The 57671-nt window shown below is 32.0% G+C and carries 44 protein-coding genes and 2 pseudogenes (1 of these 46 cut by a window edge); 28 read left to right on the top strand and 18 right to left on the bottom strand.

The features are described from left to right. From ACKTTR_RS10255 to ACKTTR_RS10185, 15 genes are all read left to right on the top strand, one after another. Positions 1-564: the final stretch of a T9SS type B sorting domain-containing protein gene (locus tag ACKTTR_RS10255; RefSeq protein ID WP_408027749.1), read on the top strand. It extends 1686 nt beyond the left edge of the window; only the last 564 of its 2250 coding nucleotides appear in the window; its start codon lies off the left edge, out of view; it ends in the stop codon at positions 562-564. Positions 565-571: 7 nt separating this feature from the next. Continuing rightward, positions 572-2401: a PorP/SprF family type IX secretion system membrane protein gene (locus tag ACKTTR_RS10250; protein ID WP_408027748.1), complete on the top strand. Its 1830-nt coding sequence runs from the start codon at positions 572-574 to the stop codon at positions 2399-2401. A 47-nt stretch (positions 2402-2448) separates the two neighbouring features. Beyond that, a complete protein-coding gene (locus ACKTTR_RS10245) occupies positions 2449-16296 on the top strand; it encodes a T9SS type B sorting domain-containing protein (RefSeq protein WP_408027747.1) in 13848 nt (4615 codons plus the stop codon). 8 nt (positions 16297-16304) lie between these two features. Then, positions 16305-17252 (top strand): PorP/SprF family type IX secretion system membrane protein, encoded by a 948-nt coding sequence (locus ACKTTR_RS10240; protein WP_408027746.1) that lies wholly within the window; start codon positions 16305-16307, stop codon positions 17250-17252. A gap of 67 nt (positions 17253-17319) precedes the next feature. Then, positions 17320-18150: a 23S rRNA pseudouridine(2604) synthase RluF gene (gene rluF, locus ACKTTR_RS10235; protein ID WP_408027745.1), complete on the top strand. Its 831-nt coding sequence runs from the start codon at positions 17320-17322 to the stop codon at positions 18148-18150. Between the two features lie 70 nt (positions 18151-18220). Then, complete coding sequence (gene tgt, locus ACKTTR_RS10230) at positions 18221-19351, top strand: tRNA guanosine(34) transglycosylase Tgt (protein ID WP_408027744.1); 1131 nt, start codon at positions 18221-18223, stop codon at positions 19349-19351. Between the two features lies 1 nt (position 19352). Further along, positions 19353-20438 (top strand): LptF/LptG family permease, encoded by a 1086-nt coding sequence (locus tag ACKTTR_RS10225; protein WP_408027743.1) that lies wholly within the window; start codon positions 19353-19355, stop codon positions 20436-20438. Next, entirely contained in the window at positions 20425-21324 is a 900-nt protein-coding gene (locus ACKTTR_RS10220) for a DMT family transporter (RefSeq protein WP_408027742.1), read from the top strand. The genes ACKTTR_RS10225 and ACKTTR_RS10220 overlap by 14 nt, the downstream gene beginning before the upstream one ends. A 106-nt stretch (positions 21325-21430) precedes the next feature. Continuing rightward, positions 21431-22384 carry an acetyl-CoA carboxylase carboxyltransferase subunit alpha gene (locus ACKTTR_RS10215; protein WP_408027741.1) on the top strand — a complete coding sequence of 318 codons (954 nt, stop codon included), beginning with the start codon at positions 21431-21433 and terminating at the stop codon, positions 22382-22384. Positions 22385-22504: 120 nt separating this feature from the next. Next, positions 22505-22930, top strand: a complete 426-nt coding sequence (locus ACKTTR_RS10210) for a hypothetical protein (RefSeq protein WP_408027740.1) — start codon at positions 22505-22507, stop codon at positions 22928-22930. A gap of 143 nt (positions 22931-23073) precedes the next feature. Then, positions 23074-24156 (top strand): efflux RND transporter periplasmic adaptor subunit, encoded by a 1083-nt coding sequence (locus tag ACKTTR_RS10205; protein WP_408027739.1) that lies wholly within the window; start codon positions 23074-23076, stop codon positions 24154-24156. A 24-nt stretch (positions 24157-24180) separates the two neighbouring features. Then, positions 24181-27429 carry an efflux RND transporter permease subunit gene (locus ACKTTR_RS10200; protein ID WP_408027738.1) on the top strand — a complete coding sequence of 1083 codons (3249 nt, stop codon included), beginning with the start codon at positions 24181-24183 and terminating at the stop codon, positions 27427-27429. After that, positions 27419-28870, top strand: coding sequence for a TolC family protein (locus ACKTTR_RS10195; RefSeq protein ID WP_408027737.1), 1452 nt, complete (start codon positions 27419-27421; stop codon positions 28868-28870). Before ACKTTR_RS10200 ends, ACKTTR_RS10195 begins: the two co-directional genes overlap by 11 nt. A gap of 184 nt (positions 28871-29054) precedes the next feature. Beyond that, on the top strand, positions 29055-29927 hold the full coding sequence (locus tag ACKTTR_RS10190; protein ID WP_408027736.1) for a cation diffusion facilitator family transporter: 873 nt from the start codon (positions 29055-29057) through the stop codon (positions 29925-29927). Next, a complete protein-coding gene (locus tag ACKTTR_RS10185; RefSeq protein WP_408027735.1) occupies positions 29917-30756 on the top strand; it encodes a hypothetical protein in 840 nt (279 codons plus the stop codon). The genes ACKTTR_RS10190 and ACKTTR_RS10185 overlap by 11 nt, the downstream gene beginning before the upstream one ends. A gap of 47 nt (positions 30757-30803) precedes the next feature. On the opposite strand, the gene ACKTTR_RS10180 is transcribed toward ACKTTR_RS10185, so the two are convergent. Next, positions 30804-31436 (bottom strand): 7-carboxy-7-deazaguanine synthase QueE, encoded by a 633-nt coding sequence (locus tag ACKTTR_RS10180; RefSeq protein WP_164723437.1) that lies wholly within the window; start codon positions 31434-31436, stop codon positions 30804-30806. An 86-nt stretch (positions 31437-31522) separates the two neighbouring features. Between ACKTTR_RS10180 and ACKTTR_RS10175 the strand changes: the two genes are divergently transcribed. The 4 genes from ACKTTR_RS10175 to ACKTTR_RS10160 all read left to right on the top strand — a co-directional run bounded on the left by ACKTTR_RS10175 (position 31523) and on the right by ACKTTR_RS10160 (position 35146). Then, positions 31523-33043 (top strand): helicase HerA-like domain-containing protein, encoded by a 1521-nt coding sequence (locus ACKTTR_RS10175; RefSeq protein WP_408027734.1) that lies wholly within the window; start codon positions 31523-31525, stop codon positions 33041-33043. A 41-nt stretch (positions 33044-33084) separates the two neighbouring features. Then, positions 33085-33645, top strand: coding sequence for a hypothetical protein (locus ACKTTR_RS10170; protein ID WP_408027733.1), 561 nt, complete (start codon positions 33085-33087; stop codon positions 33643-33645). Between the two features lie 65 nt (positions 33646-33710). Continuing rightward, entirely contained in the window at positions 33711-34253 is a 543-nt protein-coding gene (locus ACKTTR_RS10165; protein ID WP_408027732.1) for a hypothetical protein, read from the top strand. 524 nt (positions 34254-34777) lie between these two features. Then, the gene (locus ACKTTR_RS10160) at positions 34778-35146 is read left to right on the top strand and encodes a cupin domain-containing protein (RefSeq protein WP_408027731.1); all 369 of its coding nucleotides are present in this window, start codon (positions 34778-34780) and stop codon (positions 35144-35146) included. Here the strand turns inward: ACKTTR_RS10160 and ACKTTR_RS10155 are convergent. Together ACKTTR_RS10155 and ACKTTR_RS10150 are read right to left on the bottom strand one after the other, a co-directional pair. After that, positions 35114-35803: a ZIP family metal transporter gene (locus ACKTTR_RS10155; protein ID WP_408027730.1), complete on the bottom strand. Its 690-nt coding sequence runs from the start codon at positions 35801-35803 to the stop codon at positions 35114-35116. The genes ACKTTR_RS10160 and ACKTTR_RS10155 overlap by 33 nt on opposite strands. Continuing rightward, positions 35800-36528, bottom strand: coding sequence for a class I SAM-dependent methyltransferase (locus ACKTTR_RS10150; protein WP_408027729.1), 729 nt, complete (start codon positions 36526-36528; stop codon positions 35800-35802). The genes ACKTTR_RS10155 and ACKTTR_RS10150 overlap by 4 nt, the downstream gene beginning before the upstream one ends. A gap of 113 nt (positions 36529-36641) precedes the next feature. On the opposite strand from ACKTTR_RS10150, the gene ACKTTR_RS10145 reads away from it, so the two are divergent. Further along, entirely contained in the window at positions 36642-37823 is a 1182-nt protein-coding gene (locus tag ACKTTR_RS10145) for a THUMP domain-containing class I SAM-dependent RNA methyltransferase (protein WP_408027728.1), read from the top strand. Positions 37824-37904: 81 nt separating this feature from the next. On the opposite strand, the gene ACKTTR_RS10140 is transcribed toward ACKTTR_RS10145, so the two are convergent. The 13 genes and pseudogenes from ACKTTR_RS10140 to ACKTTR_RS10080 form a co-directional block, all read right to left on the bottom strand. Beyond that, positions 37905-39203: a serine hydrolase gene (locus ACKTTR_RS10140; protein ID WP_408027727.1), complete on the bottom strand. Its 1299-nt coding sequence runs from the start codon at positions 39201-39203 to the stop codon at positions 37905-37907. Between the two features lie 10 nt (positions 39204-39213). Next, on the bottom strand, positions 39214-39429 hold the full coding sequence (locus ACKTTR_RS10135) for a tetratricopeptide repeat protein (RefSeq protein ID WP_408028004.1): 216 nt from the start codon (positions 39427-39429) through the stop codon (positions 39214-39216). Between the two features lie 204 nt (positions 39430-39633). Further along, a pseudogene (locus ACKTTR_RS10130) lies at positions 39634-40641 on the bottom strand (serine hydrolase domain-containing protein); the annotation flags it as partial. Between the two features lie 247 nt (positions 40642-40888). Further along, complete coding sequence (locus ACKTTR_RS10125; RefSeq protein WP_408027726.1) at positions 40889-42325, bottom strand: serine hydrolase; 1437 nt, start codon at positions 42323-42325, stop codon at positions 40889-40891. A gap of 1 nt (position 42326) precedes the next feature. Further along, the gene (locus ACKTTR_RS10120; protein WP_408027725.1) at positions 42327-42761 is read right to left on the bottom strand and encodes a MarR family winged helix-turn-helix transcriptional regulator; all 435 of its coding nucleotides are present in this window, start codon (positions 42759-42761) and stop codon (positions 42327-42329) included. 66 nt (positions 42762-42827) lie between these two features. Continuing rightward, positions 42828-43727: a sterol desaturase family protein gene (locus tag ACKTTR_RS10115; protein ID WP_408027724.1), complete on the bottom strand. Its 900-nt coding sequence runs from the start codon at positions 43725-43727 to the stop codon at positions 42828-42830. Positions 43728-43778: 51 nt separating this feature from the next. Continuing rightward, on the bottom strand, positions 43779-44354 hold the full coding sequence (locus ACKTTR_RS10110) for a sigma-70 family RNA polymerase sigma factor (protein ID WP_408027723.1): 576 nt from the start codon (positions 44352-44354) through the stop codon (positions 43779-43781). Between the two features lie 372 nt (positions 44355-44726). After that, positions 44727-44999, bottom strand: coding sequence for a DUF4242 domain-containing protein (locus ACKTTR_RS10105; protein WP_408027722.1), 273 nt, complete (start codon positions 44997-44999; stop codon positions 44727-44729). Between the two features lie 248 nt (positions 45000-45247). After that, positions 45248-46018 (bottom strand): pentapeptide repeat-containing protein, encoded by a 771-nt coding sequence (locus ACKTTR_RS10100; RefSeq protein ID WP_408027721.1) that lies wholly within the window; start codon positions 46016-46018, stop codon positions 45248-45250. Positions 46019-46138: 120 nt separating this feature from the next. After that, positions 46139-46411, bottom strand: coding sequence for an HU family DNA-binding protein (locus ACKTTR_RS10095; protein WP_099216100.1), 273 nt, complete (start codon positions 46409-46411; stop codon positions 46139-46141). 186 nt (positions 46412-46597) lie between these two features. Next, the gene (gene fmt, locus ACKTTR_RS10090; RefSeq protein ID WP_408027720.1) at positions 46598-47542 is read right to left on the bottom strand and encodes a methionyl-tRNA formyltransferase; all 945 of its coding nucleotides are present in this window, start codon (positions 47540-47542) and stop codon (positions 46598-46600) included. Continuing rightward, positions 47543-49429, bottom strand: coding sequence for a RecQ family ATP-dependent DNA helicase (locus tag ACKTTR_RS10085; RefSeq protein ID WP_408027719.1), 1887 nt, complete (start codon positions 49427-49429; stop codon positions 47543-47545). Next, complete coding sequence (locus tag ACKTTR_RS10080; protein ID WP_408027718.1) at positions 49422-49964, bottom strand: AAA family ATPase; 543 nt, start codon at positions 49962-49964, stop codon at positions 49422-49424. The genes ACKTTR_RS10085 and ACKTTR_RS10080 overlap by 8 nt, the downstream gene beginning before the upstream one ends. Positions 49965-50081: 117 nt before the next feature. On the opposite strand from ACKTTR_RS10080, the gene ACKTTR_RS10075 reads away from it, so the two are divergent. From ACKTTR_RS10075 to ACKTTR_RS10040, 8 genes are all read left to right on the top strand, one after another. Next, positions 50082-50363, top strand: a complete 282-nt coding sequence (locus tag ACKTTR_RS10075; protein WP_125067221.1) for a DUF493 family protein — start codon at positions 50082-50084, stop codon at positions 50361-50363. A gap of 9 nt (positions 50364-50372) precedes the next feature. Beyond that, positions 50373-51971: a peptidylprolyl isomerase gene (locus tag ACKTTR_RS10070; protein WP_408027717.1), complete on the top strand. Its 1599-nt coding sequence runs from the start codon at positions 50373-50375 to the stop codon at positions 51969-51971. A 4-nt stretch (positions 51972-51975) separates the two neighbouring features. Next, on the top strand, positions 51976-52833 hold the full coding sequence (locus ACKTTR_RS10065) for a hypothetical protein (protein ID WP_408027716.1): 858 nt from the start codon (positions 51976-51978) through the stop codon (positions 52831-52833). Then, positions 52796-54172, top strand: coding sequence for a peptidylprolyl isomerase (locus tag ACKTTR_RS10060; RefSeq protein ID WP_408027715.1), 1377 nt, complete (start codon positions 52796-52798; stop codon positions 54170-54172). The genes ACKTTR_RS10065 and ACKTTR_RS10060 overlap by 38 nt, the downstream gene beginning before the upstream one ends. A 100-nt stretch (positions 54173-54272) precedes the next feature. Beyond that, positions 54273-55226, top strand: coding sequence for an AAA family ATPase (locus tag ACKTTR_RS10055; protein WP_408027714.1), 954 nt, complete (start codon positions 54273-54275; stop codon positions 55224-55226). A 1-nt stretch (position 55227) separates the two neighbouring features. After that, positions 55228-55674 (top strand): YybH family protein, encoded by a 447-nt coding sequence (locus ACKTTR_RS10050; protein ID WP_408027713.1) that lies wholly within the window; start codon positions 55228-55230, stop codon positions 55672-55674. Between the two features lie 11 nt (positions 55675-55685). After that, complete coding sequence (locus tag ACKTTR_RS10045) at positions 55686-56243, top strand: Crp/Fnr family transcriptional regulator (RefSeq protein WP_408027712.1); 558 nt, start codon at positions 55686-55688, stop codon at positions 56241-56243. 62 nt (positions 56244-56305) lie between these two features. Continuing rightward, positions 56306-57052, top strand: coding sequence for an SDR family oxidoreductase (locus ACKTTR_RS10040; RefSeq protein WP_408027711.1), 747 nt, complete (start codon positions 56306-56308; stop codon positions 57050-57052). Between the two features lie 74 nt (positions 57053-57126). Here the strand turns inward: ACKTTR_RS10040 and ACKTTR_RS10035 are convergent. Next, positions 57127-57222 (bottom strand): annotated as a pseudogene (locus ACKTTR_RS10035) (3-hydroxybutyryl-CoA dehydrogenase); the annotation flags it as partial. A 91-nt stretch (positions 57223-57313) separates the two neighbouring features. Beyond that, positions 57314-57658, bottom strand: a complete 345-nt coding sequence (locus ACKTTR_RS10030) for a winged helix-turn-helix transcriptional regulator (RefSeq protein ID WP_408027710.1) — start codon at positions 57656-57658, stop codon at positions 57314-57316. Positions 57659-57671: the final 13 nt, after the last annotated feature.

The following is a 57671-nucleotide window of genomic DNA, read 5'->3' as shown; positions in this document are numbered from 1 at the left end:
GAGTATGTGTTAAAATATTCTGATTCAAGCTGTAATAATGAGTTAGCACCTATAAATGTAATTCCTTTTGATGATTCAGCAGTAACTGTTACTCCATCAGAAATCGTAGTAATGGAAGAAGGAGGTTCTGCTATAGTTGTAGCAGCAGGAGGAGAAAATTATGAATGGTATCAAGGAGAAGGTACTTCAGGAACTTTGTTATCAACAACAGAGCAGTTAGAGGTGACTGAATTAGGTTTTTATACAGTGCAGGTAAAAGTTGGTAATTGTACATTATATAAAACAATAGAAGTGGTAGAGCCTGATGGGCAAATTATAGTACCTAACATTGTATCGCCTAATCAAGATGGAATTAATGATACTTGGAAGTTGTCAAATTCATATGCATACCAACCAAGTGTAGAGATAATATTGTATAATTCAGGTGGAAAAGAAATTTTAAAAACAACTGATTACAAAAACGATTGGCCTTTAGAAAGTTTAGGCAATCAAAAAATATTTTATTATAAGATTATTAGAGAAGGTAAGCTGATTAAAGCAGGAACAATATCAGTAATAGATTAAATTTTAGATGATTAGAAAAATTACTTTATTTATTATTTTAGTATTAAATGTGTTTGTGGTACAAGCGCAGTTTTCTGGTGGTGAACAGCAATATAGCAGCTTTAGTTCACGCAACTTCATGAAATTTAATCGTTTTTTAACGGTACCTACTTTTTCTGCTCTAAGAGAGAATAAAACTTCACTTTCTGCTATAGTTAGGAATAGTAATGTTGAGTTTGAAGATAACCCCAGATTATATTTGGCTACATATTCAGGGAAAATGCGGGAAAATGTAGGGGCTGGTTTAGCAATTTATCAACAAGAAGTAGGAGTTTTTAAAGATTTCGGTGCCTTAGCTAACTATGCGCACCGTTTGCAGTTAAATGAAACAATGGACTTGACCTTTGGATTTAACTTTTTATATAGTCGAAGAAGTGCAGATGGATTAAAAGTAAATTCAACAGAACCAGATCCTCAAATTTCAAATTACCAAGATCTTCCTATTGTTAATTTTCAACCGGCAATAACATTATCTATAGGAAAGTTTGATGTAGGAGTGTTTTTTGAGAATTTAGTAGATTTTAATCTGAAAAAGAGTGAAATGGCTACTTCTTTTGGAGAAAAAACGTTCTCAGGGCATTTAATGTATTCACATGAATTTACCTATGCAAAAGGACTTTTTGAAGGGGCGGATATACGAATGTTAGCTATTGCTAGAAAGCCAGGAGATGGCGAGTTTGGTTATGGAGCAAATGCTATTGTAGATTTGCCTAAAGCAGGTTGGGTAAAAGCTGGTTATGATAAAACGTATGGTATCTCAGCGGGAGTAGGAGTAAATTTGTCTGATAAATTGGCAATTGGTTTTACTTATGAAAAGAGTAGTTTTGCCGCAACTAATGAAATAGGATTGATTTACAATTTTGGAAAAAGATCGTTTACAAGAGAGCGTCCTAAAAGAAGAACAGGTAACGTAAAAGTTAGTCTTCCAGAACGAGCTCCAAAGAAAGAAATTGAATATAAAAATCCAGAACACAACGATTTATCTGATGAAATTCAACAAGCGCAAGACTCTATTGATATCTTAAATAAAAAGGTTGATGAAGTGTTACGATTATTAAAAAATCAACCAGCGCCGAAAACAACTACAAATACAGTAATAATAAGAGATACGGTTCAGTCAAAAGATACTTCATTAAAAAGAAGGTCAAATAAACCATGGCGTAAGAGTACAATAACACGTTCAGGCGGTGGCGGTACTATGTATTATGTAGTTTCTGATCAGTTTAGAAGTAAAGAAAATGCAGAAGCATTAATAGATAAATGGTCTCGATTAGATATTGAAGCAAAATATGTATTTGAACCTAAGAAAAAGTTATATTATGTTTACCTAGATAGGTTTGCAAAAGAGGAAGATGCAGAAGAAGAGGTTGATAACTTTAACGATAAAACTCGTTTATTTGAAAAGAATGATGAGAAGAAAGACAACTCAACCATAAAAGTTCAAAAAACAACAAAAGACCCAGTGTATGTGGTTAAAATTACTTTAGGAGGAGCACTAAGTAGTTATGAAGAACCTAAAACACAACCACCTGCTAGAGTTTATCCTATGGAAGCGGAAGGAGTAGAACCAGGATACTATTTAAGAGTATATGTTAACTCTCAAAAAGCATTAGCAGATAGAAATGTAGATGAGTTACGAAATGATGATATAGACGCAGATTATTTTGTAGACCCAAAAACAGGGTTTATGCATGTTTACATTTTTAAAACAACAGATAGAGCAGAAGCAATAAAAATGTATAATACAAATTTAAATGGAGCCTTTTACGATCGTAAAGCAATCGTACAAATAAAATAAAATACATAACAGAAGAACTTGATTAATTAATTCCCCCAATTGAAATTATGAAAAGAATAATTACTTTACTATTACTTGTATTACAAACCTTTTTTAGTTTTTCGCAGGAAAAACCAGAGCCATCATCAAAACCATCACAAGTAGTTTTAGATGAAACTGTAGGGTATGAAAAATTAATAGAAAAACTTTCTCAAGAGAAGGCGCTAAAACCCCCTTCAACACCTTACTTTGATCAGAGAACCGTTAAACCCGATGGAACTTCTGGAGGTATTAATATTAAAGGAGATATAACGTTTATTGCTAATAACGTTTTAAGTATTGACCAATCGGGGTATGATCCTGAAGATCCTTATGATGGTTCTAGTTCGAATGGTAGTGTTAACATGCAATATATTGATATTGATAATGATGCTTCAACATTCTCATCAAGTTCTGATGTATTAAATTTACCAACATGTTCTCGTGTTGTATATGCTGGATTATATTGGGCTGGAGTATACCCGTATGATACTTGGGGAGGTAGTGCACGATCTAATGACTTTAATAAAATAAAGTTTAAGTTACCCGGAGGTGCTTATCAAGATATTGAAGCCGATGCAAGTGACGTTACAAAAAGAGAGTTGATTTATGATAATGGAGTAGCTTATATTTGTTATAAAGACATAACAGCAGATATTCAAGGATTAGCAAGTGTGGATCCAGAAGGACATAATGGTACCTATGTAGCAGCAAATATTCGAGCAACAAGAGGTAATGACCCAGGAGGACTAGGAGGTGCTGGAGGTTGGACGATGGTAGTAATTTATGAAAACCAAACAGAGTCAAGTAAGAATATAGCTGTTTTTGATGGTTTTGCAGATGTACGTAGAGGTAATAATGTAGATTTATCTTATTCAGGTTTTATAACGGTTCCAGTTGGTCCTAATCCAACAAATCCTGCCCCAGTAAGAGCAAAGTTGTTGGCAGCAGCTTTGGAAGGAGATAGAAGTATAAACTGGGATAGTTTTCAAATTAATGATAGAGAGGATGGAACAGGAAATTATATAGATCAATATACTCCAAATGTAAATCCTAGAGCTTGGGATAATGGTGCTTGGGATTGGAGATACAATTTTTTTAATGGTTCTATAAGTAGATATGATGCATATGTAACAACACGTACTCCAAATAGTGAAAATACGTTAGGTTTTGATGTTGATTTATATCAATTAAGTAACCCTAATAATAGTGTTATAACAAATAATCAAACATCAGCACATGTAAGATTCACTTCAAATCAAGATACTTATTGGCCGTTTTTAAATGCTTTATCAGTAGAAATTATTGAGCCAGAGTTGCAAATGGTGAAATCTGTTTTAGATGCTGCAGGAAATGATATTCAGGGAACACCCGTAGGCTTAGGTAGCGAATTATGGTATAATATAAGTTTTCAAAATGTAGGTACGGATGATGCAACGAATGTGATTATAACAGATAGGTTACCTAAAAATGTAGATTTATTAGAAACTTCTACTGGAGGAACAGTATATAATGGTATGCGTTTTGACATCGATTTACCTGCTGGAGTAACAATAGTAGGTTATGAAGGACCTTCTGCAGCGAATGGTTTTAGAGCTCAAGTAGAGTTTGGTGTGCCAGATAATATGGTAAGAGAGAATGGAGCAGAATACAATATTCGCTTGCATGTACAAGTGGTTTCTGATTGTAATGAGCTAAGAGATGTATGTTCTAATGTGGTTCAAAATCAGGCTTTTGCTAGGTATGAAGGAGTTAGAGGGGGAGTTGTAGTAGACAATGAACCTAGTTACTCTGGTTTTGATAGTTGTGATTTTGGTATTGTAGGATCTTCAAACTTCTTAGTTAATTTAGATGATTGTGATTTTAGAAGAACAGAGGTTCTTTGTGGTGGAAGCATAGAGTTAACAGCGGGTAATGGTTTTGACACCTACAGTTGGGAAGATGAAAATGGTCAGTTTTTAGGAAATACTCAAAGCATTACAGTGAGTAGTGCTGGAGTATATACAGTAACTAAAACTACAACCTTAGGCTGTATTACAAAACCTGAAATTGTAGAAGTAATAAGTTTTGCAAATGTGTCTAATCCGTTAGCACCACCTTTTGCAGATAGATTCAATACTTCTTGTACTAGTAATACTACAGAGTTAGCTGAAATTTATTTATGTGGTAGTACAACGGAATCAAGAGATATTACTTTACCTTTTGCAGGATCAAATACAACTGTAGAATGGTTTAAATTAAATGGAGATGGTGGTTGTGGCTACAACTTTGAAACTGAAGATTGTGCTCCTACATCTACTGGATGTTCTTGGAGTTCGTTAGGAACAGATTTAACTCAATCTTTTGATGAAACAGGAGCTTATAAATTAGAAGTTTTATATGACGGAACATGTCCGAGAACATATTATTTCAATGTATTTAGAAATTCACTAACACCTACTCTTGTACCAACAGATATTTTATGTGGTACAAACGGAAGTATTGTGGTTAATGGTGTACCTGATGGATATGAGTATAGTTTATCTGGTAATGGTACAACTACTCCTTTTCAAACAAGTAACACTTTTTCTATAACAAATCCTGGAGATTATACTGTAACAATTCGTCAAGTTGGTTCTAATGGATCTTGTAATTATGTTACAGATAGTGTAAATATACAAAGTCTAGATATTGGTTTAAATGTACTTACAAACATTGATGTTTGTGGAGGAGCATCAGAGCTTACAGTACAGGTTGAAAATGTACCTGGTAGATATTCTTATGAAATAAGAAAGGATAATGTATACATGGCGGGCTCTAATGGTTTTATTGATAGTAATGACCAAAGGTATACTATAACTGAGAGTGGTACATATGAAATTCTTGTAACTACAGAAGGTGGTTGTTCGGCTAATGAAACAAGAGTAATAACGCTACCTGAGCCAATTACACTGTCAGCAATTACTACCAAAAACATTACTTGTGAAAATGGAAGTTCTCCAGGAATTATAACATTAACACCAAGTGAGGGAACTTCACCATACGAATATGCTGTAATTTCTGTAAATGGAACTCCGGTAGCAGATGTTGACAAAGTATATTTTACTGACACAACTTACGAAGTTCCAATGGGAAGCGAAGGAACATATGTATTTGAAGTAAGAGATAATAATAACTGTAGCGCAACTGCAGAAACTACTGTTCTGGTCGAACCAGCATTACAGTTTATGGCAACACCAACACATATTGCATGTAATGGAGATAATGACGGTACAATAGAAGTAAACTTAACAGGAGGAGACGCTACAGGATATACCTTAGAGTATAGTATAGATGGTTTTTCTACAACAAATAATACAGGTGTATTTTCTGGATTATCTGCAGGAGCCTATACTATTGACATAAGAGCCTCAAAAAATACGTATCAATGTACTTACCAAGTAAGTGCTACAATTACAGAGCCACCAGCGCTTACTGCTGAAGTAGTAAAAGAAAGAGACTACAACTGTGGTGCAGGAGGTAAAGTAAGATTTGAAAATGAAACAGGAGGTACTGGAGCATATGAATACGGTATAGGTGTCGTAGATACTAGTACAGGAAATGTAACTTCTATTGATTATTATTCTTTTGATGATAACGGGTCGGCAGAAGCAGTATTCAATAGTTTAACTCCAGGATTCTATCGTTTTTATATAAGAGATGAAAATGGTTGTGTATATGAAATACCAGGAGATATTGAAATTTTTGATTCTCCTCAAGCACCACAGTTAGTACCAGATATAACTTATAACTGTGACGGTACAGGAAATGTAGTATTAGGACCACCTTCAGAAATAAAAAATAATTTTGATTATTCTCTAGATGGAGGACCAACGACTAATATTAATAACTTTCCAAATTTAACGCCAGGTCCTCATGAGATCTTGGTATATTATAAAGGTCAAGATTGTAGTACACTAGTTAGTTTTGTTATAGAACAAAACCAGGCATTTACAGCTAATATAGATTCTTGGGAAAATATAACATGTAACGGTGGAAGTGATGGTACAATTAGCATTAGTGCAGAAAACTATGGAACTTCTTACCAATATTCGTTAAATGGAGGAACATGGAGTACGGCATTAACAACAAGTCCTCATACAATAACAGGTTTAACAAATGGAACATACTCTATCAGTGTACGTTCAAATGTAAACTCTATAGGAGATTGCCAGGTAGATATACCAGATAATGTAGTTTTAACTCAACCAAATGTAGTTACAGTAGCTGCTCAGGTAACAAAAGAAATAACTTGTGTACCAAATACAGGAGCTACTATTTCAGTTACTAATACAGATGGAGGAAATGGAGCACCGTATACACATGAATTATTAGACAGCTCAGGAAATCCTGTTGCATTCACAAATGTACCAGCAGGAAATTATACAGTTATAGCTACAGACTCAAAGGGATGTACATCAGCACCTTTCCCTATTACTGTAAACCCGATTACTACTTTAGCATTTACTGTAACACCAGTAGCATGTTATGATGGTAGTAATGGAACACTTACGGTTAATGTAACTTCTGGAAATGGAGACTATTCATATATGATTGATGGAGTAACTGGTTGGCAAAACTCTAATGTGTTTAACAATTTAACAGATGGAGCATACGATGTTATTGTAAGAGATGGAAAAGGTTGTCAGGTAACAGAATCTGCAACAATTCTTCCACAAGTTACAGCAACGATAGTACCAGTTAGTGCAACTTGTAATCCAGGTCAAATTCAAATAACCCCTAGTGGTGGAGATGGGAATTATCAATTTATTGTTGAAGATGCAGGAGGAAATCAGAGTACATATACATCTAGTCCAATAAGTGTACCAGCAGGAACTTATACTGTATATGTAAGAGATAAAAATGGAGGAACAGACTATTGTGAATTTACAGATACAGTAACAGTAAATCAAATAGTGAATCCTACTCATACAACAACCCTTGTACAGCCTAAATGTAGTGGGGAAACAGGAACAATTAATGTTACTGTAGCTAACGGTACAGCAAATTATACAGTTACCGTTACAGGTTCTGGAGCTCCAATAACACAAGGACCTTCAAATGGATTGAATTATACATTCTCAGGGTTAGCCGTTGATACTTATCAAGTAGTGGTGACTGATGCTAACGGATGTTCATCATCGCCTACAACAGAAACAATCGTAGCTCCATCTGCTTTAACAGGAGGTAGTGCTGCAGCAACAGATTTAATGTGTAGTTCTTCAGGAACAATTCTAGGAACAATCACTTTTACAGCTCCAACAGGAGGAACGCCAAACTATTTATATTTTTATAAGTTAACGGCAGATACTAATTATACACAAGCAGCAAGTACAACAGTAACAAACCTAGATCCAGGAACCTATGATACTAGAGTGGTGGATGCTAATGGATGTATTTTAGACTTAAACCCAGTAACTATTGCAGATTTACCTACTGAACCAACATTGAATAGTACAGTAGATTATAACTGTGATGGAACAGGAAATATAACTGTAACAGGAACCCCTGCAGGTAGTTATACATATACATTAGGAGGGACTTCAAACTCAACAGGAGTATTTCCAAACTTATCTGCAGGAGCTTATACCATTACTGTTGATTATGGTAGTGGTTGTACGACAGATATTACGGTAAATGTTGAACCAAATCAAGAGTTTACAGCTGCTGTTACAGGTAGTTCAAAAACATGTATTGGAAGCAACGATGGAACGATTACTGTAGAGGCTTCTTTCCCTTCGAGTACACCAACTTCATTTGAATACAATGCAAATGGAAATGGATGGCAAGCAGCAGGAACAAATCCATTTACTATAACAGGTTTACCAGTAGGAGTAAATACGATTGAAGTTCGCCCTAATAGTGCTTCACCAGCAGCTTGTACAATAACATTACAAGAAACATTAGTAGATCCAGCACCAATAGTGGTAACGGCACCTATAACAAAAGAGATTACTTGTAATCCTGCTACAGGCGCAATAATTACACCAGATGCCACAGGAGGTAATGGACCGACATATACGTACGAGTTATTTGATGCTACAAATACTTCAGTTTCTACAACGAGTCCATTTACAGATGTGCCAGCAGGAACCTATACAATAGTAGCAACAGATAGATTAGGATGTACAGGCTCTGTAGCTGTGACAGTTGATCCAATAGAGACAGTAACTTTTAATGCTGAACCTCAGTGTTATGATGGAACTAATGGACAAATTGTTATAACAGTTAATTCGGGTAATGGTGATTATACTTTTAGTTTAAATGGAACTACATGGCAAACACCAACACCTTTAACCTCTAATACTTATACATTCTCTGGATTATCAGATGGAAATTACACAGTATATGTACAAGATGGCAGAGGATGTACAGAGAATGCTCCAGTAACTATTAATCCACAATTATCGGCAACAGCAACACCTACTAATGCAAGTTGTAATCCTACAGGAGAAATTTTAGTGAATCCTACAGGAGGATCAGGAAGTGGGTATGAGTTTTCAGTAGTGACTGATGGTTCATTAGCAGGAGCATATGAATCAACAAATCCTGTTACAGGCTTAGCGGCAGGAACTTATGATGTGTATGTGAGAGATGATGAAGGGTGTGAATATGTCGTTCAAGATATAGTTGTAGCTTCGGTTACACCTGTTGAAATTGACGTTACGACTAACGAACCAACTTGTAATGGAGATACAGGAAGTATAGATGTAGCAATTTTAGCCAATACAGGAGAGTCTCCTTATACAATTACAATTTCTGATAGTGGAGGAGGATATACAAACACAATTAATAATTTTGTAGGATCAAGTATTAGTTTCGATAATTTAGCGGTAGAAACCTATACCATTACAATTACAGATGCTTTAGGCTGTATCGATACTGAAATAGTAACGTTAACAGACCCTCCTGCTCTTGTGATGGATATAGAAGAAGTTTTAGCTCCTAATTGTGGGGATGATCCTTTATTAACAGGTTTCAATTTTATCAATATAGACCCTGCTGATTATTTACCAAACACATTACAATATAGTATAGATAATGGGGTAACATGGGTAGATTTTACTACTACTAATGGTCAAATAAGAAATCTAAATTCTGGAGATGTAGTACATCCTGTATTACGAACAATTGATGGATCTGGTACTGCATTGTGTTTGATAGCATATGGTCCATACACAATTCCTTATAACGTTACAGGTTTAATTGTAAATCCAATTATTGATACAGGAGATTGTACGACAGGATTGACTGTTACAGTAGAGGCTTTAGATGGTACACCAGCTTTTGAATTTGCACTTAATTCACCTGCAAATGGTTGGGTTGGAGCTGATCTCCTTGATAATGGAACTCAAGGAGAAGCTTTTAGAACATTAACCTATTATAATTTAATACCTGGAGTTGACTATGATTTCTATGTAAGAGATGCTAGTGGTTGTATAAAAATGAATAATGAGAATATTTATGCTGATTTTACTCCATCGGTATTAATTACTGGCACAGTAAACAATCAAGCATGTTTTGGTGCAAACTCAGGACAAATAACATACTCAATAAATGATGTAAGTGGAGATTTAACAAATGATTTTACTTGGACATTATATAAAAGAGATGCTACAACAAATAATGGTGTAGCGGTAGCAGGTTATACAAACATTGCACAAACAGGTGACGCTGATATTATTGTAACTGGTTTAGCACCGGGTACATATTACATTGTCTTATCAAATACTGGAGGTACAGTTTGTGAATTTGGTGCCCAAGATGTAGAGATTATAGAAGGAACAGAAATTTCGGGGCAAGTAACTAAAGTAAGAGATATTACTTGTAGTGTAGATGGTTTAGTAAGAATTGAAAATGTAGTAGGAGGTTTCCCTGGATATACTTATACTTTTAATGTAACAAATGGTACTGGAGTTTTATCAGGTAATACAATTACTGTTGCTGCTAGTACTGTTACAGGTTCACCAGTAACGGTAGAAGCTTTTGCTCAAGATACGAATGGTTGTGGACCAGTAAGCTTGGGTACAGTGGCTTTAACTTTAAGTCCTTCACCTAATATTGTCTCTGCAATTCCTGCAAGTTGTGATACAAATAAAACAATAACAGTTAATGTAAATAATGGTACTGCTCCTTATAGTTATTCTATTGATGGAGGTACAACATTTACTTCTCCAACAAGTAATACGTCATATACCTTTAATGGATTAACTCCAGCAAGTTATGATGTAGTAGTTAGAGATGCTAATGGATGTACAGATACTGCAACAGGAATAATTGTAAATCCAGATGTTGATTTTAATTTGAGTGTAACTCAAAATGCTACTTGTGTACCAGGTAATGATGGAGAAGTACTAATAAATGTAACTTCTGGTACAGGTGGTAATTACAATTATTCATTTGATACAGGGTCAAATGGAACAATTACATCACCTGGAACTTCAGCTACTGTTGGAGCATTAACGCCAGGTGTACATAACGTAACAGTTACTGATGTAAACTCTGGTTGTTCAGTAACGAAAGCAATTACTGTTCAAGATCCAGTAAATCCAAGCTTTACATACGTAGCAGAAAATAGTTTATGTTCAGGAGATAATTCAGGAACTATTACTTTAACGGCAGTTGATAATGGTATTTTACCAGTAACTTATACAATTAGCCCTGTAGCTGGTACATACGATGGAGATAGTACGTTCACTAACTTACCTCCAAATACGTATAGTATTACAGGTACGGCAGCTAATGGATGTACAACAACAGTTACCGATGTTGTAATAACTGAATATATCGCAGTAGCTCCATCAACACCAATAGTAACAGAGTTTGCTTGTACAACAGGTAATACAGTTAATGTAGCTACTGTAGAGTTACCAACAGGTACTGCAGGAGGTTCAGGAACTTATACACGAGTAGTATTTACTTACGATCCTGCAGATGGAAGTGCTGATGAAATATTAGATTCAAACAGTTTTACTTTTACTACATCAAATACAGCAGGAGGTACAGTTGATATCACAGTATATGACGACAAAGGATGTTCAGGAACAACTTCTGCAACGATTGCTCCTTTTGATGCACTTTCAAATCCTATTGTAACATTAGATACAGCAATTACTTGTAGTGCGGGTGCAGATATTACAGTTACCTATACTTCAACTTTAGGTTCTGCAGCAAATATTACAATTGAAGGAATCAATGGTAATAGTTATGCAGCTGTAACTCAAAACGGTGTAACTTCTGGAGATTTTGACAATTTACCAACAGGGGATTACCAAATAACAATAGCACATCCAACAACGGGTTGTGAATTGGTAACCTATTATACAGTTGACCCAGAACCAGTGTTTGATATTTTGGTAACAGATGTTCAAAATGAAACTTGTAGAGAGAATGATGATGGAAGTGTTGTTTTAGAGTTTAGCCCATCAACTCCATATGGAGGTCAATACGATTTTGAGTTATTTGATGCAACAACAAATACTTCAATTGATTTAAGTTCAACAGGTCTAAATATTCCTCATCAAGGAGTTAATGCACCAACACCAGTAAATAATTTACCAGCGGGTAGTTATTATATAACGATTACGATGATTAATTCTCCGTATTGTCAATCAACTACTGAAGTATTTACCATTTATCAACCAGATGCATCATTAATACCTTCTGCTGTAGTTGATCCATTGGTAAGTTGCACAAATGGTTCTGATGCTACGATTATAGGAACAGCAACAGGTGGTTGGGGCAACTATGAGTATCAATTAGAATTACAATCTACCCCTAATGTGGCTTATGGAGGCTTTGTTTATAGTAATGATAATATATTTGAAGGAATCCCTCCAGGTGATTATAGGGTACGTGTAAGAGATGGAAATGGATGTCCACGTTCTACCACAGTAACCGTAGTTAATCCAACACCAGTAACATTCAATGTGACTCATAATGATAATGTATGTGATACATCTTTAGGAGGTAGTATTGAAGTAACTGCAGCAGGAGGTACAGGTACGTATACCTATACTTTATCCAATGCAGGTGGAGTTGTTGAAACACAAATTTTAACAGCAACAACCTATACCTTTACGAATTTACCTGCTGATGATTATACTGTGAATGTAGTTGATTCAAATGGATGTGATGCAGGAACACCAACAGATGTTACAATTAATCCAGATGTAAACTTCTCGTTAGTAGAAACTAAAAAAGTAGATTGTTCAGTATCACCAGACGGAATTGTAACAGTTGATTTAGTGAATTGGACTTCTGGTAGTAACTATCAATATGATGTGGTAGGTTCTGTAGATGGAGCTATAGTAACTGGAGGTACTGTTAGTAGTGACCCATTAACAATAACAATTCCTAGTGGAAATACAACACCACAAACGTATACAGTTACAGTACGTGATTTAGATGCAACACCTGTATGTGATGTATCGAAAGATATCGTAATAGAACCAGAGATTAGACCTGTATTTAATCCAACAGTAACTGTAAACGATATTTGTTTTGGTAGTTCAGATGGAGAGATTACAGTATCACCAACTGATAATGGAATTTTACCATTGACTTATACAATAAGTCCTGATCCAAATGGAGCTAGCGGAGTATCTTCAAATACTAGTGTAGTATTTGATAACTTACCTGCAGGAACATATACAATTACAGCTGAAGGAACAAATGGTTGTACTACAAATCAAGATGTAACAATTAATCAAAATACTGTTATTGATATTTCAAATGCAGTATCAGTGTCACAATTTAATTGTACAGTTGGTAATACAACAAACAATGCAACGATAACAGTAGATGAAACTGCTATAGTTGGAGGTACAGGAAATTATGTACGTGTAGTATTTGCTGATGGAGCAACCATTTTAAAAGACAGTAGTGACTTTACATACACTTCTACAGATGAAACAGGAGGTACATACACAGTAAGTGTGTATGATGAAAATAATAATTGTTTTGATTCAGAAGATGTTGTAATCGATCCGTTTGTTAGAATAACAGGTGTAATTATTACTCCACAAAGAGCAATTGATTGTAATGAAGGTGAAGATGTTATTGCTACTTACACAACAAGCACAGGAAACCCGTTAGCTAATTTTGAGTTCAGACTATATAATAATGCGACAGGAGGATTATTAGAAACAAGAACAAATACAGATGGAGACTTCACTTCATTATTAGCAACTGGTACATATAGAATAGAGTTAGAAAACTTAGATACTAACTGTATTTTTACAGAGTATTATGTAGTTGATGAAGCACCATCTTTTGATATATTCTTAACAAATATTGAAAGAGCATGTTTCGGAGGTACAGGAAGTGTAGATATATACTTTAGTCCTGATACACCTTATACTGATGTTTACAATTATGAAGTGTTTACTATTGGAGGAACATCAACAGGTATTACAGGAAATGTAGCGGCAGGAGCACCATCACCTACTACGATTTCAGGTATAGCACCAGGTGAGTATTATGTGCAAGTAACTATGCCTAATACACCATTCTGTACATCTCAAACAGTAAACTTTGAGATTACTCAACCTGATAACGATTTAACATTAGCAAGTGATTTAATTTACTTAAAATGTACGCCTACAAATTCAGGAGGAGTTAAGTTAACAGCTAATGGAGGTTGGGGAGCTTATCAATATGAGTTGGTAAACAACACTTCAGGTTCAACAGTTCAATCATTTGATAACAATGCAATAATTACTGGTTTAACAGCGGGTGATTATACAGTAACTGTTAGAGATGTTAATGGATGTACTGAGACAACAACCTTTACATTAACACCTGGAACAACGATTATAGGAAACTTAAATGTTACACCGAATCTTTGTGAAGGAGAGTATACAGCAACTATTGAAGTAACTAATGTAGCAGGAGGTCAAACACAAGATCCTAATTTAACATACAGTTATATATTAGTATACCCTGACGGAACAGAAAGTGCAAGTCAGTCATCACCAATCTTTACGAACTTACCAGCAGGAGTTGGATATTCAGTAAAAGTAGCAGATGGATATTCTTGTGATGGTCTTTTAGGCCCAGTAGATATCATTGATCCTATTGAAGTAGTTGCTTCAGCCGAAATTACAGTAGATATTACATGTAATACTTCTCAAGCAACAGTAGAAGTTACAGGAGCAGGAGGTACAGGTCCTTATATGTATAGTATGGACGGGATTACTTTTGTGCCAGCTAATTCAGCACCTAGCCATACATTTAATGTAGATGCTGGAGTACACCAATTCTACGTAAGAGATAGTGAGTTATGTGTTTCTGAACCAGCAACAGTAACAGTTGGAGCTTATGAGCCTTTAGTAGCAACATTAAATATAGATTCAGCATTTATTACGTGTAATGGAGATAGCAATGCTGTATTATCTGCCAACGTACAAGGAGGTTTTGCAAATTACGAATACCAATTACTAGATGGAAACGATGCACCTTTAGGTAATTGGCAACCGTCAAATATCTTTAGTGATTTAAATGTTGGTACTTATAAAATAAACGTAAGAAGTACAAATAGGTTTGGTGTAGAGTGTTATGCTATAACAGGAGAGTATACAATAACAGAACCAGATGTATTAGAAGCTACTGTAACAGCAACACCAGTTACATGTTTTGGAGGTAACGATGGTACTATTACAGTTAATGCAGAAGGAGGTAATAACGATTATGAGTTCAATATTGTATCAGATCCAAGTACACCTGAGTTCCCAGAAACTAAGTTTGTAAAAAACAATGTATTTGAAAACTTAAGTGCAGGAGTTTATTGGATTACAGTAAAAGACGTTGTAGGTTGTTATTTAGACCCTATAAGAGTTGAAGTAACACAACCAGATGAGTTTACAGCAACATTAGTAGGAGTAGCAGAACAAGTATGTATTGATGATCCTACACCAACAATTGAGTTAGATGTACAAGGAGGTACACAACCTTATTATGTGAGTATTAATAATGTAGAGTTACCAACTCAATATACTACAAACTCAATAGTACTAGGAGCAGCTGAAAATATTCAAGGAGGTACATCATACTACATAACTGTTAGAGATGAAGCAGGTTGTAATGTAGTAGATCCTATAAGAGTAACCACAGGAGAACCAGTGGACTTACAATTAACAGTAGACTTTGAATATACTTGTCCAACAGGTAATATTATCTTAGCAATAGTAGATGAAGCTTACAGAAATAACATGTCTTATACACTATATGATGGAGCAAATACACTAGTAGCTACAAACACTACAGGAGAATTTATTGATGTACCAGCAGGATCAGGTTATTATGTTACAGCTACACACACAATAAGTTCTTGTTCTCAAAGTTCTACTAGTAGTCCAATTGATATAGTGGATTATCAACCATTAACCTTAGAAATTGATGATTCAGTTAAGAATACATTAATTGCAAACGCTGATTTTGGTTTACCGCCTTATGAGTACAGTGTAGATGGAGGTGATTTTGGACCAGATAATGAGTTCTTAATCTTACAAACAAAAGACTATACCATTACGGTAAGAGATGCTAGAGGTTGTGAGGTTACACTAACTGTTAGAGGAGAGTACATATCTATTTTCGTTCCAAATTTATTTACACCAGATGGAGATGGAATAAACGATTACTGGTATCCTCGTGAAGTAGAAGATTATCATGACATCAAAGTGTTTATCTATGATAGATATGCACGAAATATTGCAGACTTTAAAGGTACTGTAGAAGGATGGGATGGTACTTATGAAGGTACACCATTACCATCAGGAGATTATTGGTATACAATTTACTTTAAAGAGTTATCTGGTCAAGAGAAGAAAATAATGGGACACTTTACACTATATAGATAATAAGAGAAATGAGAAAGATAATATTAATTTTAAGTGTAGTATTTAGTAGTGTAAAAGTAACTGCACAAGAAGTAGAATTGCCTCAATATGTGAGTCATTTGGCTGATAACCCGTTTTTAATATCTCCAACCTATGCAGGTATTGGTACTGGGTTGCAGGTTAGATTAAATGGAGTAAGCCAGTGGATTGGAGTTAAAGACTCTCCAGACACACAATCGTTAACAGTTGAAGCTCGTATAGCTGATACTTTTGGTGGAGGTATTACTTTATTTAATGATAAGAATGGATATACAACTCATAAAGGAGCAAAATTATCGTTTGCAAGTCACTTAACATTAAGTGACTTTCACGATAGCTTTTTATCATTCGCATTAAGCTATAGTTTTATTCAGTTTGGTATTGATACTTCAGAAAATAATTCAGGACAAGTAGTACCAAATAGAACATTAAATAACTCAAACTTTGATGTTGGTCTATTATATCGTTATGAAAGATTTAGTATAAGTCTTAACGCAATAAATATTCTAAATAAAGAAATTGAAGATTTTCAAACAGGGGAACCAGAAGTATTAAGAAAGTATACAGTTTTTACTTCTTATACCTTTACAAGGTTAAGCAGAAACTTTGAATTAGAACCTTCAATGTTAGTAGAATATAGAGAAGCTGATAAACGATCTAGAACAGACATGAATGTTAAAGCCAGAAAAGGAATTAGAGACGGATATGTTTGGGCTGGTTTAAGTTATACATTCTTAAACGATCAGTTTTTCCAACCCAACGCTATTGCTCCATTGTTTGGTTTAAAAAAGAACAACTTATACTTGTCTTACGGGTTTAGTATTAATATGAATAAAACACAAGAATACAACTATGGTACACACATGATAACACTTGGGTTTGATTATGAAAGAAGACCAAGTTTAGCACGTTGTACACAAAAAATGATCATGTTTTAATAAGAAAAGCATATAAATTATGAAATCCTCAAGTGTTAGCTTGAGGATTTTCTTTTTCTTTGTATTAATGGAAAAAAGTAACGATACATCAATAAATCTTAACAAGTACATAAGCAGTACAGGAATATGTTCACGTCGTGAAGCAGAACGTTTTATAACTGAAGGAAGAGTAACCATAAACGGTAAACCCACTCAGTTAGGAAATAGAGTTCATGAAGGAGATGTGGTAAAAATTGATGGAAAGCCATTAAAAGCAAAACCTAAAACAATATACATAGCATTAAACAAGCCTGTAGGTATTGTTTGTACTACCGATAGTAAAGAGCGTAAAAATATAGTAAAGTTTGTAGGGCATCCACAACGACTATTTCCTATTGGTCGCTTAGATAAACCATCAGAAGGATTAATATTCTTAACCAATGATGGAGATATTGTAAACAAAATTCTGCGTGCAGGAAATAACCACGAAAAAGAATATATAGTTACAGTAAACAAACCAATTAATGAGCGTTTTGTTAAGCGAATGAGCAACGGTATACCAATTTTAGGAACTGTAACGAAGAAATGTAAAGTAGAACGTGTAAACGACACGGTGTTTAAAATAACCTTAGTACAAGGCTTAAATCGTCAAATAAGGCGCATGTGTGAATACTTAGGCTATGAAGTAACAAAGTTAAAGCGTACACGTATTATGAATGTTACTTTAGGAAATTTAAAAGTAGGAGAGTGGCGTGAATTATCATCTAAAGAAATGGATGAAATTAATAAGCTTGTAGCAGGCTCTTCAAAAACATATGAAGGGGCAGAGCAAAAAGTTAAAAAATCTCCTCCAAAAAACACTCAACCAAATAAAAAAACAGGTTTTAAATCGAAGTTTGGTAGAAGAAGAAAGAATTAAAAATCAGTAATAAGAAACTTTTAACTTTCTACTTTTAAACATTCAACTTACATGTGTATCTTTGCCACTTATGCAATTTGACTTAAAAATAACCGATCCTAAAAGTAAAGCACGAGCAGGTGTTATTACAACTGATCACGGAACTATAGAAACTCCAATATTTATGCCTGTAGGTACAGTAGCTACAGTTAAAGGAGTACATCAATCAGAATTAAAAGACGAAATTAATCCTGACATAATTTTAGGAAACACGTATCACTTATACTTACGTCCAAAGTTAGAAACTTTAGAAGCCGCAGGAGGTTTACATAAGTTTATGAATTGGGACCGTAATATTTTAACTGATAGTGGAGGATACCAAGTATATTCTTTATCAGGAAGAAGGAAGATAAATGAAGAAGGAGTAAAGTTTAAAAGTCATATTGATGGATCTATGCACTTTTTTACACCAGAAAATGTAATGGAAACACAGCGTACCATTGGAGCAGATATAATCATGGCTTTTGATGAGTGTACGCCATATCCTTGTGATTATAATTACGCAAAGAGATCTATGCACATGACACATCGTTGGTTAGATCGTTGTATAAAACACTTTGAGAATACACCACCAAAATACGGGTATAGTCAGTCTTTATTTCCAATTGTACAAGGAAGTACATACAAAGATTTGCGTAAGCAATCAGCAGAGTATATAGCAAACTCAGGAGCTGTAGGAAATGCAATAGGTGGATTATCAGTAGGAGAACCTGCTGAAGAAATGTATGCAATGACCGAAGTGGTGACTGAAATTTTGCCAGAAGACAAACCACGTTATTTAATGGGAGTTGGAACACCTATTAATATTTTAGAAAATATAGCTCTAGGTGTTGATATGTTTGATTGCGTAATGCCAACCCGTAATGCACGTAACGGAATGTTATTTACAGCACACGGTAGCATAAATATTAAAAATAAAAAGTGGGAAAACGATTTTTCTCCAATCGATGAAATGGGAATTACTTGGGTGGATACTATGTATTCTAAAGCCTATTTACGCCACTTATTTGCTTCAAGAGAGATGTTAGGAAAACAAATAGCTTCTATTCATAACTTAGGGTTTTATTTGTGGTTAGTTCGTGAAGCACGTAAACACATTATAGCAGGAGATTTTGCTTCATGGAAAGACAAGATGGTAAAACAAATGGATAAACGTTTGTAATTTGAAAATACTAGACTGGTACATATTAAAACGTTACTTAACAACTTTCTTGTTTACGTTACTTATTTTAATACCTATTGCAGTAGCTATTGATATTGCAGAAAAAATAGACAAGTTTTTACGAGAAGAAAATCTTACACTGTTTGAAATAGTTAACGATTACTATAAAAACTTTATTATCTACTATGCTAATACGTTTATGCCATTAGCATTATTTATAGCGGTTATCTTATTTACTTCTAAACTAGCGAGCAATACAGAAATTGTAGCAATCAATAGTTCTCAAGTATCATTTACACGATTTTTATACCCATATTTTATAGGAGCAACCATTGTTTGTGCAGTAGCATTATCAATGAATCACTTTTTTGTACCATCAAGTAGTAAAACACGAAAAGCTTTTGAGAAAAAATACTTAAAGAAAAAGAAGTATGCAGATACTTCTATTCGAGAGTTTAGTTTACAATTGAATGATAGTACTTATATGTATATCCAAAACTTTGATTTAAAAAGAAACTCAGGATTTAATTTTTCAATAGACCTATATGACGGTATTAAATTAAAAAGTAAGTTAACTGCTGACAATATTAATTGGAAAAAAAAGGATAGTACATTTCAATTGCATAATTGGAAAGAACGAAAAATTTTCAAAGACAGAGATAGTATTTTTTCAGGTAGGAATTTAGATACCACATTTACATTTACACCAGAAGATTTTAATTATAAAAATATTATGGCACAAGAAATGAACTCTCCAGAATTGATTAAGTTTATTGAAGTGTCTAGAAAAAGAGGGATAAAAAACTTAAATGCTTACTTAGTAGAACTATACAAGAGAACAAGTTTACCAATTGCCAGCTACATACTAACATTAATTGCAGTAGGGCTAGCACATAGGAAAACTAGAGGAGGTATAGGAGTTAATTTAGCAATAGGTATAAGTGTTATGTTTATTTATGTTTTCTTTTTAAAAGTAGCAGAAGTATTAGGAGCCGTAGCAGGAGCAAACGCACTGTTAAATGTTTGGGTACCTAATATAGTATTTGGTTTATACGCTATTTATTTATATTTCAATGCAAGGAGATAAATTAAAGAACTACTTACTCTTACATTTAATCGTATTTATTTGGGGGTTTACAGCTATTTTAGGAGCATTAATATCAATTGATGCAGTTCCTTTAGTTTGGTACAGAATGCTATTAGCAGTAGGTTTTATTGCTTTGTATTTTATAATAAGGGAGAAGTCATTTAAAGTAGAAAAAAAAGCATTAATTAAGTTTGCTATTTCAGGAGTAATTATAGCAGTACATTGGATAACCTTTTTCAAAGCAATAAAAGTATCAAATGTCTCAGTAGCTTTAGTAATGATGAGTACTGGAGCTTTTTTCGCCTCATTTATAGAACCTTTTTTCTTTAAAAGAAGAATAAAACTAATAGAAATAGTTTTAGGATTGCTAGTAATAGCAGGCTTGTATATTATATTTAATTTTGAAAGTCAGTATACACTTGGAATTATTTATGCGTTAATTTCAGCTTTCCTGTCTGCATTATTTTCTGTATTAAACGGTGTGTTTATTAAAAAACATGAAGCGAACACTATTTCATTTTACCAATTATTATTTGGTGTTTTGGGAGTAACTATATATCTATTGTTTACACAAAAGTTTTCAGTAGAGTTTTTCCAATTACAAATAAGCGATTGGGTATATTTATTAATTTTAAGTAGTATTTGTACAGCATATGCTTTCATAGCTTCAGTGCAAGTAATGAAGTATTTAACACCTTACACGGTAATGCTTACGATTAACTTAGAACCTATATATGCTATTATTTTAGCTCTACTAATATTTGGCGAAAAAGAACAAATGAATCCAGAATTTTATTATGGAGCCTGTATTGTCTTAATAGTAGTATTACTAAACGGAGTACTTAAAAATGCTTCTTCTATAAAAAAGAAAATTATAAAAAAATAGTATTTTAAGAAAAAGGATCAAGGTAAACTGTACAATTTTTTAGTATGTTTGCCTTTACAAACAACTAACTAGAAAATTAGAAAATCAAACTATATACAACAATACAATGGAATATTTAGATTTTGAAATGCCAATAAAAGAGCTAGAAGATCAGTTGGCAAAATGTTTTGATATAGGAAAAGAAAGTGATGTAGATGTTACAGCTACATGTCAGAAGATTGAAAAAAAATTAGAGAAAGCTAAAAAAGATATATATAAGAATTTAACGGCATGGCAACGTGTACAGTTATCTCGTCATCCAAATCGTCCTTATACTTTAGATTATATCAAAGCACTTTGTGGAGATACATTTATGGAATTACACGGAGATCGTAGTGTAAAAGACGACAAAGCAATGATTGGTGGACTAGGTAAGATTGGAGACCAATCTTTTATGTTCATAGGTCAGCAAAAAGGATACAATACCAAAACACGTCAATATCGTAACTTTGGTATGGCAAACCCAGAAGGATACCGTAAAGCATTACGTTTAATGCGCATGGCTGAAAAATTTGGAATACCAGTAGTAACTTTAGTAGATACTCCAGGTGCTTACCCAGGATTAGAAGCTGAAGAACGTGGACAAGGAGAAGCAATTGCTCGTAATATCTTTGAAATGACTCGTTTAAAAACCCCTATTATTACCATAATTATAGGAGAAGGAGCTTCAGGAGGAGCTTTAGGAATAGGAGTAGGAGATAGAGTATATATGTTAGAAAATTCTTGGTATTCAGTTATTTCACCAGAAAACTGTTCTTCTATTTTATGGCGTAGTTGGTCAGAAAAAGAAAAAGCAGCAGAAGCATTAAAATTAACGGCTGAAGATGGTATGAAACTAAAAATAGTTGATGATATCATAAAAGAACCATTAGGAGGAGCACACTCTGATCGTGAAGGAACTTTTAAAGCTGTTAAAGAGAAGATTATAAAAGCATACACAGAGCTTAAAAAACTTAAGGAGAAAGAATTAATAGCTCAGCGTATGGATAAATATGAAAATATGGGAGTTTATAAAGAATAGCTTTATACCCAAAAACATACTATTAAAACTCGCTAATCGGCGAGTTTTTTTGTTTTATAAATATTTTACAATACGATTTGTTTGTTAAATGAATATATATCTATAATTTTGCCGGTCGAAATGAGTAATACATTTAATAAATATCTATTTTTATTAATACTTTTATTAAAAGGATGGTCTACATCATATGCAGACCAAAAGACTTTTGATACAACTACCTCAGTGGCTACTTTTAAATCTGTAAACGTAAAAACAGAGCCACAATTTATTACTCAACACATCAGTAACTATGTTTTTAGTGAACAACATCAAGATTCTGAAAGGGAGAATTATTTCGAAATCAGTGAAATTGAAGATAAAACCCAAGACGAAAATGAAGTAGATGAGAGTTTGTCAAAATTCGGAAGTTACTTATCAGCCATTTTACATGCGCAGTTTTTTGAGAGCCAGTTTTGTGTAGTAAAAGAAAAAACACAACGCTTTAAAGAGTATACTTATAGCTCTATTTTAAAATTGCATGTTAAATTTCAAGTTTTTATAATTTGATACCCTCTTCGGTAAAGTAAGCCTAAACCTATCATTTAGCTTATTTTATCCATTCACGCATAAGAATTTAATTAAATTTTTAGAATAACCATTGGTATTCAATGGTTACACACTCACTCTAACTTTACAAATACATACAAGAAATGAAAAAAAACTTCATTTTCATGAGCCTATTTGCGCTATTAATTAACATTAGCTGCGAATCAAAAAAGGAATCTAAACACCCAGAAACAAAGTTCCTTGTAACCAATCCTATTAAAAAAGATACATCAATAACCAAAGATTATGTAAGTCAAATACATGCCATTCAGCACATAGAATTGAGGGCACTAGAAAAAGGATATTTAAAGAAAGTATTTGTTGATGAAGGACAACATGTAAAAAAGGGACAACGCATGTTTCAAATTTCACCAAATGTGTACAAAGCAGACTTGCAAAAAGCAAAAGCTGAAGCAAAAGCTGCTGAAATTGAATATAAAAACACGCAATTATTAGCAGATGGTAACGTAGTTTCTAAAAACGAATTAGCCTTAGCAAAAGCAAATTACGAAAAAGCAAAAGCAGAAGTAATGCTAGCAGAAACACACCTAGGTTTTACAAGTATTAAGGCACCATTTAATGGTATAATGGATCACCTACATGTTAGAAAAGGAAGTTTGTTAGATGAAGGAGAGCTCCTAACAACACTATCAGACAATAGCAAAATGTGGGTATACTTTAATGTACCAGAAACAGAATATCTAGACTATATAATGAGTCAAGATAGAGACAAGAAAAAAGAAGTAACACTTTTAATGGCAAACAACAAACCATTCAATCAAAAAGGAATTGTAGAAACGATTGAAGGAGAGTTTAACAATGAAACAGGAAACATTGCCTTTAGAGCAACTTTCCCAAATCCAGATGGAATTTTGAGACACGGAGAAACGGGAAATATTTTAATGGAAGTTCCGTACGAAGGAGCTTTAATAATTCCACAAAAAGCCACTTTTGAAGTATTAGATAAAAAATATGTTTTTGTAGTAGATAAAACCAATACAGTAAAACAACGAGAAATTACTGTAGAAGCAGAATTACCACACTTATTTATAGTAGAAAAAGGACTTACAGAAAACGATAAAATATTGTTAGAAGGAATCCGTATGGTAAAAGACCAACAAAAGATACATGTTGAGTTTAAAGAGCCGAATGCTGTTATGTCTAGTCTAGATTTATATGCAGAGTAATCAAAAACTAAAATTCAACAAAACATGTTTAGTCAATTTATAAAAAGACCAGTATTAGCAATTGTAATTTCGATTATAGTTGTTTTTACGGGGTTGTTATCAATAAAACAACTCCCCATATCACAGTTTCCACAAATAGCACCAACCACGGTAAATATTTTTATAGCGTACCCAGGTTCAAGTGCAGATGTATTGGTAAACTCAACACTCATTCCTTTAGAAACAGCCATCAATGGAGTACAAGGAATGCGTTATGTCGCTTCTGATGCTACAAGTGCTGGTGAAGGAACCTTACGTGTAATTTTTGAACCCGGTACAGATCCCAATCAAGCAGTAGTAAGGGTAAAAACAAGGGTAGATCAAGTAATGCCCTTATTACCAGAGTTAGTACAGCGAGAAGGGGTAATTATTACTCCTGTACAACCAAGTATGTTAATGTATGTGAACCTTTTTAGTAAAGAAAAACATAATGACGAAAAGTTCCTATACAACTATGCATACACCAAAATGATACCTGAAATTCAACGTATCAATGGTATCGCCAGTGCTAAGATTTTAGGAAGTAGAAAATATGCAATGAGAGTTTGGTTAAAACCAGACCGAATGAGAGCCTATAATATTTCTGCGGAAGAAATTTTAGAAGCGATGGAAGACCAAAGTATTTTGGCAAGACCCGGAAGATTGGGAAGAAGTTCAGGAATCAAATCACAATCACTAGAATATGTACTTACTTATCAGAACAGGTATAACGAACCAGATCAGTACAAAGACATTATTATTCGAGCAAACGAAGAAGGAGAAATTTTAAAGCTAAAAGATGTTGCCGAAGTAAAATTAGGAAGTGAATTCTTCGATATTTACTCAAACTTAGATGGGCATCCATCAGCATCTATTGTTTTAAAACAAACCTTTGGAAGTAATGGTAGTGATGTAATAGCATCGGTAAAAGAAAAACTAAAAGAATTAAAAGAAGACTTACCACCAAGTATTGATTTTCAAATTAGTTATGATGTTTCTAACTTTTTAGATGCCTCAATAGAACAAGTAATACATACGCTTAGAGATGCCTTTATTTTAGTGGCAATTGTGGTATTCCTATTCTTGGGAGATTTACGATCAACCTTAATTCCAATTATAGCAGTACCAGTATCTTTAATTGGAGCATTCTTTATCATGCAACTTTTTGGACTTTCAATCAACTTAATTACCCTATTTGCATTAGTGTTGGCCATTGGTATTGTGGTAGATGATGCTATTGTGGTGGTAGAAGCAGTCCATTTAAAAATGGAGAAGGAACACCTTACACCTTACCAAGCATCTAAGGCTGCATTAGGAGAAATAGGAGGAGCCATTTTAGCAATTACATTGGTTATGGTTTCTGTATTTGTGCCAATTTCATTTATGACAGGACCCGTAGGAGTTTTCTACAGACAGTTTTCAATAACAATGGCGGGTTCTATCATCATTTCAGCAGTGGTGGCGTTAACATTAACACCAGTACTGTGTGCAATGATGTTAAAGAACAACCACGGAAAAGAAAGAAAGAAATCAATTGTAGATAAGTTTATTGATTGGTTTAACAGAGGGTTTGAAAAGCTTACAGGAAGATATGTAAAAGTGTTGAATAAAATTGTAGCACGAAGAATGTTAACCTTTGGAGTATTATTAGCTTTCTGTGCAGGAATATTTATTACCAATAAAACATTACCAGCAGGTTTTATCCCTAGTGAAGATCAAGGAATGATCTATGCTATTATTCAAACACCACCAGGTGCTACCTTAGAACGTACGAATGAAGTAGCAAGAAAACTACAACAGATTTGTGAAGAGACCGAAGGAGTAGAATCAGTTTCATCTTTAGCAGGATATGAAATTATGACCGAAGGTAGAGGATCAAATGCAGGAACTTGTTTAATTAACTTGAAACCATGGTCAGAACGTCATCATTCAGTTCATGAAATCATGGAAGAACTAGAAGAAGAAACCAAAGACTTAGGAGCGGTTATAGAATATTTTGAACCACCAGCAGTACCAGGGTTTGGATCTTCGGGAGGATTTTCAATGCGTTTATTAGATAAAACAAACTCAACAGACTATCATGAGTTTGAACGTATCAATAACAAGTTCATGGAATCGTTATCAAAACGAAAAGAATTGACAGGGTTATTCACTTTTTATTCTTCAAACTATCCGCAGTATGAATTGAAAATTGACAATAAAAAAGCGATGCAAAAAGGAGTAACTATTGGTAAAGCTATGGAAAACCTAAATATTTTAATAGGTAGTACCTATGAACAAGGTTTTATTCGTTTTGGTAGATTCTTTAAAGTATATACACAAGCAGCGCCAGAATACAGAAGAATCCCTTCAGATTTAGAAAAGCTATATGTTAAAAATGAAGAAGGAGAAATGGTGCCTTATTCAGCGTTCATGAGTTTAGAAAAAAAACTAGGACCTAATGAGATAACACGATACAATTTATATAATTCAGCAGCTATTAGAGGATTACCAGCTTCAGGATACACAAGTGGAGATGCTATTAACGCAATTAAAGAAGTAGCAGCAAAAGAATTACCAAGAGGGTATGATGTCGCTTGGGAAGGACTTACCTATGATGAAGCAAGAAGAGGTAATGAATCGGTGTATATTTTCATAATCGTACTAGCCTTTGTATACTTTGTGTTAGCAGCACAATACGAAAGTTTTATACTGCCATTAGCAGTGATTTTCTCACTTCCAGTAGGAGTGTACGGGTCATTTACACTATTAAAACTAATGGGCTTAGCCAATGACGTATACGCACAAATCGGAATAATAATGTTGGTCGGTTTATTAGGTAAAAATGCAGTGTTAATTGTAGAATTTGCGGTACTAAAACGAAGTCAAGGAGCTACAATTTTTGAAGCAGCTATTGAAGGAGCTAAAGAACGATTCAGACCAATTTTAATGACTTCATTTGCTTTTATAGCAGGATTAATACCGTTAGTTATAGCTCACGGAGTAGGGGCTATTGGAAATAGAACTATTGGTGGATCAGCTTTAGGAGGAATGTTAATAGGTACAATTTTCGGAGTTTTAATTATACCAGGACTCTATTACATATTTGCTAAAATGAGTGATGGAAGAAGCTTAATTAAAGACGAAGCTAATGAACCAGTTTCTGAAGAATTTATAAGAATAAATGAAGTTGAAGGAAGTAAAACAAAAGCTAAAATAGCAGAGCTTAAAAAACTTCTAAAGAAAATAATTAAAAGAGAAAACAATGAAAACTAAACAAAGAAGTTCATTTGTAATAAAAAAAGCACATTTTTTAAGTGTGCTTACCCTCTTAATTTTGTGCTCTTGCGTACCAAATCAAGTACTAAGAGAGGAGAACAAAGCAGTACCAGAGAATTTTAAGAATCAACCTATAGATTCATTAAATACAGCTACTATTAAATGGCGTGACTTTTTTTCAGATTCACATTTAATTTCTCTGATAGATACAGCTTTATCAAACAACCAAGAGTTGAACATAATGTTACAACAGGTAGCTATTTCAAAGAATAACATCAAAGCAAAAAAAGGAGAGTACTTACCGTTTGTAAATATGTATGCGGGAGCAGAAGTTGAAAAGGTTGGAAAGTATACCAGAAATGGAGCAGTAGAAGAAAATTTACATATTCGAGAAGATGAAAAGTTTCCAGAACCATTAACTGATTTTTCAATAGGACTTTCAGCTTCTTGGGAGCTAGACGTTTGGAAGAAGTTACGAAATGAGAAGAAATCAGCAGTACTAGAATACTTAGCTAGTGTTGAAGGTAAAAACTTTATGGTAACTAATTTAGTTTCAGAAATTGCAAATTCATATTACGAATTAGTAGCATTAGATAATGAGTTATCTATGGTTTCACAAAACCTAGAAATTCAAAAAAATGCGTTGCAAATGGTAAAGCTTCAAAAGCAAGCCGCAAGAACAACAGAATTAGCAGTACGTAGGTTTGAAGCGAGTGTACTTAAAAATCAAAGCCACCTATATGAGCTTCAGCAAGAGATAGTAGAAACTGAAAATAAAATTAACTTTTTAGTAGGAAGGTACCCACAACCTATAGAAAGAAATTCAGATAATTTTATAGATAAACCTATTGAAGGAGTAAAAGCCGGAATTCCATCACAACTGTTACAAAACAGACCCGATTTAAGGAGAGCTGAATACGAATTAGCAGCAGCTAAACTGAATACCAAAATAGCACGAGCTAATTTTTATCCATCAATAGGAATTAAAGCAGGAGTGGGGTTACAAGCATTTAAACCTAAGTTTTTAACATCAACACCAGAATCGTTAGTCTATTCTTTAGCAGGTGATATTGTAGGACCTTTAATCAATAGAAATGCGATAAAAGCAGCTTACAAAACTGCCAATAATAAACAATTACAAGCTGTTTATGAATACGAAAGAGCTATTTTAAATGCGTATTTAGAAGTAGCCAATGAGCTTTCAAAAATTGACAACTTGAAAAACAGTTACGATTTAAAAAAGCAACAAGTTGAAGCACTAAACGAATCTATAGATCTTTCTATTCGTTTGTTTAAATCAGCAAGAGCAGAATATACAGAAGTATTGCTAACACAAAGAGAAGCATTAGAGTCTAAAATTGAAATCATAGAGACGAAAAGAGACCAATTATTGGCAAACGTAAAAGTGTATAAAGCCTTAGGTGGAGGCTGGAACTAATTTTTTCATTCGTTATTAACTATTAATTGTTGTTAAAGTGGTAGTTTTATAAACTATCCAAAGGACTCGCCAACTGGCGAGTCTTTTTTGTAATAGATTTTCTATTGTATAACCTAGGATTTTTTAATAGTTTTCAAGTACCTTCGTACTACCTCATAAAAAGAGATTGTAATATTGTAACTTCATGAGTAAAGAAGAATTAGCTATAAAAACCACCTACTTTAGTATTCTAAGTAATACTAGTTTAGCAATTATTAAAGGATTAGCAGGTATTTTTGGAAACTCATACGCATTAATAGCAGACGCAATTGAATCTACTACTGATATTTTTTCTTCTCTTTTAGTGTTATTAGGATTGAAATATGCGAAAAGGCCCGCAGATAAAAATCACCCATACGGACATGGGAAAATAGAACCTTTAATCACCTTTGTAGTAGTAGCTTTTTTGGTAACATCTGCAACAATTATAGCTTATGAAAGTATACAGAATATTCAAACGCCTCATAAAGTACCAAAACCATGGACGTTACTTGTTTTAGGAGCGATTATCATATGGAAAGAAATATCTTTTCAAGTGGTTATAAGAAAAAGTAAAGAAACTAATAGTTCTTCATTAAAAGCAGATGCGTGGCATCATAGAAGTGATGCAATTACCTCTGTAATGGCATTTATAGGAATTTCAATAGCACTTATTTTTAAAGAAGGTTATGAAACTGCTGACGATTGGGCAGCCTTATTGGCTTCGTTTTTTATTTTATACAATAGTTACCTGATTTTTAGACCAGCTTTGGGTGAAATAATGGATGAACATGTATATGATGATTTAATAGAAGAAATAAGAGAAAAATCTATGGAAGTAGCAGGTGTTTTAGGAACAGAAAAGTGCTTTGTTCGTAAAGCAGGAATGAAATATCATGTAGATTTACATGCCATTGTAGATAGTACTATTACAGTAAAAGAAGGACACGATATTGCTCATAAATTAAAAGACTATTTAAGAGAAAAACTCCCAAACTTGGGGCATGTTTTAATTCATATAGAGCCTAATGAATACTAATAATAAATATTCTCCATATTGGATATTAAATCCATTAACGAATAACATAACTATTAAGACTTATGGAGAATGGAGCTTTTTTTTGCCTAAAGAAGTTATTGAAGGACAGTCTCCTTTAAGTAAGTTAGGAGAGGAATTTTTTAGAATGGCGCATAATATGGTAAGTCTTTATGACCATAATTTGTGGATTTTTAGTAATAAAGAGTTTGATTATAATAACTGCTATAGGTTTTCTAGAGTTTTAAAAGCAGTGTCAGAAACATTTTGTAATTCTTATCTCTCTAAACCTGAGGTTATTATTGAATTTGATAATGGAAGTATAACCAAGCAACTTGCATCACCTAAATATTATGAAACTATTGCTAACGAGAATATAACAGACGAAAAGTTAACAAGAGTTTTAAATATTACGGAAAAAATATATGAAAGAAACTTAGTTGAGTATTTAGCTATTTTTGAATATTTAAGAGAAATTAAAAAGTCAAGTTTATTTATTAGTGAGTTGGCTTTGTGGTCTTTTGTAGAACAACATTGGAAGGGAGAAATGAAGAGTAACAATGAATTAGCTGAAAGTTTAAAGAGGTTAAGAGCTAAAGTATATGAGAGAAAAGATCCAGCTTATTTAGAGTTTAGAGAAAAATTAAAAATCTTTACCGAAAGAACAGAAGGGAAGAAGGAAAATTTATCAGATATGAGAAACCTTTTAGCTCACGGAACTTTCTTTAAACAAAAAGAGAATTGGGATAATAGTCAATGGAAGTTGTTTTCTGAAATTCATGAGTTTCTGTTTAATATGGTCCTTCTTGGTCTTGAAGAGGAAATAAAATAGCTTTTAATATAAATAGAAAAAGCAACCTACTTAGGTTGCTTTTTTGTTTATGGTATATTTAAATACTTGTGTGTTTGTAAGGAAATTTTCCACTGAGGATGCTCCATCACATAATCAATAATTTGCGGTGTCATTTTTTCCTTTTTACTCCATTCAGGTTGTAAAAATAACTTACACTTTTTACCAACTTTAGCAGCTTGTTCTTCTGCAAATTGAAAATCATTTTTATTATGAATAATCATTTTCAGTTCATCTGCTTCTTGGTAAGCACGTTCTAAAGGTAATTTTGTTTTTTTAGGCGATAAACAGAACCAATCCCAAACACCTGAAAAATCATAAGCTCCAGAAGTTTCAATATGTGTTTTAATGCCTTTTTCTTGAAGCTGTTGAGTAATATAATCTAAGCTCCACATTAAAGGCTCTCCACCTGTAATTACCACAGTTTCGGCATATTTCTTGGCATTTTCAACAATGATATCTGTTTTAGTAGGCGGATGTAAATTAGCATCCCAACTTTCTTTTACATCACACCAATGGCAACCTACATCGCAACCACCAATACGAATAAAATAAGCAGCAGTACCAGTGTGTGCCCCTTCTCCCTGAATCGTATAAAATTCTTCCATTAACGGAAGCATTTCTCCTGTATTAATTAACTCTTGTACTTCTTTTTTCAACATAAGGGTGCAAAGATAGGCAACATTAAAATTTAATGAATGATTTTTGTTACTTTTACGTGTTTTTATCACAAAAAAGGTCAAAAATAATGAGTAAAACCGAAGAGTTTTTCAATTACATCAAAGAAGGCTATACAACAAAAGGAGAGTTTATTACGCTAGGAGCAGGAATGTTAGGAGAAGAAACAGTAACAAACGCTCATGTGAATATCCCTTTAAAAACATTAAATCGTCACGGATTAATAGCTGGAGCAACAGGAACAGGAAAAACAAAAACCTTGCAAGTGCTGGCAGAAAACATGTCAGAAAAAGGAATTCCTGTATTGTTAATGGATGTAAAAGGAGACTTAAGTGGATTAGCACAACCAAGCCTAGGACATGCTAAGATTGATGAACGCCACGAAAAAATAGGAATACCATTTACGCCAACAAAATTTCCTATAGAAATCTTATCAATATCAGAACAAGATGGAGTGCGTTTACGTGCTACGGTTTCTGAGTTCGGACCTGTGTTACTATCTCGAATTTTAGATTTAACAGAAACACAATCTGGTATTGTAGCTATTATTTTTAAGTATTGTGATGATAACCAATTACCATTATTAGACTTAAAAGATTTTAAGAAAATCCTTCAATATGTAACCAATGAAGGAAAAGAGGAAATTCAGGAAGAATACGGACGAATTTCTACAGCTAGTACAGGAGCAATTCTTAGAAAAATTATAGAAATAGAGCAACAAGGAGGTGATTTGTTCTTTGGAGAAAAATCATTTGATGTTGACGATTTAACTCGTATTGATGAAAACGGACGTGGTGTTATTTCTGTACTGCGTTTAACAGATATTCAAGATAGACCAAAATTGTTTTCAACCTTTATGCTACAGTTACTAGCTGAGGTATATGAAACTTTCCCTGAGCAAGGAGATAGTGGTAGACCAGAATTGGTGATTTTTATAGATGAAGCCCATTTAGTATTTGATGAAGCTTCAAAAGCGTTGTTAAGTCAAATAGAAAGCATTGTAAAGTTAATTCGTTCAAAAGGAATAGGATTGTACTTCGTTACACAAAATCCAAAAGATGTTCCAGAAGATGTGTTAGCACAATTAGGAATGAAAATTCAACATGCTTTACGTGCATTTACGGCAAAAGATAGAAAAGCAATTAAATTAGCTGCAGAAAATTACCCAGATTCTGAATATTACGATACTAAAGAAGTATTAACACAGTTGGGTATAGGAGAAGCATTAATTTCTGTATTAAACGAAAAAGGAATTCCAACTCCATTAGCGCGAACGATGTTGCGTGCGCCTATGAGTAGAATGGATGTGTTAACTGAAAAGGAAATTAAACAAGTTTTAGATAAATCGAGATTAATTCCTAAATACAACGATACTGTAGATAGAGAGAGTGCTTACGAAATGTTAAACGAGAAGATTGAAAAAATCAACGAAGAAAAAACTGAGGAAGCACGTAAAAAGGAAGAAGAAAAGACAAGAAGAAGTTCATCAACACGTAGTAGAAGTACACGTATGAATCCGATAGTAAAGGTATTAACCAGTGCTACCTTTATAAGAGCAGCTTTTGGAATCTTGAAAAAAGTAATAAAATAAGAAATACAAGAAATAGACGTTTTAAATATAAAAGAAGACAAATGAGAACATTTATGAAACCTTTAGTTATCGCAGTAATATCAGTACTATTTATCCAGTGTGGTAATAGCAAATTTGATATTGCTAAAGGAAAAGTAGGGAAGTTAACTACGAAAACAACTGTTAACGAAATAGAAAACGTATTTAAGCAAGACTCTGTAGTTAAAGTATTAAGTGAAGGAGCTAAGGGTGAAAACTTTTTTCAAGAAGATGATAAGTATTTGGTATACGAAAAAGGAGGGAAGCACTTGTTAACAATTACTCCAAAAGAACAATTAGATTCTACATCAACAATTAAGAGTATCGAAATTTTTGATGAGCGTTTTAAAACAAAATCAGGAGTAAACATTAAATCTACTTTTCAAGAAATCAATGCAAATACTAAAGTAAGTAAAGTAGAGTCATCATTTTCATCAGCAACCTTATTTATTGATGATTTAAATGCAACTATTACAATTGATAATGAAGATTTAGGGTTAAAAGAATTTAGTACTCAAAAAGTAACCAAAGAGCAAATTCCAGATTTAGCCAAAATTAAATCATTTACCATTTGGTTTAACTAAACAGATACAAGCCGAAACATTTGTTTCGGCTTTTTTTATTAATAATAGCTATGTAATTTTAAAAGATGGAAGTAATAAAAATAGCATTTTTTGTATTGGGAGTTTTCTTTGGAGAAAATAGTAGGATAGGAGCGGAGAAAACAACCGTTACAGTAAACCCAAATAAGCAAACAATAACTATAGTTCAAGAAAATATATTTGCGCTTATAGCGAATGAAGCAGATAGTATGCAAGTTAGTTCAGAGCTAGAAAAGGTGATAGCAAGAAATTGGAGAAAAGAAATAGAAACCTACCCATCAAAATCATGTACTTTTTATGTTACTGATAAAGGGAATTTAAACGCAAAAATTATACTGAAGTATCCTTCTGAAAATGTGTTAAGAGATTTTGCTTTAGATTTTAATAAAGAAGCAAAAGAATTCTCTTTAATTAATATTCCTGATTGGAATGTTGAAACAGAAGATGGAGCGTTAAAAGGAAATTATTGGCGATTTAGTGCAGACGACAGTTTTACTTTTGTTGTTACTCCTTTTAAAAACATGCCTGATAAGTTTAAAGGTACTAAAAGAAACCTTAAACCAATTTGGGAAACTGAAAAAGACAGATAAAAGATATACTTTTCAAAAAAGTCTTTTTCTAAACCTCACATCTCTATTTTAAAAGGGCATGCCGTAGTATTAGCGACCCGTGCCGTGGTGTCAACGGAGCATGCCGTAGTGTTAACGACCCACGCCGTAATATCATCTACCCGTGCCGTAATGTTAACGACCCATATCGAGATATACAAAAGGAAATTTTACAGAGTATAGTTTTATTTATTTGAAAGTCTTTGAGAGCCTTTATCCTAAAAAAATACGTTTTTAAGTGAAGGATTTTTGTTTTTAATAAATGTAATTTGAAATAAAATAAATTCCTTAAGTTTGCGGCCAATAATCACTAACCGAAGTGTATAGTATACAGCTGGGGGGCTGGTAACTGTACATGGAAAAGATTGAGCATCCATTTTTGGGTGCTCTTTTTTGTTTCAAAAATAACTGGTATATTATAATTCTAAGTAGAAGGAATAAAAAAATAAGTAAGTTCGTAAAAGGAATTACAGGTTTAAATAACCAAAAGAAACAAGTAAAATATTATGAGTAAAAAATATACTATTCAAAAAAGCCCGTTTGTGGTACCAACTACTGATGGAAAGTTAATTGAAGAACATTTTGGAAATGCTACTGATGGAAATTCAAAAGTAAGTATTGCACATATGATAGCACCTCCTGGATGGAGTGAGCCTTTTCAAACACCAGAATTTGAAGAATATACTTATATAATTAAAGGGAAGAAGCAATTTAATATTGATGGTGAAATTGTAGTGTTAGAAGCAGGACAATCTATTAAAATTGAAAAAAATACACGTATTCAATATTCCAATCCATTTACAGAACCTTGTGAGTACTTAGCAGTTTGTTTACCAGCTTTCTCAATGGGGTTGGTGCATAGAGAAGATAGTTAGTAATATTCCTAAAATAATAGCAGCAAACTTTTTATAGTTGAATTTGTGGTTTTCAGTGCTTTCAAAAAGAATAATGGTCGAAATATGTAAAAATACTCCAACTATTAAAGCTGTAATTTCTGTATGGTATTGTTCTACTAAAGAAACTTTGTTAGAAACTAAAATTCCTAAAGGACTCATTAATGCAAATACCGTTAAAAAGAAAAAAACAGTTTTTTTAGAATACTTTGCATGTAACAAAAAGGTAGTTAAAACTATTGCAATAGGAATTTTGTGTACAATAATTGCCCATAATAAGTTATCATCTGCATGATGAATAGGTAATCCTTCAGAAAAAGCATGAATACATAAACTTACAAAAAGTAACCAAGGAAATTTAGACGAGTCAGAATGCAAATGTATATGTCCGTGTTCTGCACCTTTTGAGAACGACTCTAATACTGATTGAATGATGATTCCTACCAAAATTAAGATACCAACTAATTTTGTGTTATCAGTGTGGTGATATACTTCGGGTAATAAATGTAAGATGGTTACCGAAAGTAAATAAGCGCCACTAAAGGCTAATAATAAACGAACGAAGGTATTACTAGGTTTTAGTGTAAAAACGAATAAAACACCTACTAAAACAGAAATAATTAGTAATAAGTAACTCATTTAGCAACAATAATTAAGCGGTCAGAAGATTGTGAATTAAACTCATTAAGATTGTAATCGCCAAAAACATGTGTTACTTGTAAGCCGACACTATCAAAATACGATTGTAGTTTTTCTAAAGTTAAAAACTTTACACGTTCTGTGTACGAGTGTGATTTTCCTTTAGCAGTGAAAGAAATCTGTTTTAAGATAAATCCGTCTTTGATTTCTTTTTTAATATTGAATTCAATACTGTCAATAGTTTTTACTTCTTCTTTTACCAGCGTATTTTTTACTTTTTCAACATTTAAGAAGTCCAATACAAATACACCGTTCTTTTTTAATCCGTTTTTAATACTTCTTAAAACAGCAATATCTTCTTTATCATCTTCAAAATAACCAAAACTGGTAAAGAGATTAAATACAGCATCATATTTACTTTCAATAGGCTTTCGCATATCCCAAACTTCAAAATGAAGTGTTTCATTCTCAAATTGTTTGGCATGTTCAATACTGTTTTCACTTAAATCACCTCCCACAACGTCATAGCCTAACAAGTTTAAGTAAACTGCATGGCGTCCTTTTCCGCAAGGTAAATCAGCAATACGACTTAACTTAGGTAGTTGTAAAAACGAAGTGATATTACGCATAAAAAATTGTGCATCGGCATCGTTTCTATGCTTGTATAAAATATGATAGTATGGTGTATTAAACCACGAAGTAAACCAATCTGTTGTTGTATTCATAACTATAAAGGTCTGCAAAAATACGCAAAACTTACGTTTTTTATATTCAAAGTGGAAAAGATTCACAACAACCCAAAATTAGCTGTACTTTTGCAATGAAATTTTACAGTTACATGGAAAAAGATTTTAAGATGACCGCTATAACCATGGCAGGTCTAGAAGGTGTTTTAGCAGACGAGTTACGTCAACTAGGAGCAATGGAGGTGAAGGAAGGAATACGAAGTGTTACTTTTAAAGGTGATAAAGGATTTATGTACAAAGCAAACATTGCGTTACGTACTGCTATTCGTATTTTAAAACCAATAAAACGTAGTAAAATTTTTGATGAAGAAGATTTATATGAAGCAATTCAGCGTGTAAAATGGGAACGTTTTTTAGATGTTGATGGAACGTTTGCGATTGGTTCAGTAGTAAACTCAAAAAACTTTACTTCAAACTCGCACTATATTAGTTTGAAATCGAAGGATGCTATTGCAGATTATTTTATGCATAAGTATCAAAAGCGTCCGAATGTAGATTTAAAATACCCAGATGTAAAAGTTCACGTACATATTCATAAAGAATGGCTAACTATTTCGTTAGACTCTTCTGGTGAATCGTTACATAAACGTGGATACCGAAGTGCTACGAATATTGCTCCGATTAATGAGGTATTGGCAGCAGGATTAATTTTACTTTCAGGATATAAAGGAGAAGAGAATTTTATCGATCCAATGTGTGGTTCAGGTACTATTTTAATTGAAGCAGCAATGATTGCCAATCAGATTCCTGCAAATATCAACCGTAAGCATTTTGCTTTTGAAAATTGGAAGGATTATGAAGAAGATTTATACTTTGTTATTCAAGATTCGTTATTAAAGAAAATACGAAGTTCTCATTTTAAAATTATGGGATTTGACAAAGCTCCATCTGCTGTGAGAAAAGCTCAACAGAATATAATAAATGCAAACTTAGATGAGTTTATAGGAGTACACCATGTAAATTTTTTCAACTCTAAAAAAGAAGTGTTTGGTAAAACAACTATTTTATTTAACCCGCCTTATGGAGAGCGTTTAAATATTGATGTAGAAGAGTTTTATACAAAAATAGGAGACACCTTAAAGAATAACTATCCGAATTCAACTGCGTGGTTAATTACGTCGGATATCCAAGCATTAAAGCATGTAGGTTTACGAACGTCGAAAAGAATTCCGCTTAAAAATGCAGATTTAGACTGTCGTTTTGTAAAGTACGAACTGTATGAAGGTAGTAAAAAAGCCAAGAAGAATTCTTCATTTAACGATGAGGAAGAATAAAAATAAAACTCCGCTGAAAGGCGGAGTTTTTTATGGGGAATATAGTTTAAGGGGATATAACAAAACAAGGTTGTATTTTTCTTAATTGGTTTTCTTCTTAATTTCTGGAACTCCAACTTTTCTAGTTATAATTTGAGTAACTTTTCCTTTTTTGTTTTTAATAAACTCAACTGTTCTATCATTATCATCAGAACGAAAAAACTTCACATCCGATTCTGGTAATAATTCATAATCATCATAGTATAATTTCCCATTCCTTTTAAGAATAGTAATGTTTTCATATTTTCCAACATACTCATCATATATTGTAGTATCTATTTTTACTTGTTGATGTTTGTACGGAAGTTCAACAGGTTTGTTAAAACAAATTGCAGCAAGTGCGTAGGCAATTAAATACGAAGGAGATTGATTGTTGGATAAAACGGTAATAAAAATATCATCATCTGTATATTTATTAAAAGAAGTCATAGCCCCGTAAAAACCTCCATCATGAGCAATTAATGTATGATTTTGATTGTAAAAAGGATTGATTATTAAACCAAACCCAAAATCTTGGTTGTTGTATGATGTGACCATTTTCTTTTTAGAAGCTTCATTTAGTAAAATAGTACTGTCAAACAATGCTTTATTCCAGAGATATAAATCTCCTACAGTAGAATAGATTCCATCATGACCAATATTAAAATTCCAGTTTATGTATGGGTTTTTTATGAGTTTACTGTCCTTTTTATAATAGATTTTAGCAGATTTTACAACTATTGAATCATTAGTGCTGACACCTGTATTATACATTTTAGCTTTGTCAAATAGATTTTTTTTGATATATGTTGCATATGACTGTTTGGAAACTTTTTCAATAATTCGCGCAAGTAAGTAATACCCAATATTACTATATGATGTATTGGTACCTGGTTTAAACAATAAAGGTTTCTGTATGATATAATTTACTACAGAATCTTTATTTAAAGATGTTTTAGCAAGATATAATTCATCATAATCCATCTGAAATCCAGCATTATGAGTCAACATCATTTTTACTGTAATCTGGTCTCCTTTAGGAAAATCAGGATAGTATTTAACAAGTTTATCGTTGAGTGACATTTTTCTTTTTTCAACTAATTGCATAATAGCAGCAGCCGTGAACTGTTTTGAAACGGAAGCTAAACTAAATTTAGTGTCTATTGTATTTGGAGTTTTCCATTCATAATCGGCTAAACCGTATGCTTTTTTTAGTAAGATACTATCATGTTTTGTAACTAACACTGTCCCTGAAAAATTATTGATGCTTGCTTGAGCATCCATATAACTTTCTAATGTTGACTTTTGTTGAGGAAAAGCCAACGTTGTGATTAGTATAAGAATAAGTGTGAAATATTTCATTTAATTATAATTAAACAGACCTTAATTTTTTTAGTTTTTCCACCGCATTGGTATTTTCAGGATTCAGGTCTAAACTTTTTTGATAGTTTTCAATAGCTTTTTTCTTTTGTCCGTCATTCATATAGGCTTCTCCTAAAGAATCGTAAGCATCATAAGATTTAGGAAAGTATAATACTTCAAGTGTAAGTAGGTCAATAGCTTTTTTATAAAAACCTCTTTTTATCATTTCATAACCTTTAGCATTTAAGTTTATTTCAGAAAGCTTAAAGCTTGAGTTTTTAATTACTTTTTTTGCTTGTTGAAGTCCTTGATCTAAACAAGTTTTAACTACTTCTTTAGTAAAAAAGTAATTATTTAACTTAGGTGTGGTACCTGAAATAGTTTTCTCTATAAAAAAGCGAGCGTCAAAAAAACCTTGATCTAAATCTTTGTTAGTTAAAAGTATAACGGTGTAATTTTGCTTTTCAAAAATCCTCCATTCTGCACCAGTACCATAATGTCCACCACTATGTCCATAAATTCCAGAGCCTTTAGCACCCGCAAACTGTATTCCATATCCATACCAATCATTTTTAGGTTCTTTTTTCATCATATCAGTATACTTAGCATTTAGTAGTTGATTATTTTTAAAAGCTTTAGAAAATTGATACAAATCATCTACGTTAGAGTAACCACCGCCAGCAGGTCCTCATTTTACAGCTCCCATAAAAATGGTTTTCTGTAATTGATTAGGAAAAAGATCTGATAATGTATAGTTTTCAGCTGCGTTTTCAATAGTGAGATCAATATTATAATTACCAGTATTTTGCATGTTTACTATTGAAAAAATATGCTCTTCAATATATTTTTCATAAGGCATCTTTGTAATGGCTTCTATAACTCTACCAAGAATAATATAATTGGTGTTTCTATAAGCAAATTGTTGATTTGGTTTAAATTCTAAAGGTTTATTTTCGTATAAGTTTGTAAGACTTTCTATAGTTCTGAATTGTTCTTTTGAGATGTTTAAGAACTTTTCTGAATGAAAATAATTAGGTAATCCGCTTCTGTGTTTTAATAATAATTCTACAGTTACAGAGTCTCTAGCTGACTTATTTGCATAATTGGGTAGGAATTTCCCAATGTTATCTTGTAAAGATATTTTTCCTTCCTGTATTAATTGAAATATAGCAACTGCTGTGAATGATTTACCTATAGATGCGTACGAAAACTTAGTTTCAGTATTGTTTTTTACTTTATGACCTAAGTGAGCAAACCCGTATGCTCTCTTGAATAAAATACTATCATTTTTAGCAATTAAAACAGTACCGCTAAATCCATCTAATGAATCTAAATAGTTAGCAATTTGAGTTGTTTTTTGATCTTTAAAAAAAGTGGATTTCTTCTTAGCACAAGAAAAAGAGATTATAAGTGCTAGTAAATAGATTAATTTTTTCATTTTAAGAATTACAATTTTTAGTCAATTTTTTAAAGGCTTTGTATAGTTATTTTATTTCTTCACTAGAAACACTATTTAGTGCTATTTCTTTGTATTATAGGTTTATTCTTTAAAATAAAAAACAGTGGTGGTATAGACGTTGATAATTTTTCATAGGCACATATTATATTAATTTTTAAATTTAGAAAGAGAAGAATTGAATAACAATAATAAAAACTCCGTTAAAAAAACGGAGTTTTTGTTGGTGCTAATTATTCATAGCAAATAATTCGCGTAACTTCTCCTTTCCATTTAAGTTTTCAGGGTTTATTTCTAAACTCTTCTGATAATTTTTTATAGCTTTTCTTATTTGTCCATCCTTCATATATGCTTCTCCTAAAGAGTCGTAAGCATCATGTGATTCAGGAAAAAATAGTACTTCAAGAGTAAAAAGGTCAATTGCTTTTTTATAAAAACCTCTTTTAATCATTTCATAACCTTCAGTATTTAACTCTATTTCAGAAAGTTTAAATTTTGAGTCCTTAATCATAGCTTTGGTTTGTTCCAAACCACTATTTAAGTAGGTTCTGATCACCTTTTTGGTGAAAAAATAATTATCGAGTTTAGGTGTAGAGCCTGCAATAGTTTTTTCTATAAAATAGCGAGCATCTAAAAAGCCTTTGTTGGCATCTTTATTTGTAAGAATTATTACAGTATATCCTTCTTGTTTATAAACTCGCCATTCATTACCTACCCCATAATGGCCTCCAGTATGTCCATATATAGTGCCTTCTTCCGGGTATGGAAATTGCATTCCGTAACCATAATGACTGTCTTTATTTAGAGGAGTGGTAAATAGGTTAGTGTATTCTTTGTTAAGAAGTTTATAGTCTTGTAAAGCCTGAGAAAATTTATACAGGTCATTTATGGTGGTGTACCCTCCTCCGTGAGCATCTCCTCTTACAGGATATGTGTGAATATTTATTTTAAGCTTGTTCGGATAAATTTCAGATGTAGTATAACCTTCAGCAGCATTATCAATAGGGTGGTCTAAATCATAGTTTCCAGTATTCTTTATTGAAGCCACTGAGTAAATATTTTTTTCTAAGTAGTTATTATATTCTATACCAGATATAGTTTTAATAATTCTACCTAGTATAACGTAATTGGTGTTACGGTATGAAAATTTTTCACCAGGTTTAGATTCCATAGGTTCATTTTCATAAAGAGAACTAAAGTCTTTTGAAAACCTATATAAATCTTTTGAACCTTCAATAAAAGATTTCCTAACAAAAAAATGAGGTAACCCACTTGTATGAGTTAAAAGGTGAGCAATAGTAACAGAATCTCTAACAGTTTTATTCGGATAGTTAGGAAGAAAGTTACCTATTTTATCAGTTAGTTTTAATTTTTTTTGTTGTATTAACTGTAAAGTAGCTACAGCAGTAAAAGACTTTCCAATAGAGCCTTGATTGAATTTTGTGTTTGTTCTATTTTTAACTTTATGACCTAAATGAGCATACCCATAAGCTTTCTTGAATAAGATACTATCGTTTTTAGCAATTAAAACTGCTCCACTGAATCCATCTAAAGAATCTAAATAGTTAGCAATTTGAGTTATTTTTGGACTTTTATAAGTAGTAGGTTTTTTATTAGTACAAGAAAAAGTTATTATAAGTACAAGTAAGTAGGCTAATCTCTTCATTTTAAGAATTGCAATTTTTAGTTATTTTTTGTAAAGTTTTGTATAACTGTTCTAACTCTTCTTCTGAAATAGTACTTAAGGCAGTTTCTCTATTCACTTGTATAATAGGCTTAAGTTTTTTTATAATTATTTTTCCTTTTTCAGTAATCTCTAGTTTTGCTTTTCGTTTATCTTGATTATCTGTTTTTTTTATCAAATAATCTTTATTCATCATCAATTTAACAATACGTGTCATAGAGGCATAATCTTTAAAAACTAAATCAGCAATTTCTGTTTGAGTTTTATCATTGTTTTCTAATAACAATAAAATTAAGGCTTGGTCTACAGTAATATCAGGAACAATTTGTGAGATATTATGTTGACTTAATCTACGATATGCTTTTATAGTTTCCTCTATGGAGTAGAGTACAGTTGTTGTAGGTGTATTAAATTTCATTTTACTTGATATGTCAAGCAAATATATAATTTTATTTGATATATCAAGTAAACTAGGATATGATTTTTATTTACAACATTCATTAAAAGTTGTAATTGGAAATACCAGCTGTTTATAATATGCAAGATGTTTGGGGTAATTTATTTTAGAACTTTTTATAACACCTACTTCTTTAACAGCTCCTTTTCGGTTGTAATAAGTACCAAATAACAAGTCCCAGAAAGGAAAAGTGTTACTAAAGTTTTTAGCCTCTTTTATATTGATACTATGATGGAAATGATGAATTTGAGGTGTAACAATAAGATAATCCCAAAAACTTTTTCTTGTTTGAATGTTGGCGTGTGAAATATAGGCAATAACAGTATGTGTAATTATTACTAAAAAAATAATCTCTTTACTAAATCCTAAAAGTAGAATAGGAGTCATCTTTAAAAGTGTGTTTAAGAACATATTAAAAGGGTGTATCCAATTTGTTTTAAACCAGTTTAAACTTGTTGGTAAATGATGAATTGAATGAATTTTCCAGAGAAAAAGACTTAGATATGAATTGGAATTACCTTTATGACTAATACGATGGTATAAATATGGAAGAAGATCACCAATTAAATTAGCGATAATATAACAGCTCCAAAAAGGAAATGTGTTCCAAAAGTTGAATAGAATATAAGTGTTTTCTCTAATATAAATGGTCATTGATAAGGCAAGTGTTTTTCCAAAAGCATCAAATATAGCTGTAGAGAAAATTAAATGTTTAATATCTGTCCAAAGTGAGTTTTTTAGAGGAACCCATTTTCTTTTTAAAGGAATGATACGTTCTAAAGCTAAAATATATAGGAGTGTAAAGAAGAAAATAGCATAAGAGGCAACTTCAAAGTTCCATTTATTTATAAGGGTCAAATAACTGAATATTGCAGTTGACATTAATAAAAAAGGGACAGCAAATAAAGATGTTTTTTTATGTATCATATGTTTTTACTTTCTCTTGTAGTCGTCAATAGGAAGTAAAAAGATGCAAGATTATGGTGTAAAGTTTATTCTTTTCATTTCATTTTTTAATTCTTGTGGGAGTTCACAGTTTTTCTTTAGTGTAAAATCAGTTATTTGACCTTTGTTATTGTAAGAAATATCAACACATTCAATAACTAATTCTTTCAGTTTTTTGCGTCCTCTTTGTATTCTGGATTTTGTTGCTGTCAAGCTTAAGTTTAGAGTGTTAGCAATTTCTTGTTGCGGTCTTTGTTCGATATCACTTAAATAAAGAGGTTCACTATATTTTTTAGGAAGGTATTGTTGAATGATAAAAGAAGATAAGTCACAGACACAAGGATCGAAATTAGCATTCGTTTCAGCCTGATTTATTACAATTTCATTTTGTTTTACTTGCTTTCTATAGTAATCAGCAATTGTGTTTCTAGTAACTTGAAAAAGCCAATTCTTGTAATTTTTTACTTCTGTTTCTTTAGCTAAACTCTTATATAGTTTTAAGCTAACTTCTTGTAGAATATCATCTGCTATATGTTTGTCATTAACTTTAGTATTAATAAAATTTAGTAAATGGTTTTTATGAATATCCCAAATTTTGTTGAATGTCATTATTCTCTACTATGATGATTAAAGTGGTTGTTGTTTATATAAAAAGAAGTTACAATTCAAATTAAGTCTTAAAGTTAAAAAAAGTTTATCATTTCTAATTTAAGGTTCAATACTTTTTAATGAGTAAGAAAGTAAATGTATTACTTGGTAAAAAATAAAAGAGAAAAAAATCCTATGCCAATATAAATAATACCTACAATATAAGTAAAAGCCTTATGATTTGTAAGTTTAGTTTTTAAATAGTTACCTAGTTTACTAGAAAGAAAAACAAAAATACATCCCTAAGCAACTGCAATTACAATAAATAACAAACCTCGCAAGAATTCTTACAAGGTTTATTTTTAGTGTTTTAATAATGATAACTCCTAATGATTACTCTGCTGTAATAGGGTCAATAATAGTTGAAACTTTATTAACTTTATTTATAGGAAATCCACCCTTTTCAGCGTGTTCCCGAATCTTTGATTCGTTAGGCGCGTTATAAATACAGTATATTTTATTATCTGTAACATAACTATGAACCCATTGTATTTTTGGGCCTAGTTCATCCAATACATCACAAGAGGTCTGTGAAATCTCTTTTAATTGGTCAGAAGTTAATTCACCAGCTCCTGAAAGTTCTCGTTCAATAACATACTTAGGCATAATCTTAAAATTTAGTTCCTACTCGTTTGGTTTTTCGGATTTACCCCGTTTTTTTATGGTTTCTGGACTCCATTAGTAGTTGTTTTTTTGAGGGTAAGAAGTTGAATACTAAGTTAGTGTAATTAAAAATAAGAATCAACCTAAATTTTAAAAAGCAAAAACTCGCAGTAATTATTGCGAGTTTTTGCTTTTTAAATTAAGTCTATTCTGACTTAATCTTTTTGGAATGTTGGTTGATTAAATAACTTCTATTTTTTTAGTAAATACTTATTAAAACTTTTTCCGTTTATTTTAGTGTATTTTGAGTCAATATCAAAAGCAACTTCCATTCCTGTAATATCAAATTCACCAGATACTTTGGTATATTTAATATTTAAGTCTTCTTCAAACTTTACATTTCTAAATGATACTCCGTCTTTAAATTCAGTATATTTAAAAATAGCACTTTCATTAAAAACAGAGTTTTTAAAGCTTACAAAACGTTTAAAATCTGCATATTTAAAAGTAGCTGGTTCTTCAAAAGAGGTGTTTTCGAAAGTAATGTCTCTGTCAAATTTTGCATACTTAAATGTTGAATCACCTTTAAACTTGGTATTAGAAAAGTTTGTGTTTCTTTCAAAATCAGAATATTTAAACATTGCCTTTTGTTCAAAAGTACAATCTTTAAATACAACTACATCTTCAAAGTTAGCTACAAAAGTATATCCGCTTTTTTCATGAGGGATATAAGCTAACACATCATCATCAAAAACACAGTTTACAAATGAAACTTTGTTGGTTATTTGTTTTTCAATAGTATTTGATCCACCATTATTCCACCAACGTTTTCTTTTTGGTAATTTAGGTAAAGCTTCATCCATAAAAGTAAAGTCTAATATACCTTTAATAGTGGCATTTGAAATTTCTATTGCTTTTCCGTTTTTAACATCTTTCATAATATCAGATGCGTTTATAGTTTTTTGTGCAAAAGCAGTTGAAAAACAAAATAAAAGTCCGATAACAGTAACTATATTTTTCATTTTTAATGGTTTTAAGTTCTATATAATAGACAACCAGTATTTGTTTTTTGTGACACTTAGGTATAAAAAAACAGCATTCAGTTGCCTAAATGCTGTTTGTAATATGTTTCGTGGAAAATATTAGTTTACTGAATTGCTTAAACCAGCACCAGCTTTAAACTTAACTACATTTTTAGCAGCAATCTTAATTTCTTTTCCTGTTTGAGGGTTTCTACCAGTTCTAGCAGCTCTCTTAGAAACAGACCAAGTTCCCCATCCAACTAAAGCAACTTTATCACCTTTCTTTAAAGTTTTAGTTACGTTATCAGTTAAAGAGTCTAATGCAGCTTTAGCAGCAGCTTTTGAAATTCCTGCATCAGCAGCCATCGCATCGATTAAATCTGATTTGTTCATAATTTAAATAGATTTTAAAATTAATTAATATTTTTTTGCTTCAATAGCTCAACAAATATAGACGGAATGCGGGATTGTGCAAGATTTGACCTAAAAAAAATACTCTTTTGTTAATAAGTTGCTATAAATTGTTAATAACCACTTGTTGTTTTTTGTTAAAAACGTTGAAAGCCCGTAAACAAAGGGCTACAGCACTTTTGCTTCTTTTTTGAACTGATAACCATTTAATAAACTTTGAGCGTCCATTAATTTTTTACCAGAAATTTTAATTTGATGGATATTTAAGTAACCATCTGTAACTGCTATTTTTAGCTCTTTTTTAGAGGTAACTATAGTACCAATTTCAAGATTATGTGAAGAAGGGTCTTTACTAACTCCATATATTTTAGCTGAAACTTCATCATCTCCATTTATAATGGTAGTCCAAGCAGCAGGATATGGATTTAATCCGCGAATATGATTATAAATATCACTTAAAGATTTAGACCAATCTATCTTACAGTTATGAGGATATAATTTTGGAGCAGACTTTTCCTCTAATTCAGGTTGTTTAGTAGTTGTAACATCTCCTTTAGCAATTAAGTCTAAAGTTTCAGCAACTAGTTTAGCTCCTAAGTGCATTAATCTATCGTGTAATTCACCAACAATTTCATCTTCTTTAATAGTTACTTCACTTTGTAATATGATTTCTCCTGTATCAATTTTATCATCAATAAAGAAAGTAGTAACACCTGTTTTGGTTTCACCATTTATAATTGCCCAGTTAATAGGTGCAGCACCACGATATTCTGGTAATAATGAAGCATGTAAATTAAAAGTACCATATTCAGGTAATGTCCAAACTGATTTTGGTAACATTCTAAAAGCAACAACTATTTGTAAGTTAGCGTTCCACTTTTTTAAATCTTCTTGAAATTCTTCACTCTTCAAGTTCTTAGGTTGAAGAATAGGCAAGTTTTGAGATAAAGCATATTTTTTTACAGCAGATTGATTAAGCTTACGACCTCTACCAGCTGGTTTATCAGCTGCAGTGATAACACCAACTACATTATAATCATTTTCCACTAAATGCTGTAAAATGGTAGCAGCAAAATCGGGAGTTCCCATAAAAACGATGCGTAAATCTCTCATTTATTTTAAAAAGTATTTATTGTTTTTTGTGTGTATTTTTTCTTCGGAAAGAAGCTCTCGCAAAAGTATTAAAATGTTCGCTTCTTTTTCATTTAATAGCGAGCAGATTTCACTAACAGTATAGTTTTCCCCTTCTTGTAATATTGAAAGTATGTCTTTTGGGGTAGTATTAACTTTCTTCTTTTTATGGAGACAAACATCACAAATTCCACAGTTTTGAGTGTGATGTTCATTAAAATAAGAGAGTAGTTGTACACTTCTACAAGCTGAATTGTTTTCTATAAATTGAAGTAAATCTCGATTTTTTTGTTTTTTCTGCTTGATGTATTGTTTGATGTTTATAGAAATTCGGTTGATGGTTTTATCATCTTCTCTTGGGTGTAAAAAGAAAAGCTCCGCATTATTAGTAGCTTTTGTGTAAGCTATTAATTCCGTTTGAGCTAACTTTTCTAAAGTGTCGATTACGAACCAAGAGGTAGTTCCTAGTTTTTTAGCGATATAAAATTCGTCAATTTTTACAGGACTTTCAAAAATGCCACCATACATACGTAAAACTTGCTGAACAAAATTTTTAACTAGGGAGTTTTGATTTGTGTGTGATATAACTTGCTTACTTGAAGCTAAAAACTGAACCGTAGATTTTTGCTGAAAACTATGATTTAACTCAATAACTCCATTATTGTTAAGTATCTGAAGAGCATTGAATGTTTTGTTAGGGATGAAATTATACTTACTACAAAAACTTAAAAAATTAAAATCGAAAGCAGTTTCTATCAATTCTCCTTTTGCAATTTGAAAATGTTGATATAGTTTTTGGTGAATAGTTTTTATCTCATCAATGGTTGGCAATGATTTTTCAAGTAATTCACCACTTAAAGAAATATCACTATCGTTAGTTAATACTACAGAGAAAGATTTTACTCCATCACGTCCACCACGACCCGCTTCTTGAATATAATTTTCAATAGAAGAAGGCAAGTTAAGATGAACAACAACTCGAACATTGGGTTTGTCTATTCCCATACCAAAAGCGTTGGTAGCAACCATAATTGGAGTTTTCTCTGTCATCCAATTATCAAAAGTTAACTTTTTTTCTATAGGAGAAAGACCTCCATGGTAAAAAGAACTTTTAAACCCATTAGCATTTAAGTAGCTACTAATTTCTTTTGTTTTACTACGAGTATTTACATATATAATTGAAGGAGCTTTTGTTTTGGTAAAAATCTGATTTAGTTTACCAAGCTTGTCTTCAGTTTTAAAAATTTGATAGGCTAAATTTTCTCTAAAAAAAGATTTTTTGAAAACGGTAGGTTCTTCTAATTCAAGAGAAGAAATAATATCTGAAATTACTTTTTGAGTTGCCGTAGCTGTTAAAGCAATTATAGGGGTAGTAGGTAGTAACTCTTTTAAAACAGTAATCTCTTGATAAGAAGGACGGAAATCGTGTCCCCATTCAGAAATACAATGTGCTTCATCAATAGCTATTAAGTTTACATTTAGTTGCTTAATTTTTTCTTGGATAAAACGTGATTGTAATCGTTCAGGTGAAATGTATAAAAACTTAGTATTTCCAAACCGAATATTATCAAAAAGAGTAATAATATCATCTTGTGTACTTCCAGAAGGTATTAAAGTTGCTTTTATACCTTTATCAGTAAGGTTTGTAACTTGATCTTGCATCAAGGCAACTAAGGGAGAAATTACTATACAAACTCCTTCTTTAATTAATGCAGGTACTTGAAAACAAATAGATTTTCCGCCTCCTGTAGGAAGTAAAGCAACAACATTGTTTCCTGCTAAAACTTCAGTAATTATTTCTTGTTGAGGTTTTCTAAAAGAATTATACCCCCAATAATGTTTTAATATTTGTAGCGATTTATCATACATCGTGTTTTAACGAATGTAAAATAAAATCACAGCGTTCATGTATTGAACCAAAAGGAACATCAATAATATTATAGCCTACTTCCTCGTAAGCTTCTTTTAAAAAGGTATCTATTTTTACTGATTGCTCGAAAGTTTCATAACGTTCATTATCAGATTTATAAATAGCCTCCCAAGGAGCACACATAAACACTTTGTTATATAAATACCTATTGCTTTTTTCAATAAAAACCTCTGGATAGTCAGAACCTAAATAATTCATATAAGCATGTACATCAGGAATTCCTCTATCAAAAAAGATAATCTCAGCATCACTTTGATGAGCTTCTAAGTACTGTTGCTCTCTTCCTTCCAATAGTAGTTGGCTAAATAATAAAGGTTGCTCTAAAAAAAGTTGATCAATACCATCTTTTTGAGCTTTAAGTGTAACCTCTCTTGAAATCTCTGGCATACATTCATATCCACGTCTAATAAATTCTCTTAAAATAGAGGATTTACCCGTACCAGGACCACCTATTAAAACTATTTTTTGTTGCATGGGGCAAAAATAAAAGTTTCAAGTTATAAATATAATAAATAGTGTAATTTTGTGCTTCATCATTATGATTTCTATATTTTTTGATGAATTTTAATAAAAACAGTAATTTTTTGAGTTATGCAAGATAGAGAAGCTTTTTACGCAAAGTTAAAATCACAATTAGAAGATACTACAACATTTCCGGCTAAATATTTATATAAATTTATTGTTCCTACTGATGGTAATCAAGTACAAGAGGTACAAGACTTATTTGACAATGGAGGAGCGGTTATTGATACCAAAAAATCTAAAACAGGAAAATATGTAAGTGTATCAATACATATAACGGTTAAAAGCTCAGACGAGGTTATTTCATACTATAAAAAAGCAGAAGCTATAAAAGGAATTATTTCTTTGTAAATTTATAGTATGAAAAAACTACTTTTCATAACTGCTTTTTTTTACGTTATACTGCCGTCTTTTAGTCAAAAAGATTCGGAATTGTTTCGTATTAATGATGCTCCAATAATGGTTTCGGAGTTTAAGCAGATGTATGAAAAGAATTTAACTATTGCAGAGGATACAGAGGCTAAGAATATTGATAGTTATTTAGAATTGTTTATTAATTATAAGCTAAAAGTAAAAGAAGCTTATAATTTACAATTAGACACTGTAAAGTCTCACCAAAGAGAGTTAGAAAGCTACAAGAAGGAATTACTAGCACCTTATTTGTATGATACAGAAACGTTAAATGCATTGGTGAAAGAAGCTTATAATCGTACTAAAAATGAGATTAAAGCAAGTCATATTTTAGTAAGGTTTCCAAGTGAAGGGTTAGCTGTAGATACATTATTTTTAAGAAATAAGATTGTAGGATATAGAAATCGTATCTTACAAGGAGAAGACTTTAAAAAAGTAGCAAAAGAGGTTTCAGAAGATCCTTCTGTAAAAATTAATGGAGGGAATTTAGGCTACTTTAAAGCCTTTCAAATGGTATATCCTTTTGAAACAGCAGCATACAAAACAAAAGTAGGAGAGGTTTCTGAACCTTTTAAAACAAAATTTGGTTGGCATATTGTAAAAGTAACGGATATAAGACCTTCTAAAGGAGAATTTGAATCAGCACATATTTTAGTTAGAAACTCACCTAAGAGTGAGGCAAAGATTCACTCGTTATATAAACTTCTTGAATCTGGAAAACCATTTGAAGAAGTAGCAAAGGAATATTCAGAAGATACTAATACAGCCAAGATAGGAGGCAAGTTACCAAGGTTTGGAACAGGAAAAATGGTTGATGAGTTTGAGAATAATGTAAGAAACTTAAAAGAACCAGGAAGTTATAGTAAACCTTTTAAAACTACATATGGCTGGCACATAGTTAAGCTTATAAAAAATTACCCAGTGCATTCTTTTTCAGAAATGAAAAATGAGTTAACTAGAAAGGTAAAGCAATCTAAAAGAATCAAGATATCAGATCGAGCATTGTTAAAGAAGTTAATGGATAAATACCAAGTTAAAGAATATCCTGAAGCATTGACAGTTTTTCAAAAAACTAAAAAAGAAGCATTAAAGAAAAATGAATTAAATGCTATTGTATTTTCTGTTAACAAGAAAAAGTTTACTCAGAAAGATTTTTTAGAGTTTATAAAACTTAAAAATAAAGCAGTAACAGAAAATTTTAAAGATTTTAAAAAGGAAGTTTTACTAAGTTGTTTTAAAGAAGATTTATTTTATACCAATCTAGACTACAGAAATACATTGTTAGAGTATAAAGAAGGTTTACTTTTATTTGATTTAATGCAGAAAAAGATATGGAATAAAGCTTCAAAAGATACCTTAGGTTTAAAATCTTTTTATATTGCAAACAAAGTAAAGTATGGCAAAGAACTTGATGATATAAGGGGACAAGTAATAAGTGATTATCAAGACGAGCTAGAAAAAAAATGGATTGAAAAGCTAAGAAAAAATAATATGGTTAGAGTAAGAAAAGGGGCATTAAGAAAATTAAAGAATACGTATAACCAATAGTATAGTGAGAAAATATATTTTTTTAATTACATCATTAATAATAGTTTCATGTGATCTAATAAGTTTAAAAACAAAAAAGGTTACCAATGAAAGACCAATAGCTACTGTTTATAATAAGCATTTGTATAAGAAAGATATTGCTGGTTTATTACCCAAAAACCTTTCACCTAAAGATAGTTTAGTTATAGTGAGGGGGTTGATTAACTCGTGGGCTAAACAAGAATTATTGTATATAAAAGCGGAGGAGAATATATCAGAAGTAAATAGTGAAGAAATACAAAACTTAGTTAACGATTATAAAAAGAGCTTATATATTAACGGCTATAAAGAACGTTTGATAAAGCAACAATTAGATACAGTTGTTACTGAGGAAGAGATAGCATTGTACTACGAGGAAAACAAAGAGAATTTTAAAGTAAGTGAAGAGCTTGTACAATTTGAATATGTGCATTTTGGTAAAGATTACTTAGATAAAAAAGAAACAATAAAGCAGTTTAAGTCAGAAAAAGAAGAAGACAAAGAAGATTTAGAACGACACTTGTTAAATTTTAAATCATATCGCTTGCAAGATTCAACTTGGGTAACTTTTGATTATTTAAAGAAAAAAATTCCACCTTTTCGTAACGAAACGAAAGAAAACTTGTTAAAAATATCAAAATTCATACAAAAAGAAGATAGTTTAGGAGTATATTTGGTCGCTGTAAAAAATATGTTGCCACAAAATGCTACGGCTCCATTAAGCTATGTAAGCCCTAGAATAAAGCAAATTATTTTACATAAAAGAAAATTAGAATTAATACGAGATATTGAAAAAACGCTGATAAATGATGCAATTGAAAACAAGAACTTTAAAGAATATTAGTATAGTATTTACGTTGTTTTTAGCAGGCTTAACAACAATTAATGCACAGGGTACAAAAGTAGATGGTGTTGCTGTTGTGGTGGGTAAAAACATTGTTTTAGATTCTGATATAGATAAGTTTAAGCAAGAAGTAGAGTTAAGAAGTGAAGGGAAAGTGAAGATTTCTGACTGCGAAATGTTAGAAGAACTAATGCAGCAAAAACTATTAGCTCACCATGCAATTATTGATAGTGTTACAGTATCTCAATCAGAAATAGATAATAGAGTAGGAAGAAGTATTGCTTTTTTTACACAAGAATATGGAAGTGAGGACAAAGTAGTTGCTGCTTATGGATTCAATGATATTGAAGATTTAAAGAAAGAGCTAGGAAGAGTTCAAAGAGAGAACCTATTAATAGAAAAAGAACAGCAAAAAATTACAGAAAATATTGATGTAACTCCTGAGGAAATACGTATTTACTTCAAAGGATTACAAGATAAAGGAGAACTTCCTGAAATACCTGCCGAAGTTCAATTGCAACAATTAGTAGTTAAAGCAGAGCCAACAGAAGAAGAGAAAGAGCGTGTAATTAACAAGCTAAAAGAAATTAAAAAAGAAATTGAAAACGGTGCTAGTTTTAAGTTAAAAGCAATTATTAATTCAGAAGATCCAGGAGTGGCTCAGAATGGAGGAAAATATGTAATTACAAAAGATAGTCCATTCATTAAAGAGTTTAAAGAAACAGCATTCTCATTAGACGTAAATCAAATTTCAGAGCCTATTAAATCTGCTTTTGGATACCATATAATTCAATTACATAAAGTAAAAGGTAACCAACGTGAAGTATCTCATATTTTAATGCAACCTGAAGTTTCTGATGAAAAGTTAAAAGAAACAAAAGAGCAAATTGAAAAGATAGTAGCTGATATAAAAGAAGGAAAGATAACTTTTGAAGAGGCTGTTAAAAAGTATTCTGAAGATGAAGAAACAAAAAATAGTGCGGGTATAATTATGAATCCTTATACTCAAGAACCTACTTTTGAGTTAACAAGAATGCCACCAGAATTATTCGCTAGAATTAGTGAATTAAAAAAGGGTGATTTATCTGATATTTACTATGATGAAACCCGTGAGGGAGAAAAAATGTATAAAGTAATCTTATTAAAAGATAAAACAGATACACATAAAGCTGATTTAGTAGAGGACTATGTAAGAATGCAACAATTTGCTTTAGCTAAGAAAAAAGAAGAAGAAATTACTAAGTGGACTAAAGAAAAAATCCAAGAAACTTACTTAAAGTTAAGTAACGATTATAAGAAGTGTACTTTTAAGAAAGATTGGAAAAAAGAAAACAAATAAGAAGTAATAAATTTAGTATATTGTCATTCCCGCGAAAGCGGGAATTTCATTTTATAAAAGTTTGTAATTAAAATTATTGAACAAAGAAAAACTTTGATTTATGTCTGACGTAACAGCAGTAAACACATTAGTAGAAAAATATAGCCAACTACAACAAGAAATAGGAAAGGTTATAATAGGTCAGCAAGAAGCGGTAAACTATACGTTACTTTCGATTTTTTGTGGAGGACATTCGTTGTTAATTGGAGTACCAGGATTGGCAAAAACCTTATTAGTAAACACAATTTCTAGCGCATTAGGATTGAATTTTAATAGAATTCAGTTTACCCCAGATTTAATGCCTTCTGATATTTTAGGAAGTGAAATACTAGACGAAACACGTCATTTTAAATTTATAAAAGGGCCAATTTTCTCAAATATCATTTTGGCGGACGAGATAAACCGTACACCACCTAAAACACAGGCAGCACTATTAGAAGCAATGCAGGAAAAATCTGTAACTATTGCAGGGCATCACTATAAATTAGAGTTACCTTTTTTTGTATTAGCAACTCAAAACCCTATCGAACAAGAAGGAACGTATCCGTTACCAGAAGCTCAGCTAGATCGTTTTATGTTTTCAATAAACTTGGAATATCCAAGTTTTGAAGAAGAGGTACAAGTGGTAAAAAATACGACATCAATAGCTGAACAAACAGTAAATGCTATTTTTTCTTCAGAAGAAATTATTGAAGTTCAAAAATTAATCCGTAAAATTCCTGTAGCAGATAATGTAGTTGAGTATGCTGTTGGTTTAGTTGGTAAAACACGTCCTAATTCAGATAAAGCAACTGAATTAATTAAAAAATATATTGATTGGGGTGCAGGTCCAAGAGCTTCACAAAACTTAATTTTAGCAGCCAAAGCACATGCAGCTGTACATGGAAAATATTCTCCAGATATTGAAGATGTTCAAGCGGTAGCAATTCCTATTTTATCACACAGAATAGTAAAGAATTATAAAGCAGAGGCTGAAGGAGTGACCGTAAAAGAAATTATAAATTCTCTATTTTAAAATGAAAAAGCTTTTAAGTGTTGTTTTTTTAGTGATACTATTTGCTTCATGTAAGCAAGAAGTTACCAAAACCATTTCTGAAGAAACAGAAAAACAAGAGATTTTATCGGTGATGAAGGCACAAGAAGAAGCTTGGTCTAATCACAATTTAGAAGGTTTTATGCAAGGATATTGGAAAAGTGATTCATTAAAGTTTTACGGACGAAATGGAATAACTTTTGGATGGCAAAAAACCTTAGATAACTATAAAAAAGGGTATCCAACAAAAGAACACTTAGGAACATTGACTTTTAAGATTAATGATATTTCTAAAATTACTGAAGGAGCATATTCTGTAATGGGAAAATATCACTTAAAAAGATCTGTAGGAGACGCTAACGGCGTTTTTATGATCATATTTAAGAAGATACAAGGCGAATGGAAAATTATCGCAGATACTTCGTGTTAAATTAAAAATTAATGAACACAGTTTTTAAAGAATTACTTTCTGATGAAAAAGCAAATGAGTTATTAGCGATAGGGAAGATAGAGACTTTGAAAAAGGGTGATTACTTTGTTCGAGCAGGTGCGATACCCAAAAAAATTGGGTTTATTAAAAAAGGGCTTTTCAGATATGTTTACATTAATAGCTTAGGAAAACAATTTACTAAAGGTATCATATTAGAAGATCAATTTATAGCTTCATATTCAGCAATGATATCAAATGAGCCATCCTATTTTTTTATTGAAGCGTTAGAAGATTCTGAAGTATTTTCTATTCCATATAAAAAATGGGTAACTTTAGTTGATACAGACCCTTTTTGGATGAGGTTTTTGTTAAAACTAGTTGAAAAAGGGTTTATAGCAAAAGAAAAAAGAGAAAGAGAATTACTCTTGTTAAATGCAGAAACTAGATACATTAATTTTTTAAAAGAATATCCAAGTATTGAAGATAGAATACATCAAACAATTATAGCTTCTTATTTAGGTATTCAACCAGAATCGTTAAGTAGAATTAGAAAAAAAATAGCGACTTAACATAGGTCAATGCGTGAGGTAGTCTTCAAAATTACTTTTGTTAAAAACACAAAAGTAATTTTATGAAACTTACACAAAATACAATTTTAATAACTGGAGGAAGTTCAGGTATAGGCTTAGAGCTAAGTAAAGAACTTCTTAAAAGAAACAATACTGTAATCATCTGTGGGCGTTCAAAAGAGAGATTAGCAGCGGCAAAGAAGCAGTATCCAGCACTAGAAATAATCCAATGTGATGTAGCTAAAGAAGAAGATTGTAAGCGATTGGTTAATTGGATTAAAGAATATCACCCTAAAATTAATGTATTGATAAATAATGCGGCAATTGTTCACAAAACGAACTTCTTTGATACGACTGATGCTATATATAAAGCCAATCAAGAAATAGAAGTTAATTTTATGGGGCCTTTACGATTAGTTCATATGTTATATAGCCAATTAATTAGTAATAAAAGCCCAATGATTATTAATATTACAACGGGTTTAATTTATGCACCTAGGGCAGATTACCCTTTTTATAATTCTACGAAGTCAGCGCTTCATTCTTTTACACAAGTGATACGTAAACAACTTGAAAAATCAACAATTAAGGTCGTGGAGGTAATGTTTCCTGTAGTTGATACACCTTGGCATAAAGGAAGTCCACCTAAAATAGCCATAACGCCGCAAAAAGCAGTGGAGGAGATGATGAAAGGAGTAGAAAAAGGAAAGCTTGAGGTTAGAGTAGGAGGCGTTAAAGTTTTTTACAGATTAGCAAGAATAGCTCCATCTTTAGCATTCAAGCTTATAAATAATTTAGAGAAATCATAAGAAGTAAAGGAGTAACTCATATATAAAAAGAAGCCTATATAGGCTTCTTTTTATATATAGTATTAAGTTTTTATTTAAGAAAACATCTTCGCTACTTTCTCAGCTTTTCTATTTTCAGAATAATCGTGAAAAACTTCACTAGATTTAACTCCTAATTTTCTAGTCATTACTTAGTGTTAAACAAAAAAAAGTTATTAGATAAACTTATAATTTAGGAAAATAGTACTTAGTTTAATTTGATGATGTTTTGTAATCATCTTTTTAGCTATGTTCAGGAAAAGGAATTTTCTTATGCTCCATATAGTCAATTCCCCAAGCATGTAATGGAGCTAAAGCATTGACTAAATCATTGCCAAATGGAGTAAGAGAATACTCAACTCTTGGAGGTACTTCAGCATATATTTTTCTGCTAATTATTCCATCAGACTCTAACTCTTTTAATTGGCTAGTTAACATCTTTTCTGAAATTGTTTCACATACAGTCTTGATTTGTCCATATCTGAGTGGTTTTTCAACAAGCCTAGAAATGATAAATAACTTCCATTTTCCACTTACAACTTTTGTCGCATAAGTTAAGGGGCAATAATCAGGTGAAAATTTTTTCATTTTTTTTCAATTC

Origin of the sequence: Tenacibaculum litoreum (assembly GCF_964513915.1) — a bacterium.
Classification (GTDB): Bacteria; Bacteroidota; Bacteroidia; order Flavobacteriales; family Flavobacteriaceae; genus Polaribacter; species Polaribacter litoreum.
The sequence above is the reverse complement of the archived record's forward strand: the minus strand, read 5'-3'. Positions and strand labels throughout refer to the sequence as shown.

Bases quoted from the DNA above. Each gene is read 5' to 3' on its own strand.
- ACKTTR_RS10250 (WP_408027748.1), top strand. From the start codon at position 572: ATGATTAGAAAAATTACTTTATTTATTATTTTAGTATTAAATGTGTTT.
- ACKTTR_RS10245 (WP_408027747.1), top strand. From the start codon at position 2,449: ATGAAAAGAATAATTACTTTACTATTACTTGTATTACAAACCTTTTTT.
- ACKTTR_RS10240 (WP_408027746.1), top strand. From the start codon at position 16,305: ATGAGAAAGATAATATTAATTTTAAGTGTAGTATTTAGTAGTGTAAAA.
- rluF (WP_408027745.1), top strand. From the start codon at position 17,320: ATGGAAAAAAGTAACGATACATCAATAAATCTTAACAAGTACATAAGC.
- tgt (WP_408027744.1), top strand. From the start codon at position 18,221: ATGCAATTTGACTTAAAAATAACCGATCCTAAAAGTAAAGCACGAGCA.
- ACKTTR_RS10220 (WP_408027742.1), top strand. From the start codon at position 20,425: ATGCAAGGAGATAAATTAAAGAACTACTTACTCTTACATTTAATCGTA.
- ACKTTR_RS10215 (WP_408027741.1), top strand. From the start codon at position 21,431: ATGGAATATTTAGATTTTGAAATGCCAATAAAAGAGCTAGAAGATCAG.
- ACKTTR_RS10210 (WP_408027740.1), top strand. From the start codon at position 22,505: ATGAGTAATACATTTAATAAATATCTATTTTTATTAATACTTTTATTA.
- ACKTTR_RS10205 (WP_408027739.1), top strand. From the start codon at position 23,074: ATGAAAAAAAACTTCATTTTCATGAGCCTATTTGCGCTATTAATTAAC.
- ACKTTR_RS10200 (WP_408027738.1), top strand. From the start codon at position 24,181: ATGTTTAGTCAATTTATAAAAAGACCAGTATTAGCAATTGTAATTTCG.
- ACKTTR_RS10195 (WP_408027737.1), top strand. From the start codon at position 27,419: ATGAAAACTAAACAAAGAAGTTCATTTGTAATAAAAAAAGCACATTTT.
- ACKTTR_RS10190 (WP_408027736.1), top strand. From the start codon at position 29,055: ATGAGTAAAGAAGAATTAGCTATAAAAACCACCTACTTTAGTATTCTA.
- ACKTTR_RS10185 (WP_408027735.1), top strand. From the start codon at position 29,917: ATGAATACTAATAATAAATATTCTCCATATTGGATATTAAATCCATTA.
- ACKTTR_RS10180 (WP_164723437.1), bottom strand. From the start codon at position 31,436: ATGTTGAAAAAAGAAGTACAAGAGTTAATTAATACAGGAGAAATGCTT.
- ACKTTR_RS10175 (WP_408027734.1), top strand. From the start codon at position 31,523: ATGAGTAAAACCGAAGAGTTTTTCAATTACATCAAAGAAGGCTATACA.
- ACKTTR_RS10170 (WP_408027733.1), top strand. From the start codon at position 33,085: ATGAGAACATTTATGAAACCTTTAGTTATCGCAGTAATATCAGTACTA.
- ACKTTR_RS10165 (WP_408027732.1), top strand. From the start codon at position 33,711: ATGGAAGTAATAAAAATAGCATTTTTTGTATTGGGAGTTTTCTTTGGA.
- ACKTTR_RS10160 (WP_408027731.1), top strand. From the start codon at position 34,778: ATGAGTAAAAAATATACTATTCAAAAAAGCCCGTTTGTGGTACCAACT.
- ACKTTR_RS10155 (WP_408027730.1), bottom strand. From the start codon at position 35,803: ATGAGTTACTTATTACTAATTATTTCTGTTTTAGTAGGTGTTTTATTC.
- ACKTTR_RS10150 (WP_408027729.1), bottom strand. From the start codon at position 36,528: ATGAATACAACAACAGATTGGTTTACTTCGTGGTTTAATACACCATAC.
- ACKTTR_RS10145 (WP_408027728.1), top strand. From the start codon at position 36,642: ATGGAAAAAGATTTTAAGATGACCGCTATAACCATGGCAGGTCTAGAA.
- ACKTTR_RS10140 (WP_408027727.1), bottom strand. From the start codon at position 39,203: ATGAAATATTTCACACTTATTCTTATACTAATCACAACGTTGGCTTTT.
- ACKTTR_RS10135 (WP_408028004.1), bottom strand. From the start codon at position 39,429: ATGATAAAAAGAGGTTTTTATAAAAAAGCTATTGACCTACTTACACTT.
- ACKTTR_RS10125 (WP_408027726.1), bottom strand. From the start codon at position 42,325: ATGAAGAGATTAGCCTACTTACTTGTACTTATAATAACTTTTTCTTGT.
- ACKTTR_RS10120 (WP_408027725.1), bottom strand. From the start codon at position 42,761: ATGAAATTTAATACACCTACAACAACTGTACTCTACTCCATAGAGGAA.
- ACKTTR_RS10115 (WP_408027724.1), bottom strand. From the start codon at position 43,727: ATGATACATAAAAAAACATCTTTATTTGCTGTCCCTTTTTTATTAATG.
- ACKTTR_RS10110 (WP_408027723.1), bottom strand. From the start codon at position 44,354: ATGACATTCAACAAAATTTGGGATATTCATAAAAACCATTTACTAAAT.
- ACKTTR_RS10105 (WP_408027722.1), bottom strand. From the start codon at position 44,999: ATGCCTAAGTATGTTATTGAACGAGAACTTTCAGGAGCTGGTGAATTA.
- ACKTTR_RS10100 (WP_408027721.1), bottom strand. From the start codon at position 46,018: ATGAAAAATATAGTTACTGTTATCGGACTTTTATTTTGTTTTTCAACT.
- ACKTTR_RS10095 (WP_099216100.1), bottom strand. From the start codon at position 46,411: ATGAACAAATCAGATTTAATCGATGCGATGGCTGCTGATGCAGGAATT.
- fmt (WP_408027720.1), bottom strand. From the start codon at position 47,542: ATGAGAGATTTACGCATCGTTTTTATGGGAACTCCCGATTTTGCTGCT.
- ACKTTR_RS10085 (WP_408027719.1), bottom strand. From the start codon at position 49,429: ATGTATGATAAATCGCTACAAATATTAAAACATTATTGGGGGTATAAT.
- ACKTTR_RS10080 (WP_408027718.1), bottom strand. From the start codon at position 49,964: ATGCAACAAAAAATAGTTTTAATAGGTGGTCCTGGTACGGGTAAATCC.
- ACKTTR_RS10075 (WP_125067221.1), top strand. From the start codon at position 50,082: ATGCAAGATAGAGAAGCTTTTTACGCAAAGTTAAAATCACAATTAGAA.
- ACKTTR_RS10070 (WP_408027717.1), top strand. From the start codon at position 50,373: ATGAAAAAACTACTTTTCATAACTGCTTTTTTTTACGTTATACTGCCG.
- ACKTTR_RS10060 (WP_408027715.1), top strand. From the start codon at position 52,796: ATGATGCAATTGAAAACAAGAACTTTAAAGAATATTAGTATAGTATTT.
- ACKTTR_RS10055 (WP_408027714.1), top strand. From the start codon at position 54,273: ATGTCTGACGTAACAGCAGTAAACACATTAGTAGAAAAATATAGCCAA.
- ACKTTR_RS10050 (WP_408027713.1), top strand. From the start codon at position 55,228: ATGAAAAAGCTTTTAAGTGTTGTTTTTTTAGTGATACTATTTGCTTCA.
- ACKTTR_RS10045 (WP_408027712.1), top strand. From the start codon at position 55,686: ATGAACACAGTTTTTAAAGAATTACTTTCTGATGAAAAAGCAAATGAG.
- ACKTTR_RS10040 (WP_408027711.1), top strand. From the start codon at position 56,306: ATGAAACTTACACAAAATACAATTTTAATAACTGGAGGAAGTTCAGGT.
- ACKTTR_RS10030 (WP_408027710.1), bottom strand. From the start codon at position 57,658: ATGAAAAAATTTTCACCTGATTATTGCCCCTTAACTTATGCGACAAAA.